General features: G+C 74.0%; 47 protein-coding genes and 1 riboswitch (1 of these 48 running past the window's edge). Of the genes, 28 read left to right on the forward strand and 19 right to left on the reverse strand.

Features of this window, described 5'->3' with window-relative positions; translation table 11 throughout:
- Positions 1-713: the 5' portion of a DeoR/GlpR family DNA-binding transcription regulator gene (locus ABD284_RS17780; RefSeq protein ID WP_344144833.1), read on the reverse strand. The gene continues 49 nt to the left of window position 1, outside the view; 713 of the gene's 762 nt are visible here — the first part of the coding sequence; its start codon is at positions 711-713; its stop codon lies off the left edge, out of view.
- Positions 714-1,559: 846 nt separating this feature from the next.
- On the opposite strand from ABD284_RS17780, the gene ABD284_RS17785 reads away from it, so the two are divergent.
- Genes ABD284_RS17785 through ABD284_RS17800 form a run of 4 tightly spaced genes read left to right on the forward strand, consistent with a single transcriptional unit; the run spans position 1,560 to position 3,463 of the window.
- On the forward strand, positions 1,560-2,081 hold the full coding sequence (locus ABD284_RS17785) for a hypothetical protein (protein ID WP_344144835.1): 522 nt from the start codon (positions 1,560-1,562) through the stop codon (positions 2,079-2,081).
- A gap of 25 nt (positions 2,082-2,106) precedes the next feature.
- A complete protein-coding gene (locus ABD284_RS17790; protein ID WP_344144837.1) occupies positions 2,107-2,592 on the forward strand; it encodes a hypothetical protein in 486 nt (161 codons plus the stop codon).
- Positions 2,593-2,613: 21 nt separating this feature from the next.
- Positions 2,614-3,033 (forward strand): hypothetical protein, encoded by a 420-nt coding sequence (locus ABD284_RS17795; RefSeq protein WP_344144839.1) that lies wholly within the window; start codon positions 2,614-2,616, stop codon positions 3,031-3,033.
- Positions 3,034-3,067: 34 nt separating this feature from the next.
- Positions 3,068-3,463 (forward strand): hypothetical protein, encoded by a 396-nt coding sequence (locus ABD284_RS17800; RefSeq protein ID WP_344144841.1) that lies wholly within the window; start codon positions 3,068-3,070, stop codon positions 3,461-3,463.
- Between the two features lie 150 nt (positions 3,464-3,613).
- Here ABD284_RS17800 and ABD284_RS17805 read toward each other — a convergent pair whose 3' ends face one another.
- Positions 3,614-4,291, reverse strand: coding sequence for a TetR/AcrR family transcriptional regulator (locus ABD284_RS17805; protein ID WP_344144843.1), 678 nt, complete (start codon positions 4,289-4,291; stop codon positions 3,614-3,616).
- Positions 4,292-4,487: 196 nt separating this feature from the next.
- Here ABD284_RS17805 and ABD284_RS17810 point away from each other — a divergent pair, with 196 nt between their 5' ends.
- Both ABD284_RS17810 and ABD284_RS17815 read left to right on the forward strand, forming a co-directional pair.
- A complete protein-coding gene (locus ABD284_RS17810) occupies positions 4,488-5,399 on the forward strand; it encodes an SMP-30/gluconolactonase/LRE family protein (RefSeq protein ID WP_344144845.1) in 912 nt (303 codons plus the stop codon).
- 43 nt (positions 5,400-5,442) lie between these two features.
- Positions 5,443-6,432: an LLM class flavin-dependent oxidoreductase gene (locus ABD284_RS17815; protein ID WP_344144849.1), complete on the forward strand. Its 990-nt coding sequence runs from the start codon at positions 5,443-5,445 to the stop codon at positions 6,430-6,432.
- 30 nt (positions 6,433-6,462) lie between these two features.
- Here ABD284_RS17815 and ABD284_RS17820 read toward each other — a convergent pair whose 3' ends face one another.
- Both ABD284_RS17820 and ABD284_RS17825 read right to left on the reverse strand, forming a co-directional pair.
- Positions 6,463-7,755, reverse strand: coding sequence for an SLC13 family permease (locus tag ABD284_RS17820; protein WP_344144851.1), 1,293 nt, complete (start codon positions 7,753-7,755; stop codon positions 6,463-6,465).
- A gap of 16 nt (positions 7,756-7,771) precedes the next feature.
- Positions 7,772-8,956 carry a CaiB/BaiF CoA transferase family protein gene (locus tag ABD284_RS17825; RefSeq protein WP_344144853.1) on the reverse strand — a complete coding sequence of 395 codons (1,185 nt, stop codon included), beginning with the start codon at positions 8,954-8,956 and terminating at the stop codon, positions 7,772-7,774.
- Between the two features lie 134 nt (positions 8,957-9,090).
- Here ABD284_RS17825 and ABD284_RS17830 point away from each other — a divergent pair, with 134 nt between their 5' ends.
- The 5 genes from ABD284_RS17830 to ABD284_RS17845 all read left to right on the forward strand — a co-directional run bounded on the left by ABD284_RS17830 (position 9,091) and on the right by ABD284_RS17845 (position 13,958).
- Positions 9,091-9,993, forward strand: a complete 903-nt coding sequence (locus tag ABD284_RS17830) for a LysR family transcriptional regulator (protein ID WP_344144855.1) — start codon at positions 9,091-9,093, stop codon at positions 9,991-9,993.
- 213 nt (positions 9,994-10,206) lie between these two features.
- Entirely contained in the window at positions 10,207-10,713 is a 507-nt protein-coding gene (locus tag ABD284_RS17835; protein WP_344144857.1) for a hypothetical protein, read from the forward strand.
- 90 nt (positions 10,714-10,803) lie between these two features.
- The gene (locus ABD284_RS25825) at positions 10,804-10,938 is read left to right on the forward strand and encodes an LPFR motif small protein (RefSeq protein ID WP_386699640.1); all 135 of its coding nucleotides are present in this window, start codon (positions 10,804-10,806) and stop codon (positions 10,936-10,938) included.
- An 848-nt stretch (positions 10,939-11,786) separates the two neighbouring features.
- Positions 11,787-13,097 carry a glucuronoarabinoxylan endo-1,4-beta-xylanase XynC gene (gene xynC / locus ABD284_RS17840; protein WP_344144859.1) on the forward strand — a complete coding sequence of 437 codons (1,311 nt, stop codon included), beginning with the start codon at positions 11,787-11,789 and terminating at the stop codon, positions 13,095-13,097.
- A gap of 318 nt (positions 13,098-13,415) precedes the next feature.
- Complete coding sequence (locus ABD284_RS17845) at positions 13,416-13,958, forward strand: MarR family winged helix-turn-helix transcriptional regulator (RefSeq protein WP_344144861.1); 543 nt, start codon at positions 13,416-13,418, stop codon at positions 13,956-13,958.
- A gap of 141 nt (positions 13,959-14,099) precedes the next feature.
- Here ABD284_RS17845 and ABD284_RS17850 read toward each other — a convergent pair whose 3' ends face one another.
- From ABD284_RS17850 to ABD284_RS17860, 3 genes are all read right to left on the reverse strand, one after another.
- Positions 14,100-14,606 (reverse strand): MarR family winged helix-turn-helix transcriptional regulator, encoded by a 507-nt coding sequence (locus tag ABD284_RS17850; protein WP_344144863.1) that lies wholly within the window; start codon positions 14,604-14,606, stop codon positions 14,100-14,102.
- A gap of 240 nt (positions 14,607-14,846) precedes the next feature.
- Entirely contained in the window at positions 14,847-15,575 is a 729-nt protein-coding gene (locus ABD284_RS17855) for a methyltransferase (RefSeq protein WP_344144865.1), read from the reverse strand.
- A 62-nt stretch (positions 15,576-15,637) separates the two neighbouring features.
- Positions 15,638-16,957 (reverse strand): cytochrome P450, encoded by a 1,320-nt coding sequence (locus ABD284_RS17860; RefSeq protein ID WP_344144866.1) that lies wholly within the window; start codon positions 16,955-16,957, stop codon positions 15,638-15,640.
- 1,020 nt (positions 16,958-17,977) lie between these two features.
- On the opposite strand from ABD284_RS17860, the gene ABD284_RS17865 reads away from it, so the two are divergent.
- The 8 genes from ABD284_RS17865 (at position 17,978) to ABD284_RS17900 (ending at position 29,093) form a co-directional block, all read left to right on the forward strand.
- Positions 17,978-18,175, forward strand: coding sequence for a thiomuracin/GE37468 family thiazolyl RiPP peptide (locus ABD284_RS17865; RefSeq protein ID WP_311547452.1), 198 nt, complete (start codon positions 17,978-17,980; stop codon positions 18,173-18,175).
- A 198-nt stretch (positions 18,176-18,373) separates the two neighbouring features.
- Positions 18,374-21,178: a lantibiotic dehydratase gene (locus ABD284_RS17870; protein WP_344144870.1), complete on the forward strand. Its 2,805-nt coding sequence runs from the start codon at positions 18,374-18,376 to the stop codon at positions 21,176-21,178.
- The gene (locus ABD284_RS17875; RefSeq protein ID WP_344144873.1) at positions 21,171-22,172 is read left to right on the forward strand and encodes a lantibiotic dehydratase C-terminal domain-containing protein; all 1,002 of its coding nucleotides are present in this window, start codon (positions 21,171-21,173) and stop codon (positions 22,170-22,172) included. Before ABD284_RS17870 ends, ABD284_RS17875 begins: the two co-directional genes overlap by 8 nt.
- Positions 22,132-23,241 carry a thiopeptide maturation pyridine synthase gene (locus tag ABD284_RS17880; protein ID WP_344144875.1) on the forward strand — a complete coding sequence of 370 codons (1,110 nt, stop codon included), beginning with the start codon at positions 22,132-22,134 and terminating at the stop codon, positions 23,239-23,241. Before ABD284_RS17875 ends, ABD284_RS17880 begins: the two co-directional genes overlap by 41 nt.
- The gene (locus ABD284_RS17885; RefSeq protein ID WP_344144877.1) at positions 23,238-24,650 is read left to right on the forward strand and encodes a SagB family peptide dehydrogenase; all 1,413 of its coding nucleotides are present in this window, start codon (positions 23,238-23,240) and stop codon (positions 24,648-24,650) included. The genes ABD284_RS17880 and ABD284_RS17885 overlap by 4 nt, the downstream gene beginning before the upstream one ends.
- A gap of 14 nt (positions 24,651-24,664) precedes the next feature.
- Positions 24,665-26,743, forward strand: coding sequence for a hypothetical protein (locus tag ABD284_RS17890; protein WP_344144879.1), 2,079 nt, complete (start codon positions 24,665-24,667; stop codon positions 26,741-26,743).
- Positions 26,733-28,748: a TOMM precursor leader peptide-binding protein gene (locus ABD284_RS17895; protein WP_344144881.1), complete on the forward strand. Its 2,016-nt coding sequence runs from the start codon at positions 26,733-26,735 to the stop codon at positions 28,746-28,748. The genes ABD284_RS17890 and ABD284_RS17895 overlap by 11 nt, the downstream gene beginning before the upstream one ends.
- A gap of 9 nt (positions 28,749-28,757) precedes the next feature.
- A complete protein-coding gene (locus ABD284_RS17900; protein ID WP_344144883.1) occupies positions 28,758-29,093 on the forward strand; it encodes a hypothetical protein in 336 nt (111 codons plus the stop codon).
- A gap of 32 nt (positions 29,094-29,125) precedes the next feature.
- On the opposite strand, the gene ABD284_RS17905 is transcribed toward ABD284_RS17900, so the two are convergent.
- Both ABD284_RS17905 and ABD284_RS17910 read right to left on the reverse strand, forming a co-directional pair.
- On the reverse strand, positions 29,126-30,187 hold the full coding sequence (locus ABD284_RS17905) for an acyl-CoA dehydrogenase family protein (protein ID WP_344144885.1): 1,062 nt from the start codon (positions 30,185-30,187) through the stop codon (positions 29,126-29,128).
- A 268-nt stretch (positions 30,188-30,455) separates the two neighbouring features.
- Positions 30,456-31,895 (reverse strand): MDR family MFS transporter, encoded by a 1,440-nt coding sequence (locus ABD284_RS17910; RefSeq protein WP_344144887.1) that lies wholly within the window; start codon positions 31,893-31,895, stop codon positions 30,456-30,458.
- Positions 31,896-32,395: 500 nt separating this feature from the next.
- Between ABD284_RS17910 and ABD284_RS17915 the strand changes: the two genes are divergently transcribed.
- On the forward strand, positions 32,396-32,752 hold the full coding sequence (locus ABD284_RS17915; protein ID WP_344144889.1) for a hypothetical protein: 357 nt from the start codon (positions 32,396-32,398) through the stop codon (positions 32,750-32,752).
- A gap of 146 nt (positions 32,753-32,898) precedes the next feature.
- Here the strand turns inward: ABD284_RS17915 and ABD284_RS17920 are convergent, their stop codons facing one another.
- Positions 32,899-33,576: a sigma-70 family RNA polymerase sigma factor gene (locus ABD284_RS17920; RefSeq protein WP_344144891.1), complete on the reverse strand. Its 678-nt coding sequence runs from the start codon at positions 33,574-33,576 to the stop codon at positions 32,899-32,901.
- A 208-nt stretch (positions 33,577-33,784) separates the two neighbouring features.
- A complete protein-coding gene (locus ABD284_RS17925) occupies positions 33,785-34,396 on the reverse strand; it encodes a hypothetical protein (RefSeq protein WP_344144892.1) in 612 nt (203 codons plus the stop codon).
- A 335-nt stretch (positions 34,397-34,731) separates the two neighbouring features.
- Here ABD284_RS17925 and ABD284_RS17930 point away from each other — a divergent pair, with 335 nt between their 5' ends.
- The gene (locus ABD284_RS17930) at positions 34,732-35,259 is read left to right on the forward strand and encodes a copper chaperone PCu(A)C (protein ID WP_344144893.1); all 528 of its coding nucleotides are present in this window, start codon (positions 34,732-34,734) and stop codon (positions 35,257-35,259) included.
- An 80-nt stretch (positions 35,260-35,339) separates the two neighbouring features.
- Here the strand turns inward: ABD284_RS17930 and ABD284_RS17935 are convergent, their stop codons facing one another.
- From ABD284_RS17935 to ABD284_RS17950, 4 genes are read right to left on the reverse strand one after another with little or no spacing between them, the layout of a single operon-like run.
- The gene (locus ABD284_RS17935) at positions 35,340-36,164 is read right to left on the reverse strand and encodes an ABC transporter ATP-binding protein (protein ID WP_344144895.1); all 825 of its coding nucleotides are present in this window, start codon (positions 36,162-36,164) and stop codon (positions 35,340-35,342) included.
- Positions 36,161-37,216: a FecCD family ABC transporter permease gene (locus tag ABD284_RS17940; RefSeq protein ID WP_344144897.1), complete on the reverse strand. Its 1,056-nt coding sequence runs from the start codon at positions 37,214-37,216 to the stop codon at positions 36,161-36,163. Before ABD284_RS17940 ends, ABD284_RS17935 begins: the two co-directional genes overlap by 4 nt.
- Entirely contained in the window at positions 37,213-38,292 is a 1,080-nt protein-coding gene (locus ABD284_RS17945) for a FecCD family ABC transporter permease (protein WP_344144899.1), read from the reverse strand. Before ABD284_RS17945 ends, ABD284_RS17940 begins: the two co-directional genes overlap by 4 nt.
- A gap of 3 nt (positions 38,293-38,295) precedes the next feature.
- Positions 38,296-39,294, reverse strand: a complete 999-nt coding sequence (locus ABD284_RS17950) for an ABC transporter substrate-binding protein (protein ID WP_344144900.1) — start codon at positions 39,292-39,294, stop codon at positions 38,296-38,298.
- Between the two features lie 73 nt (positions 39,295-39,367).
- Positions 39,368-39,549: riboswitch (cobalamin riboswitch) on the reverse strand.
- Positions 39,550-39,960: 411 nt separating this feature from the next.
- On the opposite strand from ABD284_RS17950, the gene ABD284_RS17955 reads away from it, so the two are divergent.
- The 5 genes from ABD284_RS17955 (at position 39,961) to ABD284_RS17975 (ending at position 44,990) form a co-directional block, all read left to right on the forward strand.
- A complete protein-coding gene (locus ABD284_RS17955) occupies positions 39,961-40,635 on the forward strand; it encodes a response regulator (RefSeq protein WP_344144902.1) in 675 nt (224 codons plus the stop codon).
- A 138-nt stretch (positions 40,636-40,773) separates the two neighbouring features.
- Positions 40,774-41,670 (forward strand): universal stress protein, encoded by an 897-nt coding sequence (locus tag ABD284_RS17960; protein ID WP_344144904.1) that lies wholly within the window; start codon positions 40,774-40,776, stop codon positions 41,668-41,670.
- 596 nt (positions 41,671-42,266) lie between these two features.
- Complete coding sequence (locus ABD284_RS17965) at positions 42,267-42,989, forward strand: CBS domain-containing protein (protein ID WP_344144906.1); 723 nt, start codon at positions 42,267-42,269, stop codon at positions 42,987-42,989.
- Positions 42,990-43,270: 281 nt separating this feature from the next.
- The gene (gene manD / locus ABD284_RS17970) at positions 43,271-44,509 is read left to right on the forward strand and encodes a D-mannonate dehydratase ManD (protein WP_344144908.1); all 1,239 of its coding nucleotides are present in this window, start codon (positions 43,271-43,273) and stop codon (positions 44,507-44,509) included.
- Between the two features lie 106 nt (positions 44,510-44,615).
- Complete coding sequence (locus ABD284_RS17975) at positions 44,616-44,990, forward strand: MmcQ/YjbR family DNA-binding protein (RefSeq protein WP_344144910.1); 375 nt, start codon at positions 44,616-44,618, stop codon at positions 44,988-44,990.
- A 29-nt stretch (positions 44,991-45,019) separates the two neighbouring features.
- Here ABD284_RS17975 and ABD284_RS17980 read toward each other — a convergent pair whose 3' ends face one another.
- The gene (locus ABD284_RS17980) at positions 45,020-45,568 is read right to left on the reverse strand and encodes a bifunctional 4-hydroxy-2-oxoglutarate aldolase/2-dehydro-3-deoxy-phosphogluconate aldolase (protein WP_386699654.1); all 549 of its coding nucleotides are present in this window, start codon (positions 45,566-45,568) and stop codon (positions 45,020-45,022) included.
- 429 nt (positions 45,569-45,997) lie between these two features.
- On the reverse strand, positions 45,998-47,029 hold the full coding sequence (locus tag ABD284_RS17985) for a DMT family transporter (protein ID WP_344144914.1): 1,032 nt from the start codon (positions 47,027-47,029) through the stop codon (positions 45,998-46,000).
- 81 nt (positions 47,030-47,110) lie between these two features.
- On the opposite strand from ABD284_RS17985, the gene ABD284_RS17990 reads away from it, so the two are divergent.
- On the forward strand, positions 47,111-48,130 hold the full coding sequence (locus tag ABD284_RS17990) for a LysR family transcriptional regulator (protein WP_344144916.1): 1,020 nt from the start codon (positions 47,111-47,113) through the stop codon (positions 48,128-48,130).
- Positions 48,131-48,464: 334 nt separating this feature from the next.
- Here ABD284_RS17990 and ABD284_RS17995 read toward each other — a convergent pair whose 3' ends face one another.
- Positions 48,465-48,839, reverse strand: coding sequence for a winged helix-turn-helix transcriptional regulator (locus ABD284_RS17995; protein ID WP_344144918.1), 375 nt, complete (start codon positions 48,837-48,839; stop codon positions 48,465-48,467).
- Positions 48,840-48,916: 77 nt separating this feature from the next.
- Here ABD284_RS17995 and ABD284_RS18000 point away from each other — a divergent pair, with 77 nt between their 5' ends.
- Positions 48,917-49,564 carry an NAD(P)-dependent oxidoreductase gene (locus tag ABD284_RS18000; protein ID WP_344144920.1) on the forward strand — a complete coding sequence of 216 codons (648 nt, stop codon included), beginning with the start codon at positions 48,917-48,919 and terminating at the stop codon, positions 49,562-49,564.
- A gap of 127 nt (positions 49,565-49,691) precedes the next feature.
- Here ABD284_RS18000 and ABD284_RS18005 read toward each other — a convergent pair.
- A partial coding sequence (locus ABD284_RS18005) for a GMC oxidoreductase (RefSeq protein ID WP_344144922.1) occupies positions 49,692-50,029 on the reverse strand: 338 nt, incomplete at its 5' end.

Genomic DNA, 50,029 nt, shown 5'->3' on the forward strand with positions numbered 1-50,029 from the left:
CGGTCGTCGATCCCGCCGTCGGTGACGACGACGTCCATCTCCTCCAAGTGGGCGAAGCGGCTGAAGTGGTCGTCGCCGTACTTGGTGTGGTCGGCGAGCAGCACCCGGCGCCGGCAGGCGCGCACCATGGCGGCTTTGACGGCGGCCTCAGCGGGGTCCGGGGTGGTGCAGCCGCGTGCGTCGGAGAACCCGTTGGTCCCGAAGAAGCCGACGTCGACGGTGAGGCCGCCGAGGACGTCCTGGCCCCACGTGCCGACCGAGGCCAGCGTCGTCGCGCGGACCCTGCCGCCGAGCAGGTGGAGTTCGCAGCCGGGCCGGGCCACGAGCCGGTTGGCGGCGGGCAGGGAGTTGGTGACGACGGTGAGCTCGACGCCGTCGGGGACGAGCCCGGCCAGGCGGGCGGTGGTGGTGCCGCCGTCGAGCAGGACGGTGCCGCGCTCGGGCAACCGGTCGACGGCGGCGCGGGCGATGCGCTCTTTCTCCGCCTCGCTGGTGCGGTCGCGCAGGGTGACGCTGGGTTCGAAGTCCACGCGTTCGACGGGGATGGCGCCGCCGTAGACCCGGCGCAGCGCGCCCTGGCGTTCGAGCACCCCGAGATCGCGCCGGATGGTCTCCGGTGTCACGGCCAGTTCCTCGGAGGCCGACGACACGTCGACGCGTCCGTCCCGGCGTGCCCTCCGCACCAGCGACTGCCGGCGCTCGGCCCCGTACATGCCCGATTCCCTTCGGTTTCATGTTGGTTGTTGTCTGATTGTGCCCGTTGTTGCCAGGTTGTCAAGGGTCGGTGAGCGCGCAGACCGCCCAAGCGCCGACCGCGTACCCCTACCGCCCCCGGTCCGCGCTCGCCGATTCCCGGCGACCGCGCACCGGAGCCGCCGGCCTTCTCCGCGGCGGCCAGAACCGCCCGTCAGCAGGCTCTGGAGAATGGCCCGATGCACAGCGGAGACGACCGCCGCAATGCAGGCGGAGGACTCGGAACCGCAGATATGAGCGTTACGGGAGTGACCGCGGACCGACAGTCGGAGTTTCCCGAAAATCCGTTTCCGACCTCGACCGCTCCCCGCATACGGCACGCTCCGCCTTCGCGTCGGCCGCGGATTTTGGCGTCCTCGAAATCCCACCGGCACGCGCGTTCCGGTTCCATCCGGATTCAAACGTATTTTCCTGAGGATTCACGGGCACGCCCGCCGGAGCGGGCGCAGACAGGGCGCTGACGACCACTGTGACCTGCACCGACACCGCCCTCTGCGCGTTCGGTGGCCACGCTGCGGATGGACGGTCGACCGGGGATCCGACACACGGGAAAGCGCTTTCGGTGACACGCCGCGGCTACCGAGGAGGATTCTAGAAACGGACGAATTTTGCAGGTCATCGGGCCGGCGAAGCACGAGCGACACACACCGGAGCGCACCGGTCTAGCTGATGAGCAGCATTAATATGCCATTGCCGGGATAACCGGAGTATTTGCGGATCATCGTCTGGACTTGACGGCTCTTAAATGCGTACGATCGGCCGCCACGGCCCAACCCGCAGGGCCGTGGAAATCCGAAAGGAGAACCATGCCCCCTGTTCTCAAGAGGATGAGCACAGCGGCCGTCGGTGCGGTCGCCGCCGCCGGTCTTCTGGTACCGGCCGGGACCGCGATGGCCGCGCCCGCCGCGCCGGAGGCACCCGCACCGGCATCGCAGACCGCCGCCACCCAGGCGAAGACCATGGGCGTCAAGATCGACCTGGGCAGCGCGGTCGTCAACATCTCCAGCCGGATCTTCGACATCGCCGTCACCGCGATCGAGCGGAACCAGAACCGCAGCGGCTACGTGAAGAGCCTGATGGAGGGCGCGTTCTACGACGCGGGCCAGAGCTACAACGTGATGGTCGTCAAGGCCGACCACCCCTACTCCTTCGACCTGGACAACATCGTCTACGACGGCACGGTCCACGCCTCGGGCTACCCGGCGTTCCGGGTGCTCGTCTTCGACTCCGGCCGGTTCACCAACGAGGGCGACGGCGGCTACATCAACTGGGCCTTCCGCGGCTGGTTCGACCGCAGCGGCATGACCGTCGACTTCCGCAAGCCCTGACCCCGCGGCCGAGAGGAGCGCACACGTGAGGTTCCGTACAGCACTCGCCGTCGCGCCGCTGGCCGCGGCGGCGCTACTGGGCACGGCGGTCGGCACGGCACAGGCCGAGACCGCGAGCCCGAACCAGACCCCGGCTACCGTCCAGGCCGCCGAGAGCCCGACCGTGACCGTGCACCTCGACGACGGTGCCAACGGCTTCGAGGTGGGCCGCGCCATCAGCGCCATCAACGAGGACAACCGCGGCGAGTTCGTCCGCCGCGCCGTCGACGAGGCCTTCGAGGCCAGCGGCGGCCGCTACAACGTGATCCTGATGAACCTCAGCCAGGGCTACGAGGAGCGGCTGGAGTCCAAGCGGCTCTACGCCAACGTCCGATGGGGCTCCATCAACTACGGACTCTGGATCGCCGAGGCGGGAGAGTTCACCAACACCGGCGACGGCGGCTACATCAACTGGGGCTTCCGCGGCTGGTTCGACCGCGAGGGCAACACCGTCCGGTTCCACCGCCCCTGATCCCGGAGAGGAGTCCAGTACATGAGGATCGCCAAGCTGATCGCCGCCTTCGCCGCGGCGGTGGTCGCCGTGACAGGCGCGGCGACGATCGCCGCTCCGCGGCCCGCCGTCGCGGAATCCGCCACCACCATGGCGTTCGACGCCTGCGACCTGCGGGTGAAACTGCGCGAACTGCGCGGCTGGGACGCCAACGACCAGTACAACATCATGGTGTGGAAGGAGTCGGCCCGCGCCTCCAGCCACTTCGACGGCATCGTCTCGCAGGGGCACACCACCGCACAGGAGTGCGACGCGGTCATCGGCAACGACATCAACTTCTTCTGGGTCGTGTTCAGCGGCGGTGGCGAGTTCGTCCGCAAGGGCGACGGCGGCTACCGCAACTGGGCGTTCTACGGCGTGTGGGAGCGCGACGACACCCACGTCCGGTTCCTGCCCCGGTGACGGCACCCCTCTGCGACGAAAGGACCGATGAGCAATGCGTGCGATGAAAAGGACGGCGGCGGTGCTGGCGGTGGCGGGCGTCGCGGCCGCGGGCGCACCGGCCGCCGCGCAGGCGTCGGACTACCTCGACCCCTGCGACCTGCGCACCAAGATCGACGAGCTGCAGGGCTGGGGCTCGGACACCTCGAAGAACATCATCGTCTACAAGGCCACCGCCCGGGAGTCCAGCCACTTCGAGGGCGTGGTGACCGAAGGCACCACCACCGCCAAGCCCTGCGAGAACTTCTGGCCGAGCGAGCACGACTACCACTGGGTCGTGTTCAGCGGCGAGGGCGAGTTCGTCCGCAAGGGCGACGGCGGCTACCGCAACTGGGCGTTCTTCGGCGTGTTCACCCGCGACGACAACGTCGTGGACTTCCACGCCAGATAGACGCCGTGCGACCGCTGCGGCGTGGGTCCCTCCTGCCGGTCCCACGCCGCGGCGGCATGCACGCCCCGACCGCCGGCGGCCGCCGGCGGTCGGGGCGCACCGCGCGCCGCCGGCCGCGCTGTCCGGGCGCAGGCATCGGCAGCCTCGCCCTCACCGTGCAGCGGCGTCCGTGCCGAGCATCCGCAGCGCGAGGTCGGCGTAATAGCCGGCGAGCACCTCGGGCGAATCCGCGCCTTCGATGCTGTACCAGCGCACCAGGTCGATGCCGAGCGACACGATGGCGCGCACGGACCGGTTGACGTCGGGAACGTCGAAGACGCCTTCCCGCGCCCCCCGCGTGACCGCCGAGCGCAATACGGCGGTGAAGCGCCGTCGCAGCTCCCGGACCGCGGCGCGGTGTTCGGGGCCGAGGCCGGCGAGCTCGTACTGGCACACCCGGGCCACCGTGTGGTGACGCGCGTGCCAGGCCACGAGGCCTGCGACGAGCCGTCCGACGTACGCCCTCGTGTCGCCGTCGTCGCGCTGCGCCCGGATCGCTTCGAGAGCGCGCTCGTGACCGGTCCGGACGATCTCGAACAGGACGCCCTCCTTCGAGGGGAAGTGCACGTACAGCGCGCCGGGGCTCAGGCCGATGGCCGCCGTGATGTCCCGCGTGGTGGTCGCGTGAAAGCCCTTCCGGCTGAAGCACAGCACGGCCGAGGTGAGCAGCGCGCGGGCCGCCTCCGGCAGGTCGTCGCTCCACAGCTCCCCCACCGCGCCCGCCGCGAGATCCGCCGGCGGGGCCACCGACTTGCTGGGGCCACCGCGCCGTTTCCGATTCGCGACCATGCCGATTCCGCTCCATGCCACGTTGCGGTGCCCGCCGCCGATGCGACCGGACGCCGGACCTCGACACGCTCCGGCGAACACCTCTTGACACCGGCCCAACTTAGGGTAACTATGCGCTTAGTTACAACTAGCCGCAGGCGGCGAACCGGCGCCGACGGCGGCCGCGCTGCACCGCCGCGGAACATCGAGGTGGGAAATGGCCATGGAACGTCAGCAGTCGAGCCGAGACATCACCGTGGTACTGGACGGCTTCTCCTATCTGGAGTGCCCGCGGTGGCGCGACGGCCGGCTGTGGGTCTCGGACTTCTACACCAACCAGGTCGTGGCGACCGACGGCCGCGGCGGCACCGACGTGGTGGCCGAGGTCCCGAACCAGCCGGCGGGACTGGGCTTCCTGCCCGACGGACGCGCGCTCATCGCCTCGATGCGCGACCACCGCATTCTGGTGCGCGACGGCTCGGGAGGGCTCAGCGTGCACGCGGACCTGTCCGACGCCGTGTCCGGCATGCTCAACGACATGGTCGTGGACCACCGGGGGCGCGCCTATGTGGGCAACTTCGGCTTCGACCTGATGGGCGGAGCCCCGCTGCGCTACACCACGCTCGCCCGGGTCGATCCCGACGGCACGGTCACCACGGTGGCCGAGGACCTGGGTTTTCCCAACGGCATGGTGATCCTGCCCGAAGGCGTTCTGGTCGTCGCCGAGACCTTCGCCGGACGGTTGACCGCCTTCGACATCGACGAGGAGGGCGGTCTGGGCAACCGGCGCGTCTGGGCGCAGTTCGGCCGGCCGCCGCAGACCGACGATGTCGCACAGGCCGTGGAAGAGCTCGACGTCGCTCCCGACGGCATCTGCGCGGACGCCGAGGGCGCCGTGTGGGTGGCCGACGCCCTGCATGCCCGCGTCCTGCGCGTGGGCGAGGGCGGCGCGGTCCTGGAGGAGGTCCCCACCGGAACCGGGGTCTTCGCCTGCATGCTCGGCGGCGACGACGGCCGCACCCTGTTCCTGTGCACGGCACCCTCCTTCGCCGAGCACGAGCGCCGCGCGGCCCGCGAGGCCGAGCTGCGGGCCGTCCGCGTCGAGGTTCCGCACGACGGCCTGCCCTGACGCCCGCACCGGCCCCGCCACCCGTCATCGCCGGAGGAACCCCATGGACATCGCCTGCGCCTTCCCGACGGCCCTGAGCTCGCCGGACGACATCGCCGTTGCCGAACGCCTGGGATACACCCGCGCGTGGGTCTACGACACCCCGCAGCAGAGCCCCGACGTGTGGATGACCCTCGCGCTGGCCGCCCGACGCACCGAGCGGATCGGCCTCGGGCCGGGGGTCCTGGTACCCAGCCTGCGCCACCCGATGGCCAACGCCGCCGCGACCGCCACCCTCACCGCACTGGCGCCCGGCCGGGTCGCGGTCGCCTTCGGCACCGGGTTCACCGGCCGGCGCGCCATGGGCTACCCGGCGATCAGCTGGTCCTACATGGACTCCTACATACGCGCCTACCGCGGCCTGCTTCGCGGCGAGACCGTCGAGTGGGAGGGCCGGCGGATGCGGATGCTCCACCCCGAGGGGCACGCCCCCGCCCGGCCCGTCGACGTTCCCGTCCTCATCGGGGCGCTCGGGCCCAAGGGCAACGCGGTGGCCCGGGAGCTCGCCGACGGTCTCTACGCCACCCTGCAGCTCCCCGAGTTCGCGAAGGACTACACGTGGGTCCCCTACCTCACCTGGGGCACCGTGCTCGACGAGGGGGAGCCCCCGGACTCCGAGCACGCCCGCACCGCCGGCGGGCCGGGGTGGGCGCTGGCCTACCACGGCGCCTACGAGTTCGGCGGGCCCGACGCGGTGCGGGAGCTGCCCGGCGGAGCGCAGTGGCTGGACGTCGTCGACGCGGAACCCGGTGAGGAGCGGCACCTCGCCGTGCACTCGGGGCACTGCGTCGAGTTGAACCGAGCCGACCTGGCGGCCTGGAACGCGGGCGGCCACTCGGTGCTCACGGACGTGACCGTCAGCGGCACCCGCGGCGAGGTCCGGCGCAAGCTGGACGACCTCGCCTCGCGGGGCGTGACCGAGATCGTGTTCCAGCCCTGCGGCCCCGATATCGAAGCCGAGCTCGAACGCTTCCTGGACGCGGCCCGCTCCTGAGCGGCCGGCCCGCGTTCGGGCGGGGCGGGATCACCACCAGCTGAAGGCCGCCCAGACGAGCAGCGGGGCGACCACGACGGACACCAGCCCGTAGGCCAGGAGCTGGCGGAACAGCGCCGGCCGGGTCTCCTCCGGAGCCGCACCGAGGATCAGGCCTCCGGTGATGCCGAGCGGGTTGATGTCGACCATGACCGAGGTCAGCGCCACGGCGATCACCGCGCCCACAGGCGAGACGCCCGCCTCCACGACGGCGGGCAGAAGCGGCATCGTGGTCACGAACACCGCGATCGAGCTGGCCGCGAACGAGGTGATGCCGGCGATGTAGCACAGGAGGAGCAGGGTGAGCATCGCCGAGCCCTCGATCGTCAGCAGTTCGCTGATGCGCTCGAACGCGCCGAGGTCCTGCATCACGCCGATGTAGGTGAGCAGGCCTCCGATGAGCAGGACGACGCCCCAGGGCATCCGCGCCACAGCGAGCCCCGGGTCGATGCGCAGGAGGAGGAGCTGCAGGCCTGCCGCGACGATGCCGAGATAGCCGATGTTCATGTCGAAGCCGACCGACAGGACGAGGACGACCGCCATACCGCCCAGGGTCACCAGCAGGACCAGCGGGGCGGGGGCCGCGGCCCGCTCCTCCGCCGGAGCGGCGCCGCCGGATCCGCCGGCCGCCGGACTCTCGTGGCCGTCGGCCGCCACGAGGCTTGGCCCCGTCGGCAGGATGCCGCGGACGCGGGCGACGACCAGTGCCCCGGCGCAGACCACGGCGCCGGCGAGCAGGGAGCTGAGCAGGAAGGTGACCGGCGCGTGCTCGGGAAGGCCGAGCTCGAACGAGGCGGCCTGCTGACGGGCCGTCGCGCCGTACACGGCCAGGGGCGAGAGCAGGCCGCTGACGATGCCCATGATGCCCAGGACCGCCATCATCAGCGCGGGCAGGCCGTACCGCGCCGACAGCCCCAGGGCGATGGGCGCGACGATCGCCGTGACCGCGGCGGGGAGCGTACCGAAGGCCGCCAGCAGCGCACCGGCGGTGAACGGGACCAGGGCGACGAGTACCACCCGTCCCCTGACCAGCCGCAGCAGTCCGTCCAGCAGCCAGTCGAGGGTGCCGTTGATCTTGGCGACGGCGAACAGCGCGGTCACGCCGACGATCAGGACGAAGAAGTCGCCGGGGAAGAAGGCCGTGACCTCCTCCGAGGGAATCCCCGCGGCCAGGCCGACGAGGAATGCGGCGGCGAAGGCTCCCAACCCGAGGTTGAAGCCGCGCAGCGCGGTGGCCGCGAAGAGGAGGAGGAGGACGACGATGGAGACGTCGGCGATGGTCATGGGGGGTCCTTTTCGCTCAGACGACGCCGCGGTCGCGCAGGTCGTCGATCTCGTCCCGGCTCAGGCCGAGGAGGTCGTGCAGGATCTCGGCGGTGTGCTCGCCCAGGGTCGGGGCCGGACGGCCGGGACTTCCGGTGAACCCGGAGAACCGCCCGGCCGGCGCCTGGACCAGCCTGCGGCGCCCGTCGGCGCCGGTGACCTCGACGATCGAGCCGCGGTCGCGGATGTGCGGATCGGCGCACACCTGGTCGGCCGAGTTCACGGGACCCGCGGCGATGCCGGCGGCGTGCAGCCGCGCCAGGAGCGGCTCGATGTCGTGTTCGGCGACGAACGCCGCGACGCGGGCCTCGACCTCGGCGCGGTGCTCGATCCGGGCGTCCATCGAGGAGTGGACCGCGAGGTCCGGGGCGTCCATCACCTCGACGAGCCGCTCCCACATGCGGTCCGTCGACGCCGGGACGGCGACCCAGCAGCCGTCGCGGGTGCGGTACAGGTCGTTGGGGCTGATGTGGGGGTTCCGGTTCCCTTGGCGCTGCACGCTCCGCCCGGTCGCGCTGTAGTCGACGATGAAGTCCTCCATCATCCGCAGCAGCGGCTCGTACAGCGGGATGTCGGCCAGCTGCGCCTCGCCCGTCAGGTCGCGTTGGCGCAGGGCCAGCAGCGCGGCGAACGCGGCGTAGATCCCGGTGACGCCGTCGGCGACCGGGTATCCGGCGAACGTCGGCGGGCCGTCGGGGGCGCCGGTCCGGTAGGTCAGGCCCGCGAACCCCTCGGCGACCCGGGCGAACCCGGGGCGGTCGGCGTAGGGTCCCGTCCGGCCGAAGGCGCTGACGTGCACCATGACGAGGTCGGGGCGGTAGGCGCGCAGGTCGTCGAAGTCGATGCCGAAGCGGCGCAGGGTGTCCGGGCGGAAGTTGGTGACGACGATGTCGACCTCGCGTGCCAGGCGCCCGACGATCTCGGCCGCGCCCGGGCGGTGCAGGTCGAGCGTCACGCTGCGCTTGGTACGCCCGAGCAGCGCCCAGCTCGCCGATGTGTCGCCGTCCAGCGGGGGGTATCGGCGGGCGGGGTCGCCTGTGCCCGGTTGCTCGACCTTGATGACGTCGGCCCCGAACTCCCCGAGGAGCGTCGCAGTCAGCGGACCGGCCAGGATGGTGGACAGGTCGAGGACGGTGACGCCTGCGAGCGGTTGGGACGGCATCAGGGTTTTCCTTCCACATTGCAGTGTGATCCAGGACACGCGGACCGCTGGATCGATCCTGACCCCTCGCACCACCTGCGAGGAAGACGGAAATGCTTTCATCAGGTGATAGGCGGAGGCTTTATGCTGGTGCGATGCGAGTCGAGCGAGCGCGGTACCTTCTGGCGGCCGTCGAGACCGGGTCCCTGCGGGCGGCGGCGGCGCGGTGCGGCGTCAGCCAGCCGACACTCGGCCAGCAGGTGTCCCTCCTCGAGGAGGAGCTCGACGTGAACCTGCTGATCCGCAGCCGGCACGGCGTGCGCCCCACCGCCGCCGGACAGGCCATGATCGGCCCCCTCTCGCGCCTGGTCGCCGCGGAGGACGCCGCCCTGGGAGCCGCGGCGGACTCCGGTGGCGCCTACCAGGGGCGGGTGGCGATCGGCGCCATCTCCGTCGTCGCCGAGACGCTCGTCGCCCCTGTGGTCGCCCGCTTGCGCAACGAGCACGCCGACCTGCGTTTCAGCGTTTCCGAGAGCTCCTCGGGGGACATCGAGGCACGCGTGCTCGACGGCGGCCTGGACTTCGGGGTGATATCCGCGCCGACCGCGGCCGCCGCCAGCGGGCTCCGCCGATCGCCGCTGCTCACCGCGCCCGTGGGGGCGGTGGTGCGGACGGACCACCTGCTCGCCCAGCGCGACGAACTCGCCTGGCAGGACCTCGCGACGTGGCCGATCGTCACCATGCGGTCCGGAACCGTGATGTGGGAGCGGCTGCACGAGAACGTCGCCGAGCCCGACGTCGTCGTACAGGCGATGTCGGCCCGGCTGGTCAAGGTGATGGTGGGCCATGGAGCGGGGATCGGCGTCCTCGCACCGTTCGAGACGTCCACCGACGTTCCGGGGCTGCGCTGGATCCCGCTGCGCAGCGCGGACCCGGTCGAGATCTGCCTCGTGCAGCGCAGCGGCAGCCAGCCCTCGCCGTCGGCTCTGACCGTGCGCCGCCTGGTGGAGGAGCGGGCCGCCGAACTCCTCGCCTCCGCCCGCGGCCACGTGGGATAGGCCGGTTGCGCCGGCCCGGGCCGGCGCCCGCACGGTCGGTGCGGCCCTTGGCGGTGGCGCCTTTCCGGACGGATCTCCGAGTGGACGAATGCCAGGTCACGGCATTTCCCGCAGTTCGGCGGCACGCATTCACGGGTCTCGTGATCCGCATCCCCGCGATATCCGATCCGGTGGTTCGGCCGAGCCGCCGGTCCGGTCTGCCATGATTGGCCCGTGCGTTGGCTGGGTGGACTACTCGTGGCCGCCGTCGTCGCGGCCGTCGGCGTGCATTTCCTCGGGGACGCCTTCCACACCCCGCCCGCGTTCTGCCCCGACGACGTCGGCGACGACGAGCCGCACAGCAGCTCGGAACTGGACTCCCGCCCGCCCGAGGGCCCGGTGCTGTACGCGGTGGGCGAGGACGGCATGCACGACATGACGAGCAACTTCGACTCCCACCTGCCCCCCGACTTCCCGTACCGGCCGGCGCTGATATGCGAGTACCGCACGATGTCCGACGAGCAGATCTACGTCTGCTTCACATCCGGCGGCGGAGAGATTCCGATGGTCAGGACCCGGTACGACTACAAGGTCTACGGAATCCCCGGCAAGAATCCTCTCGGCACGTTCCACTCGCCCGGAATCTCGTTGTGCGACGGCGGCATCACGACCGGTTCGGAAATACCCACCGAGCCGGACTACGCCACCGTCGCCGAACGCACTGCCCCGCTGCTCCGCTAAGCACCGCCTCGGGGTGCGGTGAACGGTGCCGCGGTTCCGACGGCCCCTGCGGCGGCGATAGAGAAACCGCGCTGTGGGTAGCCGACGGACATGTCGCGAATCGCAGATGTACTACGCACAATCGCGGGCGCCGTCGCGTCCGTCATACGAGCCATAGCCCACGCCGTCATCACCGTGGTCACGCTGCCGTTCCGAGCGCTGGCCAAACTCTTTCGCAAGCGCTGACCTGGGGACTCCACCCAGCGCACGACCGCGGGTTCCACCGCGCAGGGAAAAAGGGCTTCCGCGGGAGGAGGACCGGCCTCGCCGGAGCACTTCTCCCCCGCGAAGAACCGCGGAAGGCGGACGCCGCCGCGGGAGACAGCCGGCAGGACGCCTCCCCCGCCGGGCTCTTCGGCCCCCGCGATCGGCGCGCAGCCGCTTCGGCAGGCGCGGGCGGCCGGCGCCGCCCGCCCTGCCCGGAAGGCTGGAACACCAGGGTGCGGAGACCATGTCCATCCGGGACGTGTGCGAGGAGGCCGGGTCACCACGCCGAGCGTCTACCACCATTTCGGAACCAGGGCCTGCTGGAGTCCGTCGCCGCGGAGGGTTTCGCGCGCCACCTCAGCGCCAAGCGCGCCCAGGCGCCCGCCGCATCGATCCCAGCGCGCCGGATGCACGCGCCAACGCCCGGGGAGCACGGCCTTCTACCGGAACTGCTGAGGAAACGCCCCCGCTGACCCGGCGCCGCTTTACCGGATTTCGCCGGCACTCCTAGGCAAAGGCGGGTGCCGGTTCGTATCCTTGCCCGATCGAGGTGCGGTCGTGCGGACGGCGAGTTATTCGAAACGCCGGGCCGGGCGTTCGATCGTTCGACTGGGAGCGCTCCCAAGACCCGGCATTTCCACCGGCAGGAACCACCCCGATGACACAGCCCGCCGAAGACTTTCGAATTAGCGCCGTTTCGAAAAGCGGGAGTGGGCGGCCCCGGCAGCCCCGGAGAGCCGGGCGGCCACACGCAGAAGCCACTGCAGGCAACAAACGATCAGCCGCACCCGGCCCCTCCCGGGCCACCCCCAACCTACGGAGGAACGATGACGCCACGCGGCGATGAATCCGCGGCCACCAGGCCCGGACACACGAGTCGGAGAAGCGTTCTGGCGGCGATGGGCACCTTACCGGTGCTGGTCGCCGCGCCGTCGGCCGCCCGGGCGGCCGGAACACCGTCCGCGGCGGCCGCCGAGGTGGTCGTCGACCCCTTCGCGGAGCGGCAGACGATTCGCGGCTTCGGCGGCATGAACCACACGGCCTGGATCGACGACCTGACACCTGCGCAGCGGGACACGGCGTTCGGCGACGGCGAGGGGCAGATGGGCTTCTCCGTGCTGCGGATCCCCGTTCACGAGAACCGGGCCGACTGGAGCGGCGAGGTGGCCACGGCCCGGCGCGCGGTCGAGCACGGCGCGACCGTCATCGCGTCGCCGTGGAATCCGCCCTCCCATATGGTGGAGACCTTCGTCCGCGGCGATCAGACCGACGCGCGACGCCTTCGGCACGACATGTACGGCGCCTATGCGCAGCACCTGAACGAATTCCACGCGTTCATGCGGGACAACGGGGTCGACCTGCATGCCGTCTCGGTGCAGAACGAGCCCGATTACGCGCACGACTGGACGTGGTGGACGCCGCAGGAGATGATCCGTTTCCTGCGGGAGAACGCCGGCTCCATCGGCACCCGGATCATCGCGCCGGAGTCGTTCCAGTACGTGAAGAGCTTCTCCGACCCGATTCTCAACGACCCTCAAGCGCTCGCCAATCTGGACATTCTCGGCGCCCACCTCTACGGCACGCGGTACGAGGACTTCCCCTATCCCCTGTTCGAGGAGAAGGGCCGGGGAAAGGAGCTCTGGATGACCGAGGTCTACCATCCCAACAGCAGCGACTCGGCGGACCTCTGGCCCCAGGCGCTCGAGGTGGGCGAACACATACACCATGCCCTGGTGGACGCCGAGTTCCAGGCCTATGTGTGGTGGTACATCCGGCGCAGCTACGGCCCGATGCGGGAGGACGGCCGAATCAGCAAGCGCGGCGCCAACATGGTGCACTTCTCGCGATTCGTCCGCCCGGGATACGTGCGCGTCGACGCCACGCCGAGGCCCCGGTCCGGCGTCTACGTCTCGGCCTACAAGGGCGGCGGCTCCGAGATCGTGATCGTCGCCGTCAACAAGGGCTCCTCGCCGGTGAGCCAGCCGTTCACCCTGGGAGACGGCGCTGCTTCCCGCGTGTGGTCCTGGGTGACGGACGCGGACAGGAACCTCGCACCCCACGGCGCGGCCGGCGTGTCGAACGGCTCCTTCACGGGCGCACTTCCCGCCCGGAGCGTGACGACCTTCGTGACCGGCTGAGGCCGGCCGCCGTCGTCCCCGGCCCGGCTTTCGCCGCCGGCCGCGCGTGGCACCGTCGGGCGGCGAGCGGCCGGGGGCACCGGGCCGCTAGCCCCGGTGTACGGACGACCGCTGCGCCGCCGCGAGCGTCCCAACGCGGCGCGGAGCCGCGGGGCTGCGGCCCGCCGGCGACCCGCGGCCGGTCCCCGCTCGAAGCGGACCACCGTCGTCCGCGTGCGGCCTCGGTCACCCGCCGATGAGCCGCCGGCGGCCGCCGGACTGCGCGGCCTTCGGCAAATCCGAGGTTTCCCAGCAGGCCGACCATGGTATGCATGAGTCATGCATGATGAAGCTCGTACAGCGAACCTGTTGGGTGCGACGGCCCTGGCACTGAGCGACCTGTTCCTGTCCTCGGTCACCGCCGCGGCGCCGACCAGCCCGAGCGCCGCGGCCGCACTGGTGGTCCTGGACCGCACCCCGGGGCTCAGCGTCACCGAGCTCGGGCGCCGCGTCGGCCTCAGCCAGCCCGCGGCGGCCCGCATGGTCGAAGGACTCGAACGCCAGGGGATGGTGCGGCGCGAACGCACCTGGGGGCGCTGGGTCGCGGTCCGGCCCACTGAGACCGGGACTCAGGCCGCCCGCGGGCTGCTCACCGCCCGCACCGAGTCCCTCAAGGAGGTGGTGGACCACCTGGAGGAGTCCGAACGCGCCGACCTGGACCGGCTGCTGGCCAAGCTCCTGGACGGCCTGCACCGCGCGCCGGGCGACGCCGATCGGCTGTGCCGCCTGTGCGACCGGAGCGCCTGCGTGAACCGGGGGCAGATCTGCCCCGTGGGCCAGGCCGAACGCGACTCCGCGTCGTCCAAGTGCAACGACCGATGAGCTCCCGGTCCTTTCCGCGGCCGTGTGCCGCGGACTCGCCTCCTTCGTCAGCGGGCTCCGGGCCGGGCGCCTCGACGACTGCGGCGGCGCGCCCGGCCCGGCAGGACACGGGTGTCCGTACAACCGAGGGGGCGGCAGCCCTCAGCGACCGCCTGCGCGAGCCTCCTCTGCGGCGGAGAGGTTGCGCTCAAGGCCACCGAGGGCGCGGAGCACGTCCTGGCGGTCGCCTTCGCCCAGGTCGGCGGCCGTCATCTGCTCCAGCTCCGCCCAGATGCGCACTACGGCCCCCCGCAGCCCCATGCTCGCGGGGGTCGCCTCGACGATCGTCACGCGCCCGTCCTGCGGACTGGGTGAGCGGCGCACGAACCCGGCGCGCTCCAGCCGGCGCACGGAGCGGGTGACGGTCGGGGCGTCCGCGTCGATCACCGCCGCCAGGTCGGTCTGCCGCTGCGGCCCCTCGTCCCACAGGCGCATCATCAGCAGCTCCTGCCCCGGATGCAGGCCCACCTCGCGCAGGAGCTGTCCGGCGAGCAGCTTGTGAATGCGCGCCACCCGGAAGATCGCGTGGCTCAGGGGCCCCACGTCGGAGACGCGCGCCCGGGGCGGCTCCTCACCGGCGGCCGTGTCGGCGTCGTTCGGCATGCTCATCCGTTCAGTCTAAGACAGACTGCACACTTGTCTGAGCAACTTTCCAGTGCAGAGAGATTGCAAACTGTTCAGAATACCAAGCATCGTGCGCATTAATTGCTCGAACAATTAAAGGACGGGGCGACGACCGCGGCTACATCGACTACCCCCGCGCTGAGCCGCCGGCCGGTCAGCGTCGGAACGCGAGCGCCCGGGCCGCGGTGACCCGACCCGGCGGCGCGGCGGTGCGGGGCCGCCCGCTCACTCGGACCGCTTCGTACCGGCGATCACGGTGGCGTCGAGGGACGGGGAGGTGCTGACACGAGGGGTCAGGCCCGCGGCGGAGAGCAGGCGCGCGGCCTGGGAGGTCTGAGCGGGGTGGAGCTCGGCGAGCAGGCTGCCTCCGGGGGCCAGCCAGGCGGCGGCTTCGGGGATGAGCCTGCGGTGCAGCTCCAGGCCGTCCGCTCCGCCGTCGAAGGCGGCACGGGGTTCGTACAGGCGCACGTCCAGGGGGAGCCGGACGCTCTCGTCGCTGGTGACGTAGGGCGCGTTGGTCACGATGAGGTCGACCCGCCCCCGCAGGGCGGGCGGCAGCGGGGTGAACAGGTCGCCCGTGTAGGCCCGCCCGCCGAGGGGGGCGATGTTTCTGCGCGCGCAGGCCACCGCGGCCGCGTCGATGTCCGCAGCGTGCAGCTCGACGGGGCCGGCGGCGGCCACGGCGGCGCCGACCGCACCCGCACCGCAGCAAAGGTCGAGGACGACGGCTTCCGCCCCGGAACCAGCCTCGCGCCCCTCCTCCGGATCCGCTTCGCCGCCCGCCCCCGCGCTAGGACGGCCGCCGTCTCGGACCAGGGCGGCCGCCTGCTGCACGAGGAACTCCGTGCGGCGCCGGGGCACGAAGACGCCGGGATCGACCTCGATATGCACGCCGCAGAAGTCCGTCCAGCCGTTGACGTGCTGCACCCAGCCGATGCGTTGCGCCGGTCGCATGCTCACTCCCTCTCCGCGCCCGCCCCCGCGGGCCGCTGCGCGCCGGCGGCGGTCGCGCCGCCCTAGGTGACGATGACCTCGGCCTCATGCGGAGGCACGGCGGCGCTTCGGCGCCGCGACGACCGCGCGGTCTTGGGCGGGACAGGGCGGATCGCGGCGCCGAGGACCAGCTCGCGCAGCACCGTCTCCATTTCGAGCTGGGCGAACGCCCGACCCAGACAGCGGCGCGCTCCGCCGCCGAAGGGGATCCAGGTGTAGGTGCCGGGCGGGTGCTCCAGGAAGCGCTCCGGAAGGAACCGCTCGGGCTCGGGGTAGACGTCGGGGCGCCGGTGCAGCAGGTAGATGGCGGGGACTACGCGAACTCCGGCGGGTACGTCGTAGCCGGCGAAGCGCATCGGCCGCACGAGGGTCCGGGGAATGACCGAGATGACCGGCCGCAACCGCAGCGTCTCGTACACGACCGCCTTGAGGTAGGCGTCGGAGCCGGCGCGCAGCTCCTCGGTGAGCCGGTCCAGCTTGTCCGGGTGCCGCACGAGCTCCCGCACCGCCGAGACCAGCGCCGAGGCGGTGGTCTCGTGGCCCGCGACCAGCAGGGTCACCAGCTCGTCGCGCAGCTCCGCGTCGGTCATCGGCGAGCCGTCCTCGTGCCGGGCGTGCAGCAGCAGCGACAGCACGTCGGAGCGTTCCGCGAGGTCGTGCCGCGCTCTGCGCCGGCGGATCTCGGCGTAGAGCAGCCGGTCGATCGCGTCCATCTCGCGGCGGAACGGCGGGAAGCGGCGGAGGCGGTCGGGCCCCAGCACGAGCAGGAACAGGGCGTGGCGCGGGTCGGCGCCGATGGTGAGCAGGCGCTGCAGGTTCGCGCGCAGCGGGCTGAGGCGTTCGGCGTCGGCGACGCCGAAGACCGCGTGCAGGATGTACTCCATCGTCATCGCCTGCATGCCCGCGCGGACGCGGTGCGGGCGGCCGCGCGGCCAACCGCCGATCTCGGCGGCGGCGATTTCGCGCATGAGTCCGGTGTATCCCCGGGCGCGCTCGCCGTGGAAGGACGGGAGCAGCAGCCTGCGCTGCTCCCGGTGCTCGGCCTCGTCGAGCAGCAGCACGGAGTTCTCGCCGAGGACCGGTTTCATCGAGCGGTTGCCGTCACCGGCGTGCAGTTGTTCGGGCGCCGCGGTGAAAACGCGTTTCACGTCTTCCGGTGCGCTGATGAAAACGCAGGTGCCCTGATGGGCGATCTGGATGCGGAATATGTCGCCGAAGCGTTCATGGCACTGCGCGAGCATGCGCCGCGCGTTGCTGAACCAAAGCGCGGTCTGCGCCACACGCGGCAATTGGGGGCCGGGAGGAATCCGTTTCTCGGAGACTGGCGTTTGCACGGTTCCCATGCGCCAAGTTACGCACTCGGCGCCACCCCGTGTCAATCCCTCGCCGAAGGGGCCGCTGTCGGTGACCGGGGCCGGGGCGGCGGTCTCCCGCTACCGAATGTCACGGCTCCCCGATGGACCGGCGCGGTGGGGAGCCCGGGCCCCGGATAGCCGCTATTTCCGTCCCAATAAGGCGCGTACGCAGCCTGGAGCGAAATCCATCGGAAAAGCGCAGCGGCGGCCGTGGAGAGGCCCGGTTCGCCGAAGCGGGAGCGGGCCGGAACGCGGTGTGTGACCGGAACCGCCTCCGTCCCGTCCGCCCGGACCGCGCGCCGGTGCGGCCCGACCCGGCGGCACGCGTGCCCGGATCGGCGGACCTCCTGACCGCCGGCACGCCCGCCGGTGTACCGGCGCCGTCCGCAACGCCGCCCGAAGGCCGGCTCCGCCCACCGCGGGCGGGCGGACCTCCCGTCGGTTGGAGTGCGCTACGCAGGGGGCGGAGGGCCGGGTTCAGCGCGTCGACCGCCGGTGCGCAGATGTGCGCGCACAAGAACCGTCCCAGGGTCGTCCGAAATTTGCGGCCGGTGCCCTTGGACCGCTACCGCGGCCCGCTCCCCCTTCGGCCGTGTCCCCTCTCCTCCCCCGCACTCCGCCCCTGCCCGGCGGGGACGACGGCTCCGGCGCCAGCGCGGGCGCCGGTCGTCGTGAGCGCGGGCGGCGCAACGGAGCCGGCCCCGCTGCGGCGCCTGTAGGCGGCTGCCCCGCCGCCGCAGAAGCCACAGCCGGACCGCGCTCCCCCGAAACCACAATTGCGGTCCGCTTGCCGACCGCACGCCGACGCGATATCAATCGCCCTACTTGACCGCCATCAAGGGCCGACCTAATCTGTGCGAAGCGCATTTCGATTCCGCCCTCCGCCATCCGAAAAAGCTCGAAACAGACCTGCGACAACCTCCTTCGATACGTTTTCAGATCGAAGGTGGAATTACCCTGGAGCGGCGTTCTTGCCGTTCCGGGAAGGAAGAACGAGAGGAGCTGGGAGTGGCAGACCCGAAGCGGAAGGGCAAGGTTTCCGAGCAGCTGGACTTCGACCTGAGCTCGGTCCCGGTCGACGTATTCGACCTCGCGGACCAGGGCCTCACCCTGGAGACGCTGACCGAGGGGCACGGGCTTCCCGAGAATGGCGCGTCCTCGATCTGCAACGAGCTGATGTGCGCCTGCAGCAGCCCCGCCTGCTGACCGGCCGGGGCCGGTCTGCGCCGCGGTTGATATCCGCGCTCTGATGTTTCCACTGTTCCCGGGTTCGCGGAGCCCGGTGGTCGTGAGGGCTCTCACCTCGGGATCACCGGTTCCTGCGGCCAGAGGGCGGCCGGTCGTCCGGCCGCCGGCGCCCTCCGGCGGCGCCGACCCGAGTACCCGCCTGCGAGGGGACGCTGAATGAGTCGGGACACGGTCGACCGGGAGCTCCCGGTGGCGCTGGAACAGGCCCCGGTCCTGCCGAACGGGGCCCGCGTGGCGACGCCGCCGGTGGTCCGGACAGCCGGCCTGCCCGTCCGGGTCCTCGACACGCTCCGGTTCACCCGGTCCTTCGCGGCCGTCGACGAAGCCGCCCGCCGCGGTGAGCGGGTGGAGGACGAGGGGCGGCGGCTGGCCGACTCCCTGTACGACGTCATCGGCACGCTGGGCGGCGGCCCGCCCAAGCCCGGAGTCGTCGGCCTGCGCCGGGCGCTGCACCGGTCGCGGCCGCCGCGGCCGGCCGAGTGGAACGAGCAGGTGGCGGGCGTACTCCCCCGGCCCCTCGCGGACCGGATCCGCCGCTGGACCGCCGACCTCGGCGCACTCAAGCGCGCCGTCGGGGAACTGCCCGCCGTCCTCGCCGAGGAGGAGGCGGCCAAGCGCGGCGAACTGCGCGCGGTGGCGGAGGACACCGGACTACGCCGGGCCCTGTCCCAGTCCAGCCCGACACTCTACGCCGAGGTCCGCAAGTGGCTCGGCGACGACGCGCACCCGCCGCGCCGCCAGTCGCTGGTCGCGCTGGCGAAGTACGTGGCCCGGGCCTCGGCCAAGACGAGCCCGTACAGCACGTTCATGGTCACCGGCGTGGGGGTGTGGACCCCCGACGGTCCCGCCGTCCGCGACATCGGGACGCGGCGCGTGCGCAGCGTGGTGGAACTGGACGGCCTGCTGGTGCAGACGCTCGTGGCGGCGCTGTGCACCGATCCCCGGCTGGCACCCGCGCTGCGGCTGCGGCTCAACCCGAGCGCGACCGTGCGCGACGGCCACGTCAGCTTCGCGGGCCGCCGGCCGGCCGAGCCCGTCCTGACGATGCCCGCCACACCGGCCGTGCGCGCGTGCATGGACCTCCTCGACACCCGCCCCGCGCCCACCTGGGCCGGTCTGCGCGACGCGCTCGTCGCCGCGGACGGCGGTGCCCGCGCCTCCTCCGACAGCGTGGACTCGTTCGTCGCCGGGCTGGTCGACCTGGGCCTGGTGGAACGCCTGTCGCCGGTCTCCGACCTGGCCGGCGACCCCTTGGGGGAACTGGCCGACTGGCTCTCGTCCTGCGGCGGCGAGCGCCCCGCCGGAGTCCTTGCGCTGGTGCAGCGGGTGCGCGCCGAGGCGCGCCGCGACGTCCCCGTCGCCGACCTCACCGGGCACCACGAGCGGCAGCGCCGCCTGATGGGCGCGATAGGCGACCTCGCGGCGCGCGTCGAAGGCCTGTCGGAAGGGGACGCCGACAGCGGGGAGCAGTCGGAGACGGAGGCGGGAGCGGCGCAGGCAACGGAGGCGGACTCCGCCGCGTCCAAGTGGACCTTCTACGAGAACGCCGTCTACACCGACCCGGCGGCGGCGTGCTCCTTCGCGCGCTGGGAACCCGCCCTGCACGACCTGGACGTGCTCCGCCGCTGGCTGGCCCCCTTCGACCCGTCCCTGCCGCTCCGCCTGGCACTGGCGGCCTACTTCCGCGAGCGCTTCGGCACCGCGGCGCGGGTGCCGGTCCTCACGCTGCACCGGGCCCTGCAGGACGAGCTGCGGCGGGACGGCGCGCCCGAGCAGACACCGGCGGCACGCGAGGTCGTGCGGCTGCTGCACGCCAAGGCCCACCTCGTCCGCCCCGTGGCCGGAAGCCTCCTCCCCCGACTCCGCGAGCTCTCGCGCATCCAGGCCGAGGCCCGCGACGCGGTCCTCGGCGGCCGCGGCACCGGCGCAGCCGCGCAGTGCGGCACCGTGCTCGCGGACCCGGCGCGCCTGGCCGCCCTGTCGGCCCGATGGCCGCCCTGGGTCGCCGCGGCGGAGTCGCTGGCCTGCTACGTCCAACCCACCGGCGCCCACGATGCGCCGTCGCTGGTGCTCAACGCTGTGCAGAACGGCCACGGGCGCGGCAGGAGCCGTGTCCTGCACCTGCTGGACCAGGCGGGCTGCGCGGCGGACGACCTCGTGGCGGAATCCCCGGAGCCGGGCGGCCGGGCGATGGCCGAACTGGGCGGGCGGTTCGCGTCCTCGGTCAACGTGCGCAGCGCCGCCGCGCCCTACGAACTGGACTACCCGTTCACGACGAGCCGCCGCCCCGCCCGCCGGCGCATCCGCCCCGGCGACTGCGTGGCGGTCCACGACTCGCTGACCGGCCTCGTCCGCCTCCGCTGCGACGCGCTCGGCACCGAGGTCGTGCCGCTGCACCTGGGGATGCTCGGCGACCTCTTCCTGCCCGCCGCCGCGCAGTTCTTGACCCAGTGCTTCGGCCACAGCTTCTACTCCTACCCCAGTGCCTCGCTCGCCGCCGACGCGCCGCCGCGGACGCCCGCCTCGGTCACCGCCTACCCCCGCGTCGCGGTCGGCTCCGCCATACTGCGCCGCGCCGCGTGGGCGGCCCCGATGCAGCACGTGCCGCGCCGCCAGGGCGGCGAGACCGAGACCGACTACTGGCTGCGCCTGCTCCGCTGGCTGCGCGAGCACGGCGTCCCGACACGGTGCTTCGTGCGGGTGTGGGCCGACCCCGCGCAGCCGGGCGGCGGCGCGGGCACCGGCCGGACCTGGATGGTCGACAAGGCGCACAAGCCGGTCTACGTGGACTTCGCCAACTGGTACCTGGTGCTGGCCTTCCAGCGGATGCTGGACGGTTCGGCGGCGATGGCCGTGTTCGAGGAGGCGCTCCCGGACCCCGGCGAAGCGCGCACCACGGGCGGCGGCGCCGTGACCGAGTTCCTCGTGGAGATCTCCGAACCGGGGAGGCGCAATGGATGAATCCGACTGGGTGAGCGCGCACGCGTTCTACCACGGCGACCTGGACCTCCTCGTCACCGAGGGGATCGCGCCCCTGGCCGCCGAACTCGCCTCCGCGGGCGCGCTGCGGCGCTGGTTCTTCCTGCGGTACTGGGAGGGCGGCCCGCACGCCCGTCTGCGGCTGCTGCCCGAGCGCGGCCACCGGGCGCGCGTGGAGCGGGCCGTGCTGGAGGGACTCGCCGGGTACTTCCGCGCGCGTCCCAGCCGCGAGCCGATGCGCCGGGACCGGTACCTGCACTTGGCCTCCTACTACGCCCGGCGGGAGCGCGCAGAGGCCTTCGAGACGGATCTGCGCCCCGACAACTCGGTGGCGCTGCTGCCCTACCGGCGCGAGTACGACCGCTACGGCGGCGCGTGCGAGGCGGTGGAGCACCACTTCGCCGAGTCCAGCCGGATCGCCCTCCGCCTCCTGGCCGGCGGGGCCGCCGCCGAGCAGCGGACGACCGCCGCCTTCGCGGCCGTGCTGCTCGCCTGGTTGGTCGCCGAGCCCGACCTGGGGCGCCTGGCCGCACGGGTCGGCACGGCCGAGTCCGCGGCGCCCCGGTCGGTCGACCTTCTCGGACTCGGCGGCACGCCGCCGTCCGCCCGCCGGCAGCAGCGGCGCGACCAGGCCGTCGGCGTCGCGCGCGGCCTCCTCCCGCTGGCGGCGCACGCCGGCGACGTGCCGCGCTCGGGGACGTTCGTCGACTGGACCCGGTCGGCGATCGCCCTGCGCGCCGACGTGGAGCGCGCGCGGACCGGCACATCCGGTCCGGACCCCTTCCAGGTCCTGAACACCGGCGCGCACCTGTTCTGCAACCGCATCGGCGTGCTGCTGGACAGCGAGGACGAGATCCGGGGCGCGGCCGCCGAAGCCGTCGGCGCGCTCGCCGCCGAGCAGGCGGCCGACGGCGAGGACGACAGGGAGGACCGGGGTGGAGTGGCACAGCCTGCACGTCGTGTACTACGCGAGTGACAAGGACCGCCTGGTACTCGACGGCGTCCGGCCGCTCTTCCGCCGGCTGGCGCCCGAGGTCGCCGCGACGTCGTTCACCCGGCACTGGCGGCTCGGTCCGCACGTGCGGATGCACGTCCGGTGCGCTCCCGCGGCGGTGCCGGCACTGGTGCGTCCGGCAGCGGAGGAGATCGTCGGCGGCTTTCTGGCGCGGTGCCCCTCGCGCGCACCCTTGGTGCCCGAGGACCACCTGGAGGAGCACCGGAGGTTGGCGGAGCTGGAGGAGGACCACCGGCCGCTGCTGCCGTGGCGGCCGGACAACACGATCCACGAGGCCCCGTTCGAACGGCGCGCGCACGTGCTCGGCAGCGAGGAGGCGGCGGACCTGCTGGCCGACTTCCACGCGGAGACCGCCGACCCGGCCTTCCGGATGACCGAGGCGGTCGCCGCGGGCACGCCGCGGCTCGGGCTGGCCTTCGACCTGATGGTGGCCACCGCGCATGCGCTGTCGGGAGTCGGCATCACCACGGGCTTCATGTCCTTCCGGTCCCACGCCGAGGCGTTCCTCACCACCCACCCCGGAGCGCACCGCCTGCGGCCGTCCTGGGACGCGCACTACCGCGGTCACGCCGCCTCCCTGCGCGACCGCGTCGCGCGGGTCACCGGGGCGCTGGACGGCCGGTCCGGCGGAGCCGGCTTCGCCGGTGAGTGGACGGCGCTGATGCGCTCGTTCCGCCGCCGGGGGCGCGCACTCCTCGCCGCCGGGCGGCTGCCCTCCGGCACGGCGTTCGCGCCCGGCGCCGACGGCCGTCCTCCGCCGCTGGTCGGCGCCAGCCCCTACCACCGCGCCGCCTACCGCAACCCGGCGGTGATGGCGTCGATGTCGGCCGAGTGGTTCGTCCTGTACCGGCTGATGCTGAACTACACCTACCTGTTCATGACCCAGCTCGGCGTCACCCCCGTGGAGCGCTACCTGCTGTGCCACCTCGCCGCCGACGCCGTCGAGGACCTGTACGGCGTCTCCGCGATGGAGCGGATCACGCAGGCTCCGCCGGAGCCGGTGCTGGACGCGGGGGGTGAGCCCCGATGAGCCGGGCACCGGATGCCAGCGGCCTCGACCGCGAACTGCGCCTGGTGGCCGGGGTCTCCTGCGCCCGCGGCGACGGGGAGATCCGGGTCGCCACCCGGCGGCGCAACGCGTCGCTGGGCGCCGACACGCCGTGGAAGGGCAAGGTGCTGGCCCGCCTCGCCCAAGGGGCGTTTCGGCCGGCGGACCTGGTCGCCGATGCCGCCCAGGACGCCGGGCCGGGCGAGGTCGAGGCGCTCCTCGCCAAGCTGGAGGTCGGCGGGTGGCTGGCCGCCGCCGTCCACTACGCCGGCCGGCCGCTCTATGTCCTGCTGCCCGAGAGCCCGCTGGGGGCCGGCCCCGGCAGCAGCGGCGACGGGGCGGTGCTCTCGCGGTTCACCGTGGTGCGCCGCGAGAGCGACCGGCTCGTGGCCGAGTCGCCGCTGGCGAGCGCCCGCCTGGAGACGGGCGACCCGGCGGTCCAGGCGGCGGTCGGGGTCCTCGCCGGTGCGGGCGGCGCTGCGGAGCTCTCCGCCGTGGAGCCGGCGGCCGCCGTTCGGAAGCGCCTGGTGGCGGACCTGCTGCGGAGCGGCCTGGCGGTGCCGAGCGCGGACGAGGAGGAGACCGCGCTGCGGCTGCGCCAGTGGCAGCCGCACGAGCTGTGGTTCCACCGCCGCTCGCGGATGGGCGACCGCTCGGACGCGGCGGAGGGCTACGGCCGCACGATGTGGGCCCGCGGGAGCCTCGATCCCCTGCCCGCGCGCCCGGAGCCCTACCCCGGACCGGAAATCCCGCTGCACCGGCCGAGCCTGGAGGCGCTGAGGCGCGATGACCCGACGCTGACCTCCGTCGTCGAGGGCCGGCGGTCGCGGCGGGTCCACGACGACGACAACCCGATCACCGTCGACCAGCTCGGTGAGCTGCTGTACAGGTGCGCCCGCGTGCGCTCGGTGCGCGCCGGCGGGGGCGTCGAGTACCCGAGCCGCCCTCATCCCTCGGGCGGCTCGGTCTACGAGCTGGAGCTGTACCCCGTCGTCCGCCTCGCCTCCGGGCTCGACGCCGGGATGTACCACTACGACGCGCACGCGCACCGGCTGCGGCTGGTGCAGGAGGCCGGGCCCGACGTCCGGCGGCTGCTGCGCACGGCGCTGCGCGCAGCGCCGACGCCGGGCACGCCGCAGGTGCTGATCGTGGTGGCCGCCCGGTTCGGGCGCCTGATGTGGATCTACGAGCAGATGCCGTACTCGCTGATCCTCAAGCACGTGGGAGTTCTGTATCAGACGATGTACCTGGTCGCGACGGCCATGGGGCTGGCGGCGTGCGGCCTGGGAGGCGGCGACGCGACGGACTTCAACGCGGCGACCGGGAGGGACTACGCGACCGAGAGCGCTGTCGGCGAGTTCTCACTGGGCAGCCGCTCGCCGCAGGAGTGACAGGAAGGACCCGCATGGGACTGCTGCTGCGTCCGGACGTCTACTACGCGAAGTCGCCCCAGGGCGCCTATGTGCTGACCCACGAGGGGGAGGTCGGGTTCACGGGAGCGTCGGTCTACCTGCTGATCGACCGGCTGGCCCCCTACCTCGACGGCCGCCACGGGCTCGACGGGCTCACGGCGGACCTGGCGCCGGAGCGGCGCCGGCTCGTCGAGCGCATGGTCGCCGCGCTGCGTGAGCGCGGCGCGGTACGCGAGGTCCGCGGGCGCGGTCCGGCGGCGTCCGCTCCGGCCTCCCCCGAGGCCGCCTTCCTCGACTACTTCCGCGAGGACGGCGCCGACGCGTTCGCCGCCTACACCGCGAAACGGGCGCTGGTGGTCGGCTCGGGGCGGCTTCTGGCGGAGACCGCGGCCGCGGCGGCCCGCAGCGGCCTCGGCCGGGTGGAGGCCGTGATCGCCGGCGGGCACCGCGCGGACGCCGACGAGCTGTCGGCGCGCCTGGCGGGCGCCGGAGCCGCGGCGGGAGCGGCCCGGACCGCCGCCGCGTTCGCTGAGGCGGCGGAGGAGCCTGGCCCCTCCTTCCGCCTGGACGGCGCCGACCTGGTCGTGCACGCCGCGGAGGACGGGGCGGCGGCCGACCGCCGCGCCCGGCTGCTGGAGCACCTGTGCGCCGCCGCCGGGGTCCCGCTCGCTCAGGCCCTCCTGCGGGACGGCGCCGTGTGGCTCGCACCGATCGGGGCGAGCTGGACGTCGGCGCGGCTCAGGCGCGCGGCCCGGGCCTTCGGGCGCGAGCGGCCCGCTCCAGTGCCGGAGAGTGCGGCCGACCCACTGGCGGCCAAGGCTGCGGCCGCGCAGCTCGTCCACGGCGCGTTCCGGGCGGTCACGGGCGCGGGCGCGGGGGCACCCGACACGCTGACACGGGTCGGGCCGTCGGGGCTGGAGAGCACGGCGCACCGGTTCCGCCCGCATCCGTTCGCGGCGCCCGCAGGGCCGGCCGGCACCGGGCACGACCTCCTCGACCGGGTCGCCGCGCTGGCTGAGCGACCGCGGTTGGCACCTGAGGACTTCTCGCGCGAGGCGAGGTCGTGCACAGGTGAGGTGCTGGGCGTCCTCGGCGAACCCGATGAGGGCGACCGCGTCCAGTTCCCGCTGCACGTGTGCGGGATCGAGGTCTCCGACCCGGTCGGGCTGCTCGACGACCGCGACCGGGGGCCGACCGTCGTGGGCGCGGGGACGGGGTTCGAAGCGGCGCGGCTGCGCGCGGCGCTGCGGGCGTTCGCGCTCTACGGCACCCTGATGGCCGACCCCCGGCGGCTGCTGTCACCCGGGGGCTCGCCCGTGTGCGCCGAAGACGACGACCCCTGGGCGGCGGTGGCGGCGCTGCGCACGCACCGAGGCACGGGCCGGGTGTGGGCGTACGGGCTGGTCGATGGGGATGCCCTCCTCGTGGACGCCGCGCGGGTCTTCCCCGCGCTGGGCCCCGGAGCGTCACCGCCCCGGGCCGGCGATGCGGCCTCCCGGCTGCCCGCGGGAGCCGCCGCGGCCTACAGCTGGAGCGAGTCGGTCCAAGCCGGGCTGCTCGCGCAGTGCCATCGCCGCACGCTGGCCGCCATCGGCGCGTCCGCGGCGCCCTTCCCCCGGCTCGACTTCGCCGCCGCGGACCTGGACGAGCGGGGCGACCACTGCCGCGCCCTGCTCGGTGCCGTCGACCACGAGGTGGCCTGCCACGACGTCACCGGCCCGCTGGGTGTGCCGACTGTCGTGTGCCTGCTGGGAGGCGCACCCGCGGCCTCCTCCTCGGGGCTCACGGTCGCCGACGCGCTGGCGGCGGCCCTGGAGAAGGCGCTGCTGGCCTACCAGGCCCGGACCAGCGGCCGGGGTGAATACGCGCCCGCTGTCCCGCCCCTGCCGGCGCGGCTGCGGGGCGAATCGACGCGCACCGCCGAGGCCGGTCCGCGCCTGACCGGCGCGGACCTCGCGGCGGCGCTGGCGGCGCAGGGCCACCGGCCCGCCGCCGTCCCCCTGGATCACGACACGGAGGTCAGCAGGGTGATGCCGTTCACCGTGAGGGTGGTGCTCGCCGATGACCGGTGAAACGACCGCCGCGCCCGCCGGGGCCGTTGCCGGCGGAGGCGGCGCAGCGCTGCACGTCGTCGGGTCGGGACTGCTCGCCGACGCGATCGCCGACGCGGCCGCCGCGCACGGCGGCGTCGCGGGTTCCGCGGCGCCTGAACCGGAGGCGGCCGGTGTGGACACCGGGGCGCTGGTCGTCGCCGCCGCCGACGGCTGGGACACGCGCCCGTACCCGCGCGTGCGCGCCGCCTGCGACGCCGCGCCGGCGCCGTGGCTCCCGGTGCGCACCGAGCTCGGCCGCCTCGTGCTGGGACCCGTCGAGCTCCCGGGCCGGCCGGGCTGCGGCGACTGCGCAGACCTGCGCAGGCGCGTCGCCCGCCGGGACCCCCGGGGCCGCGAGGAGGTCCTGCGGGTGCACGGCGACGCGCTGGCGGAGCGGCCGTCGTCGTGGCTCACGACGCTCGCCGCCGACCTGGCGGCGGCCCTGGTGCTCGACGAGGCGCAGCGGGTGGCGCAAGACCCCGAATCCGCCCGCACGCGCAACGCGATGATCTTTGTGGAGCTGGACAGCCTGCGGACGTCGCGGCACCGCTTCCTGCCCAACCCCCTGTGCGAACGGTGCGGCTCCCGGCCCGACGACGCGGCGGCGCTGGCCGAGCTCTCGCTCGCCTCCCGCCCCAAGCCGACGCCCGACACCTACCGCGCTCAGGACGTCGCCGACCGCTGGGAGTCGCTGGAGCAGACCTATTTCGACCCGGAGTGCGGGCTCGTGCACACGCTCACGAAGGGCAGCGGCGGCGGGGTCGTCACCGCCTCGGCGGAGCTGGGCGCGCACGGCGACTCGGTCGAGTACGGGTTCGGCTGGACCCGCAGCTACCGCACCAGCCGCGTCGTCGCGCTGCTGGAGGCCCTCGAACGCTACGGCGCGACCCACCCCGGCGGCAGGCGCACCGCCGTGCACGCGCCCTACGCCGATGTGCGCGACGAGGCGCTCGACCCGCGCGAGCTGGGCCTCTATCCGCCGGAGCGCCACGTTGCCGGCTTCTCCTTCCGGCCGTTCTCCGAGTCCGTGGCCTGCTCCTGGGTGTGGGGCTACTCCTTCGCCCGGTCGGCGCCGATCCTCGTGCCGGAGAACTACGTGTACTACCGGCTGATGCGGCGCGCCGGCCCGGAGAACCCGCCGTTCGTCTACGAGTGCTCCAACGGCTGCGCACTGGGCGGCAGCGTGGAGGAGGCCGCCTTCTACGGCGCGCTGGAGGTCGCCGAACGGGACGCCTTCCTGATGACGTGGTACGCGCGAATGCCCGTGCCCCGCATCGACATCGGCTCGGCCCGCGACGACTCCCTGCCGCTGCTCGCGACGGCGATTGAGCGGGAGACCGGCTACGAGGTGCGCGCGTTCGACACGACGCTGGAGTACGGCGTCCCGAGCGTGTGGACCATGGCGGTCAGGCCGGGCGACGACGACGCGGCGCCCAAGGCCGCGTGCTCGGGCGGCGCCCACCTCGACCCCGAGCGCGCCCTCCAGCGCGCCCTGAGCGAGCTGGGCCCGATGACGGCCGGCCTCCTCGGGCAGGACCCCGCCCGCCAGGCGCGGGCGCGGGAGATGGTGCGCGACCCGTCGCTGGTCACGCTGATGGCCCACCACACGCAGCTCTACGGCCACCCGGAGGCGTTCGACCGCTTCGACTTCCTCGACCGCTGCCCCGGCCTCCGCCGCGTCGCCGACATGGCGCGCGTACCCCCGGCGGCCGACCTGCGCGACGACCTCGCGGAGCTGGTGCGCCGCTACCTCGACTGCGGCCTCGACGTCATCGTCGTCGACCAGACGACCCCCGAGCACCGGGCGGGCGGCCTGGCCTGCGTCAAGGTCATCGTCCCCGGCACCCTGCCGATGACCTTCGGCCACGCATACCGCCGGGTGCACGGGCTGCCGCGGCTGTACACGGTGCCGCACCGCCTCGGCTACGCCGACCGGCCGCTGGGCCCCGAGGACATCAGCCACCACCCGCACCCCTTCCCCTAAGGAGTCCTTATGCAGTTGATGCTCGTCGCGTGGGACCTCAGCGACTCCGACGCGACCCCGGAGAGCCTGCGGCCGTACCTGCGCGACTACGCCGCCGACGCCTTCTCCACGCTGGACGGCATGCGGCTGAAGGCGTGGTTCTCCGACGCCGAGCGGCAGATGTGGGGCGCGGTGTACCTGTGGGACGGCCCCGAGTACGTCGACGGGTGCTTCCGGGTGAGCCGGTCGATCGAGCTGATCGGCTACCCGCCGACCTCGGTCTACATGTTCGACCTGGAGGCGGCGACCGAGGGCAGGAGCGTCCACGAGGCGCTGTCCGGTCTGGGGCTGGCCCTGGAGACGTGACGCTGGGGCCTCTGCCGGCGCCCCTGCGCGGGCTACGCGGTCTCCGCTCCGCCCGCGGAGCGCTCCTGGGCGCCCAGGCCCCGCAGCAGGGCGGCGCGCACGGCGGGGCGGCTGCCGAAGGCGAGCAGGAACGTCGCCTCCCGCGTGAGGCGCTGGGCGTGCGCGTCCGCGAGCAGGGACCGCCCGCCGACGTGCACGGCCAGTGCGGCCGCGGCGCTCACCGCGAACTGCGAGACGGCGGCGCGGGCGGCGGGCACGTCCTCGGGCGCCGCGTGCAGCAGGGTCCTCCGCGCCGCGCCGAGCCGGGCGGAGAGCGCGCCGCCGTCGTCACCCATCAGCGCGATCGCCCGGCCGGCCACGCCCAGCGCGAGGTTGCCGTTGAACCGCACGGACTCCGGGTCGTTCTTGCGGTAGGCCTCCAGCGGAACCGTCTGCGCGACCCGCTCGCGAGGCACGAAGTGCCGGGAGAAGCGTACGGTCACAGTGCGGCTGGCCTGGGCGGCGACCAGCCGCGCCGGCGGACCGGCGCTCACCGACTCCCCCTCCTCGGCGTCGAGCAGCGCCATCACCAGGAGGTCGTCGGCGTCGCGCGCCGCGGTGTAGAGGGTGTCGACCATGCCCCACCCGCTCACCCAGGGCGCGGAGCCGTCGAAGACCCACCCGCCGTCCACGGGCTCCGCGCGCAGCATGGGGGTTCCGGGGCGCACCGCCGCGGTGACCGCCACCCCCGACCGCAGCCGGCCCTCGGCCAGGGGCTTGAGGCGGGTCTCGCGCAACTCGTCGTTGCCGGTCTTGGCGAGGGCCGATACGGCGCCGTGGTGCTGCATCCACACCAGCGTCGTCGCCAGGCACCCGCCGGCCAGCGACTCCACCGCCCGGCAGGCCGCCGCGTAGCTCGGGAAGTCCAGTGCCGTCAGGTCCCCGGGCGCCGCGAAGCCGTAGAAGCCCTTCTCGGCCAGCAGGTCGAAGTGGCTGCCCGGCACGCGGTCGGCACCGTCGACCTCCGGCGCCGCGGGAAAAAGGGCCTCGTCGGCGATGCGTACCGCCTCGTCGAGGGACCGGCAACCCGCCGGGGTTGCGCCGGTATCGGTCACGTCGCGCCTCCTTGGTCCGGCTGGGCGGGCTGCACGGCACAGGGCGCTGCGACGTGGGCGGAGCACCGGGCGCGGGGCAGGGTGCCCGTACCGGTGTCTTCCCACAAGCGGGGGCGGTCATTCCCCCCGATACCGGGCCATCCGGCGCGAACGAGGTGGGCGCAGCCGGCCGCGGCCGGTACGCGCGGGGGCGCGTCCACCGCTTCCCGACTGCCGGGGAGAGTGCGGCCGTCCCGGACCGGGCGGCTCCGGCGCGGCTCTTTGCGGCCTAGCGCGAGGCCGCGGCGCCTCGGCGCATGCTGGGAGCCGCGTCGGAGTCGCGGATCAGCGACACCACGAACAGCCCGAGGACCGCGAAGACCACCGCCGCGAGGAAGGCGCCGTGGTAGGCGTCCATCTGGGCCTGGGCCCGGGCCGCTTCCGACGCCGACGGGCCCAGCGCCGCGGTCTCGGCCTGGCCGCGGATCACCAGCACGGTCGACAGCACCGCCACACCGGTGGCGGTGGCGACCTGGCGGCTGACGTTGAACAGCGAGGTGGCCCGGCCCATGGAGGCGGCAGCGGTCTGCGCGAAGGTCGCGGCCTGCAGCGGCACCATGGAGGTCCCCATGCCGATCCCCTGCACGAACATCATCCCGCCCAGCACCCAGTACGGCGTGGACAGCCCGACCAGCTGGAACGACAGGGTCAGGCAGCCGATCAGCGCCAGCCCCGCCAGGAGCAGCCGGCGCGGGCCGACCCGCGGGTAGAGGCGGCTGATGAACTGCGTGGTGACGACCATGCCCAGCGCCTGCGGCATCAGGACCAGACCCGCGTCCAGGGCGGATGCCCCGCGCAGGTTCTGCATGTACAGCGGCGTCAGGAACAGCACCCCGAACATGGCGGCGGTGATGCACAGCAGCGCCGCGTTGCCGGCTCCGAACAGCCGCTCCCGCAGCAGGCGCAGGTCCAGCATCGGCTCCGCGGCCTTCAGCTCCCGCCAGACGAGCAGGCAGATGAGCACGGCGGCGGCGACCAGGCCGCCCCACACCGACGGCCGGCCCCAGCCCGCCTGGGCCGCGCGGTCCAGGGTGACCAGCAGACTCGCCAGCCCCGCACCGGCGAGGACGAACCCGGCGAGATCGAAGCCGCCGGCGCGCTCCTGCACCTCCTCGCGCAGGAACACCACGGTGAACAGCAGGGCCAGCGCCCCGATGGGCACGTTGATGAAGAAGATCCAGCGCCAGCTCGCGTACTCCACCAGGAACCCGCCCAGCACCGGGCCGAGGGCCGGAGCGATGCTCGTGGGGATCATCAGCACCGCCGAGGCCTTCGCCCGCTCCTCGGCGGGGAAGGCGCGAAAGAGCATCGCCTGGCCGACGGGCACGAGCATGCCGCCGCCCACGCCCTGCAGGACGCGGGCCGCGATCAGCCACCCGATCCCGCCGGCGAACCCGCACAGCACCGATGCCGCGGTGAACACGAGCACAGCCAGCTGGAAGGTGCGCTTGCTGCCGAAACGGTCGCTGATCCAGCCGGAGGCGGGGATGAACACCGCGAGGCTGGTCATGTACCCGGTCAGCACCCACTGCAGGGTGCCCTCGTCGACGCGGAACTCACGGCCCAGCGTCGCCAGCGCCACGTTCAGGATGGTCACGTCCAGGATCTGCATGATCAGCCCGAACACGAACGTGATCGCGACCAGCCACTTGTACTCCAGTCGGCGCAAGGGACGGCTCCGTCTTCCGTGAGGCGGTGTAGGGCGCGGTCAGGGCCGAGGACCGCGGCGGTGCGGCCCCACCCGCCCGGGCGGGGCTCCTGCGGCCCGTGCGGGCAGCAGGCGACCGCACCTACCTGCTGACCCGGAACCCGTCCGACGATCCCCCCGATTCCGCGTCCTCCACCACCGTAGGGACAAACCGCGAAGACCTGCAGGATGAGCCCGCCGTCGGCCGGTCGGCCGCGACGAGCGCACCCGCGGAGTCGAGCGGTGCGGGACCGCGCCGCACCACCGTCCGGGCGCGGGGCGGGAAGAACCGGGTCGGCCGTCGCTCATTGTCCCGGCGGTGTGCCGTCGCTACACTTCCCCCGGGCGTCCGCCGCCGCTGAGATGCCTCCACCCGTTCGCCTCCGGGCGAGCCCACGCAGCGGCTTCCCGCGGAACGCGTCGGCGACCCGCCGAGGGAACAGCGCGCGCTCCGTCGGCCGTCGATCGAACCTGGAGCCCCGATGCAGCACACAGGACAAGCACCGGCCGATGCCGACCTGCACGCCCGGGTGACCGCCGCGTTGGCCGCCGGCCGCGAGCTCGGGCCCGAGTACGACGAGCAGATCGCCGGCGGCCTCGTCGACCGCGCCAGGGCCCAGCGGCCCCGCGACTGGCCGCGCTCCATCGCCGCCGTTCGCGACAACAGGTACGTACGCCTGGGCATCGTCTCCGGACTGGCGATCGCCGGGCTCGCGTGGGGCTACGCGGGCGACGACGGAGCCGCCTTCCCCGGCCACGACCCATGGGCCGTCGTGGCGATCGCAGCGCTCGCCGCCCACGTCCTCCGGTCGCTGTGGACCCGGCGCGGGAAGCCCTGAGACGAACGGCCGCAGGGGCCGGGGCCGGTCTGACGTGGAAGGGGCCGGGACGCGACGACGGCCTCCCGGCCGGCCCGCGGCGGCCGGCCGCCGCGGGCCAGCCGCCGGGCGGGCCGCCGACCCGGGTCAGCGCGGCGCCCCGCGCCTCAGCCGGCGTCCGTCTCGGACCTGCGGAGGACGGCGACGAGATCGCCGCGCGCCCGAGCGACGCGGGAGCGCACCGTCCCGATCGGCACCCCGGTCGCCGCCGCGGCCGCCTCGTAGGTGAACCCCTGGAGCTGCGTCAGCACGAAGGCGGTGCGGCGCGGTTCGGGCAGGCCGTTCACCAGGTCGTCCAGCGCCAACTCCTCCTCGAAGGACGGCCGGTGCGGCAGTGCGGCGTCGGCGGCCTGCTCGCTGCCGTCGGAGCGGGCGGCCCGGGGCCGTACCGCGGCGGCGCGGTAGTGGTCGGCGACGGTCCGCCGGGCGATCGACATGAGCCAGATCCGCGCCGACGAGCGCCCCGCGTAGCCGGCGATGCTGCGCAGCGCACGCACGAAGGTCTCCTGCGTGAGGTCGTCGGCGGTCTGCGGGTCGCTGAGGTAGGCGACGAGGCGCCACACGTCGCCTCGGGTGGCGCGTACGAACGTCTCGACGGCGTCGGGCGTGTGGTTCTGGGCGGCGAGCGCGAGATCGGTGATGCGCTGCTCGGTCAGGGGCTCCCTACCGCGCAGGCGGCGTCCGGGAGGGCGCGCCCCCTGCTGGCGGGCGGGCGTCCGCTCGGCAGCGGATGCCGTCCGCTGCGGCCGGCCCTCGGCCGGGTGGGCATGGGTGGTCGTCGACATGGCGTGGTGTCTTCCTCGCTTCGGCCGTGCCCCGCCGGGACTGCCGTGCGGGCCGGGCACGGGGGTTGCCACGCGCGGCGGTGGTCGGCGCGGACCTGCGGCCAGGACCCCGTCCGGGCGCGTGTGATGGGGAGGCGGCCGGCGCTCGGGCGCGGCGGCGCCGTCCGCGGGCCTCTCCGGCGGGCGGCCGGAGGGGCGCACGGGTGTATCAGGGCGTGACGAGCGAGGGCGGCGGTCCGCGCACGACGAGCGCGTACCGCAGGACCGGCGTGGGCACCCGGATGCTCCGCGGCACGCAGACGCACAGGGACGGGCGCCGCGTGGGGCGCCACCGGGGTGCGGCCGGCAGCAGGGGAAACAGGAGTGCGCGCACATGGCGGGCCAGGGCGGTCGCGGCCGCCTCGCCGCGGCGCAGCCACCACGAGGACAGCAGCCCTGCGACCGTGTGCCACAGCAGCATGCCCCAGTCCGAGCCGCCGCCGGAGCCGTGGCCGCCATGCCCGGTCTGCGGGACGGCGGCGGCCGGGGCGCCCGGGTGGGCGGAGGCGATCACGGCGGGGTCGGCCGACCCCTGGGCCAGCGCGAAGACCAGGTGCAGCACGAGCTGGCTCCAGGCCATCCACCCCAGGATGACCCAGTAGCCGCGCTCCTTGCCCGCGGCGACCGCGGCCGCGGCGAAGACGCCCGCGAACCCGGCGGCGAAGCCGGTGAAGGGGACGTGGTGCGCCGACATCACCGCGTGTCCCGTTCCGGACACGCCGACGGCGACCGCGGCGAACACCGCGGCCCGGCACGTGCGCGAAAGCGGCGACCTCAGCACAGTGATGTCATCCTCGCACCGGTTCGCGGGCGCCCTCCGCGGGGGTGGTCCGGCACCGGCGGGTGCGCATTCCCGCCTGGTCCGCGATCCGGCCGACCGCCGAGGCGCCGGCCCGGCGGTGCCGGATCCGGTTCGAATCCGGGGCGCGTGGAACCGTTCCGCGCACCCGTCCGACTTGTGGGAGACCCGCGGTCCGGGCCGGGCATCGGAGCCCTGTGCATCCGGTCCGCACGCCGGAGGGGATGCACACAGACACGCGCCGGCGACAGGCCGGGGCGGCCGGCGGCGGGTCCCGCCTTCACCCGCCCACCACAGCACGAACGGACGCATGCGAGATGACCCGTTTCACACGCCGAACAACCGCATTCGCGGCGGCCGGAATCGCCGCCTTCACCCTCACCGGGTGCGGCGCAGGAGCCGGCCCGGGTGCGCCGGACTCCGGAACCGGCGCCCCGAGCGGCTCCGCGACCGAGGACGCGCGGAAGGGCTCCGCCGCCGAGGGCGGCCTGGAGGTCGGCGGGGCGTGGATACCCGAACCCGCGAACCCGGCTACGGCCGCCGGCTACCTGACCGTGCGCAACGTCGGGGACCGGGACGACGCCCTGGTGGGCGCGGAGACCCCGGCGGCCGGAACGACCGAGGTCCACACCACCGTGACCGCCGACAGCGGAGCCAAGACGATGGAGGCGGTCGAGCGGGCCCCGGTGCCGGCCGGCGGCGAGCTGGTGCTGGAGTCCGGGAGCTACCACCTGATGCTGATGGAGCTGCCCGAGGACCTCTCCGCCGGCGACACCGTGGCTCTGACCCTGCACTTCGAGAGCGGGACCGACATCGACGTCGACACCCCCGTCCTGGAGCGCTGAGGCGTCGTCCCGCCGGGATGAGCGGGGGACGGCTTCGCTGAGGGGGCCTGACCCTGGCGGCGGCCGCCGCGCGCGCCGCGCTACCGGCGGGGCCGGGGAAGCACGATCGGCGTCGAGGTGAGCGGATCGCTGATCACCATGCACGGCAGCGAGAACACCGCCTCCACGGTCTCGGCGGTGACGACCTCCCGCGGCGGTCCCTGCGCGACGACGCCGCCGTCCTTCATGACGACGAGATGGTCGGCGTAGCGGCCGGCGAGGTCGAGGTCGTGCAGCACGAGCACGATCGTGCGGCCGTCCCGCCGGTTCACGTCGGTGAGCAGCTCCAGCACGTCGACCTGGTGCGCGAGGTCCAGGTAGGTCGTCGGTTCGTCGAGGAGCATCACGTCGGGGTCCTGCGCGAGCGCCAGCGCGATCCACACCCGCTGCCGCTGGCCTCCGGAGAGCTCGTCGAGCGGGCGCTCGGCGAGCTCGGTCACGCCGGTCACGGCCATCGCCGCGGAGACCGCCTCGGCGTCGGCGTCGCTGAACTGGCGGAACCACCGCTGGTGCGGGTGGCGCCCCCGCGCGACGAGGTCGGCGGCCGTGATGCCGTCGGGAGCGACCGGCTGCTGCGGGAGCAGGCCCAGCCGCCTGGCCAGGCTCCTGGCGGGGAGCCGGGAGACGTCGGCGCCGTCCAGCAGCACGGTGCCGCTCTGCGGTGCGAGCAGGCGGGCGAGTCCGCGCAGCAGGGTCGACTTTCCGCAGCCGTTCGGGCCGACGACCGCCGTGACCTTTCCCGGCGGCAGGGTTACCGAGACCCGGTCGACGACGGTCCCCGCCGACCGGTAGCCGAGGCAGAGGTCGGCGGCGGCCAGCGTGGTCGGAGAGGGCGAAGAGGCCGGCGGGGTGGGCGAACGCGTCATCCTGTGTGTCCGATCCGGTTGGCGCGGGCGAGGAGGTACAGCAGCACCGGTGCTCCCAGAACGCCCGTCATCACGCCGACGGGCAGCTCCACCGGGGTGAACGGCAGCCGGGCGGCGAGGTCGGCGGCGACGACGAGCAGGGCGCCGACCGCCGCTGCGGGCGCGAGGAGGGCCCCGCGGCCGGGGAGCAGCCTGCGGACGATCTGGGGCGCCACCAGGGCGACGAAGCCGATGGGGCCGGCCGCCGCCGTCGCCATCGCGGCGAGCGCCACGGCCACGGCCGCCGGGGCGAGCCTGGGGCTCGCGGTGCGCCCGGACAGCATCCCGGCCAGATCGTCCCCCAGCTCCAGCAGCCGGATCCGGCGCGCCAGCACGACCAGGACCGGGGCGGCGACCGCGAGGGTCGCGGCGACGATCGCGACGTGCAGGCCGCTGCGGTTCGCGAGGCTTCCGGTCAGCCAGGCGGAGGCGGCCAGCACGCGGTGGTAGTCCGCCCGGGTGAGCAGGAAGGAGACGGCCGAGGTCAGCATGGCCGCGACACCGATGCCGACCAGCACGAGCCGGTAGCCGCTCAGACCGCGCCCGGCCGACAGCGCGAAGATCGCCCCGGCGGTGGCCGCCGCCCCCGCGAGCGCGCCGGCGGCGGTGTGCAGCCCCGTGCCGCCGTACACGGTCAGTACCGTCAGGGCGCCGAAGGCGGCGCCGGAGTTCACGCCGATCACGTCCGGACTGACCAGGGGATTGGCTGAGATCCGCTGCAGAACCGCCCCCGACAGGGCGAAGGCGGCCCCCGCCCCCAGGCCGGTGAGGGCGCGCGGCAGCCGGTTGCGCACGACGACGTCGTACTCGATGAGCGAGCCGCCCCCGGCCAGTACCCGCAGGACCCCGCCGACCCCGATGTCGTACTGGCCCAGGGTCAGGGACAGCACGGCGGCGACGCCGGCCAGCAGCCAGACGGCCGCCGCCAGGACGGTGGACCGGCGCCCGAGCACGAACACGACGCGGGCGCGCGGGCTGCGCAGCACCAGTGCCTCGCGGTCTTGGGGGGTCACAACTGCGCCACCTTCCGCCTGCGGACCAGGTGGATGAAGAAGGGCGCGCCGATCAGCCCCGTGACGATGCCCACCTGGAGCTGCTCCGGGCGGATCAGCACCCGGCCGAGTACGTCGGCGAGCACCAGCACGGCCGGCGCCAGCAGCAGGCACCAGGGCATGATCCACCGGTAGTCCGGTCCGGTCAGCGCCCGCGCGATATGGGGCACGACGAGGCCGACGAACGTGATCGGCCCGGCGATCGCCGTGGCGGCTCCGGCCAGGAGCACGACCGCGACGGCCCCGAGCGCACGGGTCGACGCGAGCCGCGTGCCGAGGCCGCGGGCCATGTCCTCACCGAGGGCGACCGTGTTGAGCTCGCGGCGAACCGCCGCCGCCAGGCAGAGGCCCACCAGGACGGCCGGGGCGGCCACGAGCAGCTGCCCGGTGTCGGCGCGCGTGAGCGAACCCACGGTCCAGAACCGGAAGCCGTCGAGTGCGGAGGGGTCGAGAAGGGTGATGGCCGTGGTCGCGGATCCCACCATGGCGCTGAGCGCCGCACCGGCCAGCGCGAGCTTCACCGGCGCCGCGCCGCCGGCGCCGAGCGAACCGAGTGCGTAGACGAAGACCGCGGCCAGCGCGGCCCCGGCGAAGGAGAACCACAGGTAGCCGGTGAGGGCGCCCACCTGGAAAACGGACATGGCGACCACGACGGCGAACGCCGCACCGGCGTTGACGCCGAGGATGCCCGGCCCCGCCAGCGGGTTGCGGGTCAGCCCCTGCATCACGGCACCCGCGATGCCCAGGCCGACCCCGGCGAGCACCCCGGTCGCGGTGCGGGGCACGCGCACCTGCCACACGATCCGGTCGGCCTCGCTGCCGGCGGGCGCGACCAGGGCCGAGACCGCGTCGGTGAAGGAGAGGGCGTAGTTGCCCGTGACCAGCGACAGAGCACACGCGGCCGCCAGCACCAGACCGGCCGACGCCAGGCCCGCCGCCCGGCCGGCGCGGCCGGACAGCAGGCCCCGGCGCGGCTCGCCCGGCGCCCGGGGCGCTGTGGCGCATCCGGTCCCGGGCGGCGCGGTCGCACCGGTCACGGGTTACTGCTCGACCAGGTCCGGATGGATGCGGGAGGCCACCAGCTCGATGCTGTGCGCCGCCCGTACCCCGGCCGCCCGGTCGGCGAACAGGAACGGGTGGACCTCGCCCTCGGCGACGGCCGCCACCCCTTCCAGCGCCGGGTCCGACATGATCGCCCGGACCTCGTCCCGGGCATCCTGCGTAGTCATCCCGGCGTCGCAGCAGGCGTCGGTGAGGATGACGTCGGGATCGCGTTCGACGAGCTCCTCCACACCGACGTCGACGTTGCGCTTCCCGGTCAGGTCGGCGAAGGCGTTGACGCCGCCCGCGTGCTCGATGATCCGGGTACCGAAGTCCACTCCGCTCGCCACCCGGTAGCCGCCGTCCTCGCCGGGGGAGACGATCGCCACGGACGGGCGCTCGGCCCCCTCCACCTTCGCCTCCACGGCGGCGATCCGCTCCTGCATGTCGGCGATCACCCGTTCGGCCTCGTCCTCGGCGCCGAACAGCGCGCCGAGGTCGCGCAGGTCCCGGTAGACGCTGTCCACCCGGACCGACTCCGGGTCGATCGCCCGGTCGGTCAACCCGTCCTCGCTGGGGCACAGCGGGCTGAGGATCCAGCTCTGCACCCCGAGCTCGCGCAGGCTCGCGCGGGTGCCGACCGAGCGGTCCGGGCTGTTCTCGGCGAAGAACCCGTTGAATCCGGAGATGACGAAGTCGGGCTCGGTCTCCAGCAGTCCCTCCCTGCTCGGGAGCGTCGGCACGTAGTCGGCCGCGGCCTGCTCGTCGGCGTACTCGGGCAGCACCTCGGCGTCCAGGAACGCGGTGCCCACCAGCCGGTCGCTGAGCCCGAGGGCGTGGGCGACCTCGATGCCGGGCTGGTATGCGGCGTAGACACGCTCGGGCGGCGCCTCCACGGCGACGTCGATGCCGCAGTTGGTACGGGTGACGGCGTCCTCGCCGACCGACTGCTCGGGGGCGGGGGCGCCGCAGCCGGCGAGCAGGACGACGCAGGCCATCGCGCACGCGGCACGGGGTGAACATGAAGATACGGGGGCCATGAGACCGCCTTTTCCAGGTCCTCGTGGAATCGGGTCGTGCGGTGCCGTGGCCGGTCTCCTGGCTGACGGGTGAACGCGCGCTGTGTCCGGCCTTCCCAGGGATCGCGCCCCAGTGGCCCGTTCGGACGAACGACACAGCACTCCCGATCACAGTGGCGAGGGCCGCACCGGTTTCACACCGGATTCCCGTTCACCACGGCGCCGCCGACGCTAGCACGCCGCGCTCTCGGCCCTCGGGCCCGGGGAGCGGTCGGCCGCCCGGGTGCCGGACGGTTCGCGGAGCCGCGGGCGCGGCCACGTCCCCCAAGGGGGCGGCCGCGGTTCCTGCACCGGCGCGGTCGGCGGTCGCGCTTTCTTGCCGGAGGGGCGGGGCGGACGCCGTGCGTTCGGGCGCAGGTCCCGGTCGGGCCGGGACCTCCGTCCCCTCTTCTGCGACCGCCGTCGTCCGCGCATGCGCACGCACCTGCGGTTTCGCTGTTCGCGGGCGTGCGGCGGCGCGTCCCGCCCCTCGCAGGCGCGCCCGGCGGGTGGGAGCGGCGTCGCGAGCGGGTACGCCAGTCCGGGAGACGGCGGAGGTGCGCGGTCGAAGCGCAGCGCCGCCGCAGCAGAGTGAGGTGACCTGCCATGGCCGAGGCCCACGCCCCCATCCGCGTGTTCCTCGTCGACGACCACGACGTGGTGCGCCGCGGAGTCGGCGCCCTGCTCGGCGACGAGCCCGACATCGAGGTGGTGGGCGAGGCCGCCGGCGCCGCCGAAGCGACCGCGCGCATTCCCGCGGTCCGGCCCGACGTGGCCCTGCTCGACGTCCGCCTGCCCGACGGCAGCGGTGTCGAGGTCTGCCGCCAGGTGCGCTCGGACCTGCCCGACCTGGCCTGCCTCATGCTCACCTCCTACGCCGACGACGACGCGCTCTACGACGCCGTCATGGCCGGAGCCTCCGGCTACGTGCTCAAGCAGATCCACGGCTCCGACCTGGTGGGCGCCATCCGCACGGTCGCCGCGGGCGAGTCCCTGCTCGACCCGCGCAGCACGGCCCGCATGATGCGCCGCATCCGCGAGGACGCCCAGCGCACCGACCCCCTGGCCGAGCTGTCCGACCAGGAGCGGCGGATCTTCGAGCTGATCGGCGAAGGGCTGACCAACCGCCAGATCGGCGAGCGCATCTTCCTGGCCGAGAAGACCGTCAAGAACTACGTCTCCAGCGTGCTGGCGAAGCTGGAGATGCAGCGCCGCACCCAGGCCGCCGCCTACGCCGCCCAGCTCAAGTCGCAGAAGCCCCACCGCCGCGACGCCGACTGAGCCCCGCCTCCGCCGGGCCGAAGGTCCCCTCCTCCGCGGGCGCAGGGCCCGCGCGCCACCGCCCTTCGCCGCTGCCCGCGGCCGCGCCGCCTGCCTACCGTCGGTCATGAAAGCCCCGGGCGACGGCGGGAGACAGTGATGGAGAACAGATCAGGCGCGCCGGTTCTGGCAGCGGTCGACGAGACGGAGGGCAGCCTGCGCGCCCTGGACTGGGCCGCGGACGAGGCGCTTCGGCGCGACCGGCGGCTGCGCATCGTCTACGCCTTCGACTGGCCGCTCTACCACACGGTGCCCGCGGGTATACCGGACTACTCGATCGAGGAGTTCGCCCGCCGCCTCGTCGATCACGCCCGCGACCGGGCCGTCGAACGCGTGCCGGGCCTGCGGGTGGAGGCGGAGTTCGACGTCGGCGACGCCGCACCGATCCTGCTGCTGGAGGCGGCCGAGGCCGAGCTCGCCGTCATCGGGTCCCGCGGGCGGAGCCGGCTGGGTGCGGCGCTGCTGGGCTCGACCGGGATGGAGATGGCGGCCACGGCCCGCTGCCCCGTCGTCGTGGTGCCCGACCGCGAGCCCAAACCGGCCGCGGGGCGCATCGTCGTGGGCCTGGACGGTTCGCCCGCAGCGCACTCGGCGGCGGCGTGGGCCTTCGCCACCGCCGCCGGGCGCGGCGCCGCGCTGCGCGCCGTGACCGCCCACGCGCGGTTCTCCAGTGGACGCCTCGGTTCGCTGGAGGTCCCGGCTCGCTACGCCTTCGACTCCGCCGAGGAGGCGGCGGCCAGGGAGGAGGCCCGCCGCCTGCAGTCGGAGTCCCTGGCGGGCCGGCGCGAGCACTATCCGCAGGTCGCGGTGGAAGAACTGGTCGAGGCCGGCCACCCCGCCCGTGTGCTGGTGGACGCGTCCGAGAACGCCGACCTCCTGGTGGTGGGCAGCCGAGGGCGCGGAGGCTTCACGGGGATGCTCCTGGGATCGGTGAGCCAGTCGGTGCTCTCCCACAGCGCCGTACCGGTGGCCGTCCTGCGCGCCGAGAAGCACTGAGACCGCGTCGCCGCCGCTGGAGCGAGGGGCGCCTCCGCCTCGAAACGGGCCCGACGGGGCCCCGGGCGGACGGCGGAGGTCGCCGCCGTCCGGGCCGAAGGTCCGCCCCCACAGGCCCGCGGGCACGGTCGGCTCAGCGGCGCGCGGCGGAGGCTGGAAGCAGAAGAACGCGCCGGGAACACGACCGTACGCACGCGGCCGACCGGCGCGCCGCCACCTCCGCCCCACGCTCCCACCCGGCGCGCCCCGCGCCCCCACCGTCCGCCCGCGGATGCACGGCCCGATACGCGCAGGCTTGTGGCCGCCCTTCCGCACCGTCCAGGTCGTCGACACCGACCGCCGCGGGCGGACCCACCGTCCGCCCGCGGCGCGGCCGCCGGACCGCGCCGCCTTCCGGCGAAGGCAGACGCCGCACGACTGCACGTCGGCCGCGCCCGCCGGCAGGACCGAGGTCCCGTATACGCGGGAACGAAGGCCGCGCGAGGCCGGGCAGGCCGGCTCTGTCGGCGGGGCGGGTGCCGGAGGAACGTGGACGGCGGAGAGCGAGATGTCCCGGAGGCCCGAGCGGCGTCCGGGACCGGCACGGGGGGAACCGGATGGACAGCACAGTCGGCGACGTCATGACCACTGGTGTCGCCACGGTCGACGAGCGGACCGGCTATCGGGACATCGTGCGCACGCTGGTGGAGAGGCGCGTCAGCGCCCTGCCGGTGCTCGGCGCCGACGGGCGCGTCGTGGGCGTCGTCAGCGAGGAGGACCTCCTGCACAAGGAGGAGTTCACGACCGCGGGCGACCGCCGCCCGTACCGGACGCCGGCACGTGCACGGCTGCGTGCCCGGCTCAGCCCGGGCGGCCTGCTGACCGAATCCGCCGAGGACAAGGCGGCGGGCAGTACCGCCGCCGACGTGATGACCCGCCCGGCGGTCACGATCGCGCCGACCGCGTCGGTCGTCGCGGCCGCCCGCCTCATGGAGAGGCACGGTGTCAAGCGGCTGCCCGTCGTCGACGACGGCGGCCTGCTCCTGGGCATCGCCTCCCGCCGCGACCTGCTGCGGGTGTTCCAGCGCGCGGACGGCGACATCGCCGCGGCGGTCGAGCGGGAGATCGGCGCGGCCACGAGTGCGGTCCACGGCACGGTGGCGGCCGCATCGGTCGAGGACGGCGTGGTCACGCTGACGGGTTCGGCGCTGCACCGCAGCACCGCCGCGTGCCTGACGCGGATGGCCGCCGGGCTGGAGGGCGTGGTTTCGGTCGACAACCGGATCAGCTGGGACGTCGACGACGTCCTCCCGCCCTACATCACGTGGCGCACCCTCTGAGCGGACCGGCCGACCGGCGCCGCCGGTGCCGGTCCTCGCCGACCGGCCGGGCCGCCCGATCCCGCCGTCGCAGACTCCCGACGAGGCCGCCGCCGCAGGGACACGTACCCGAAGCCGGGTGCGGGCCCTCGCCCGAACCGGCGGAGCCGCGGCCTCGTCGGCGCGCAGTGAGTCGGACCGCCGGTGGCCGTGCTCCCGGACGCCGATGAGAGTATGGCCGTCCATCCGGCCGCCGGCCCGGACGCCGCGTCCGGCTCACCCCCCAATGCGACGAGGAAGACATGGCCATCACACGCGCCGAAGTGATCGTCACGAGCCCCGACCGGAACTTCGTGACCCTGAAGCTGACCACGGCGGACGGGGTGACCGGCCTCGGCGACGCGACCCTCAACGGGCGCGAGTCCGCGGTGGTGGCCTACCTCCGCGACCACGTCGTGCCGCTGCTGATCGACCGCGACGAGAGCCGCATCGAGGACACCTGGCAGTTCCTCTACCGCGGCGCGTACTGGCGCAGGGGCCCGGTCACGATGGCGGCGATCGCCGCGGTCGACACCGCCCTGTGGGACATCAAGGGCAAGGTCGCCGGGCTGCCCGTGTACCAGCTGCTCGGCGGCGCCTCGCGGGAGGGCCTGCTCGCCTACGGCCACGCGTCGGGCCGGAGCCTGGAGGAGCTGTTCGACAGCATCCGCGACCACCAGGAGCAGGGGTACCGCGCCATCCGCGTCCAGACGGGCGTCCCGGGCCTGAAGTCGATCTACGGCATCGCCTCCAACGAGACGCGCCACGCCGACAAGAGCGTGCGCTACGACCACGAGCCGGCCCAGCCGGGCTCCCTCCCCGCGGAGGAGGACTGGGACACGCGCAGCTACCTGCGGCACGTGCCCGCCGTCTTCGAGGCCGTGCGCAACGAGTTCGGCCCGGAGCCGCCCCTGCTGCACGACGCGCACCACCGGCTCACCCCGATCGAGGCGGCGCGGCTCGGCAGGTCGCTGGAGCCCTACGACCTGTTCTGGCTGGAGGACGTCACCCCCGCCGAGAACCAGGAGGCCCTGCGGCTCGTGCGCCGGCACACCACCACGCCGCTCGCCATCGGCGAGGTCTTCAACTCGGTGTGGGACTACCAGCACATCATCCGCGAGCAGCTGATCGACTACGTGCGCTCCGCCGTGACCCACACCGGCGGCATCAGCCACCTGAAGAAGGTGCTCGAGTACGCGGCGCAGTACCAGATCAAGTCGGGCATGCACGGCCCCACCGACGTCTCGCCGGTCGGAATGGCGGCGGCGATGCACCTCGGCCTGTCGGTCCACAACTTCGGCATCCAGGAGTACATGAAGCACGGCGCCCGGACCGACCAGGTGTTCCGGCAGTCGTTCAGCTGGCGCGGCGGGTACCTGCACCCGGGCGACGAGCCGGGCCTGGGCGTCGACCTCGACACCGACGAGGCGGGCAGGTACCCCTACGTTCAGGCGTACCTGCCCTACAACCGGCTCGCCGACGGCACGCTCCACGACTGGTGAGGCACGGCGGTGGCGGCCGCCGGCGGCTCCCCCTCCGCGGGCGGTCGCGTCCCCGGGGCGCGGCGGGGCATCCGCTTCCGTCCCCCGGGCATGGTTTTATAGGGGTATGGCCGCCGATGTGGACGACTTCCTGCGCCTGGTCGGCGCCCTGCCCTCGGTCCAGCAGGGCGAGGCGCGCGACTGGACCTCGTTCAAGGTGCGCGGCAGGGGGTTCGGCTTCCTCTGGGAACGCACGCGCACGGTCGGTCTGAAGCAGACCATCACCGAGCAGCAGGCGCTGGTGGCCGAGCGCCCCGCGGTCTTCGAGGAGCAGTTCACCGCCGGCGGCTACGGCTGGGTCGTCGTCAAGCTGGACGCGGTCGCACTCGACGAGCTGGCCGAGCTGGTCACCGAGGCCTGGCTGCTGTCCGCCCCGCAGGACCTGCTGGACGAGTACGAGGCCGCGCTCACCGTTCCCGGGGGTCTGCTGAACCGAAGCTGAGCCCGGCGCCCGCGGCGCCGGGAACCGGTTCACAGCGCGGTCAGGAGCGGGATCTGCTCGGGGTCGCCGAGCGCCGATCCCACCGCGACCATGGCGGCGCCGGCGTCCAGGAAGGTCCGCGCGTTGCGGCCGTCGACGCCTCCGGTGGCCACCACGCGCAGGTCCGGGAAGGGACCGTGCAGCGCCCTGATCCAGTCCGGACCCAGCACCGACGCCGGGAACGCCTTGACCCAGCGGCCTCCGGCCCGCAGGACGCCCTGCACGTCGGTCGGCGATGCCACCCCCGGCAGGTGCGGCATGGCGGCCTCCCGCGAGGCGGCCATGACCTCCGGGTCGAACCCGGGCGCCACCGTGAAGGCGGCCCCGCAGGCCGCGACCTCGCGGACCTGGCCGAGGTCGACGACCGTACCGGCACCCACTCGGACTCCGCGCTCCGCACCCGCCCGCACGGTCGCGCGCAGCGCCTCCATCCCCTGCGCATCGCGAGCGGGCACCTCCACGACGCCGATGCCCAGGTCCCACGCGCGGGTGGCCAGCGCGACCGTGTCCGCCGGGGGCAGCCCCCGCAGGATGGCCATCACCCGTCCACCGCCGAAGATCCCGGCGATCCCGTCGCCGCTCACGCCTTCCCTCGCACCGTCCGCCACGGCCGCTCCTCTCCTTCACCCCTCGGCGCCGGGCAGCCCGGCGCCTGTCCGGCCGAGCGCTCGTGCGGCTCCTCCAGCACGGCGTCCCACTCCCCTTCCCGCGGATTCCCGCGGAGGGGCGGCCGGGTCGCGCCCACCGCCCGCAGGACGCGCCCGGCGCACACGTGCCCCGGGCGCAGGCGGCCCGCCGCGTACAGACGCGCAGTCCGACCGCAAAATACCCGGCGGCGAAGGCGTCCCCCGCACCGACCGGCGCGACCACCTCCACCGCAGGTGAGCGTACGCGAAGCGCCCGGCCCCCCACGAACCCGGTCGCCCCGTACCCGGCGACAGCACCGGGGCGCGCCGGGGGTGGGGTGGTCAGCGGCGGGTGGCCAGGACCACGCCGGCCAGGCAGAGGGCCCCGCCGAGCAGGGCGAGAGCGGCCGGAACCTCGCCCAGGAGCGTCCACGAGAGCGCCACGGTGACCGGCGGCACCAGGTAGGTCGCGGCGATCGTGCGGCCCGCGGTCCAGTGAGATAGGACGTAACCCCAGGTCAGAAATCCGATCGCGGTCGGGAAGACACCCAGGTAGAGCACGGCTGCCAGGGACCCCGCCGGTGCCGCGGCCAGTTCGCCGATGAGCGCGGGCAGGAACGGCAGCAGGGCCGCGGTACCGGCCAGGGTGCCGAGCCACGTCATCGTCACCGCCTCCACGCGCGCGAGGAGGCGCTTCTGCAGCAGCACGGCGGACGCGTACAGCACCGCGGACAGCACCGCCAGCGCAACACCGACGGCGTCGACCTGGCCGGTGAAGCCGGTGACGGCGATCAGCGCGACGCCGGCGAAGGCGATGGCGACCCCGATGCCGAGCCGGCGCGTGAGCCGCTCACCCAGAACGGCGACGGCGGTCACCGCGACCAGGATGGGCGCGGTCGCCACCAGCAGCGCCGCGGTCCCGGCGTCCACCAGCCGCTCGGCGGCGTTCAGCGCCACGTTGTACCCGCCGAACCAGACCACGCCCCAGAGCCCGATGAGCCCCAGCAGGCGGCCCCGGGGCAGGGCGCGCAAGGACGCGGGCTGCGCGGCCGGCGCCGCGCCCGCTCGCCCCGCGGCCCTGCGCCGGGCCGACGCGGCCGCGACCGCCGCGAACACGCTCAGCGTGAGGGCCGCGGCCACCATGCGGCCGAGCGCCATGGCGCCGGGCGAGAAGTCGTGTCCGGCGGAGCGGATGCCGACGAACGCCGAGGCCCACAGCAGAACGGTGATCCCCGCGGCGCAGACGATCGTCCAGGACGGAGGGCGCCCGGCGCGCCGGGAGGGCTCCTGCGCGGAGGAGGGGGCGGCGGGCGGCGCGGTGCCGCTCTCCACCGGCGGGTGGGCGGGGATCTCAGGGCTGTGCTGACGTGTCATGCAGCGATTCTCACGCGCGGCACGATTCAGTACCAGCGATTATTTCTTCATGACGATTCAGTGCTGCTGTATATTCGGGGCATGCTCGACGTCCACCGGCTCCAGGTCTTCCGCTCCGTCGTGGCCTCCGGATCGGTCCAGACGGCCGCCGCCAACCTGGGCTACACGCCCTCCGCCGTCAGCCAGCACGTCACCGCGCTGCAGCGGGAGACGGGCCTCACCCTCTTCACCCGGGCCGGTCGCGGACTGCGGCCGACGGCCGCCGGGCACGCCCTGGCCGCCGAGGCTGATCGGGTGCTCGCCCGGCTCGGCGAGGCCGAGTCGCTGGTGGCGGCCCTGCGCTCGGGCCGCACGGGCTCGCTGTCCATCGCCTACTTCGCGTCGGTGGGCGCGGCGTGGATGCCGCACGTGGTCCGGCGGCTGAACACCGACCTCCCGGGCGTACGGCTCGCCCTCGAACTGCGCGAGCACATCCCGGTCCCCACCGAGGAGCGCGCCGACGTGCAGGTGGTCGTCGCGCAGTCCGACTTCGACCCCGGGGCGGGGTTCACCGCCCACCACCTGCTCGACGACCCCTATGTCGCGGTGCTGCCCGGCGGCCACCCGTTCGAGGGCAGAAACGAGGTGGACCTGGCCGAACTGGCCGACGACCGCTGGATCGACAACGACTTCGCCCGCGGCTGGTGCCGCGCCAACCTCGTCGAGGCCTGCACGGCCGCGGGCTTCACCCCGGCCTTCCACGTCGAGGCGCACGACTACCCGACCGCGCTCGCCTTCGTCGAGGCCGGAATCGGCATCACCGTTCTCCCCTCCCTCGGCGCGGCGCACCCGCCCGATGGCACCGCGTGCGTCCGCGTCGTCCGGCCGACCCCCGTCCGGTCCATCTACGTGGTGGTACACGAGGCGGTCGAGCACACCCCGGCGGCGCGAACGGCGGTCGCGGTGCTTCGCGAGGCCGCGGAACCGGCGCCGCGGGACGGCTCCCCCGCCGGCCCGGGCCCCGGCCGGCGGCCCGCGGCGGGCTCGCATTCCGCTCCCGCTCCGCCCACCCGGCAGGGCCTTCCGCGGGTCCCCGAAGCGGCGCGGAGCATGTCGGACTGAATGCGGGCGCCGGCCGCCCGCTTCAGGGGACGCGCGTAGAACCCGCGGCGCGCCGCGGGCGGCGCCGTGGTGCCGAACGGAACGGGATCGACGGTGCCCTGCAGCTCACCCCGGGTACGCCCGGTCGAGGCCGCGGCAAGTCCCCGAGCCGGGTACCGGCCGGACCCGACCGCTCGGGCCGCCTGAAGCGTGTTCGCCGGGTCCGTCCGTAGCGGGCGGCGCACTCGGGCGCGGAGCGCCGCGACGGGGACCCGGTGCCGCTCGCGCACGGCGGAGGAAGGAGCCGGGGCGGGTCCCCTGCCGACTGACGAGAGCGCAGCGGGCTCCCCTGATATCAGCCGTCCCGCGCGGAGTCGTACGCCGCCCGCGCGTGGACGACCTCCTCCACATGCTGCTCGGCCCAGTCGGTGATGGCCTGGATGGGCGCGCGCAGCGACTGCCCCAGCCGGGTCAGCTCGTAGTCGACCCGCGGCGGCACCTCGGCGTGCACGGTGCGGCTGAGCAGTCCGTCGCGCTCCATCGTGCGCAGCGTCTGGGTGAGCACCTTCGGCGCGATCCCGCCGATCGCGGCCCGCAGCCGGGTGAAGCGCATCGGCCCCTCCGCCAGGTGCAGGACCACCAGGCTCGTCCAGCGGTCGCCGATGCGGTCGAGCACCAGCCGGGTGGGGCAGTCGGGGTTGCGCACGTCGGGGACCAGGTTGGTAACCATGAGGTACTTATAGCACTTTGAAGTCACTGGTTACCAATCGCTACCGTTCGGCGCACCACATGAAACAGGAGGTAGCGATGCGACTGGTGCTGTTCGGCGCGACGGGGTTCGCGGGGAGCCGGATCGCGAAGGAGGCCCTCTCGCGGGGGCACGAGGTCGTCGGCGTCGCCCGCGACGTGTCACCGCTGACCGAAGGGGAGGGGCTGAGCGCCCGCGCGGGCACCATCCACGACGAGGCCTTCGTGCTGGAGGTGACCCGCGGCGCCGACGCGCTGCTGATCGCCACGCCCGGACGCCCCCAGGAGGACGGGCGGAAGCTGCTCGACGCGGTGCCCGCACTGGCCGCCGCAGCGCGCGCGAACGGCGTGCGGATCGGGATCGTCGGCGGAGCGGCCAGCCTGAAAGTCTCCGCGGACGGTCCGCGGCTGCTCGACACGCCCGAGTTCCCCGAGGCCTACAAGGTCGAAGCCGGCTCCCACGCCGAGGTGCTGGACGCGCTGCGCGAGGTCCCCGAGGACGTGGACTGGTTCTACGTCAGCCCCGCCGCGGTGTTCGGCGCGCACGCACCGGGCGAGCGCACCGGCAAGTACAGGACGACCGACGAGGTCCTGCTCACCGACACCATGGGCGACTCGGCGATCGGCGGCGAGGACTACGCGATCGCCTTCGTCGACGAGATCGAGGCGCCGGCCCACCGCCGCGCCCGCTTCGGCGTCGCCTACTGACCCGCGCGGGCGAGGGGACTCGGGCCCGCGCCGGCGCCGCACCGGTCGCCGCGCCGCTGCGGCGGGGCCGCGGGCATCGGGCGGGTCGCCCCCTCAGGGGCGGCCCGCCGTCCGCGCGGCGCGAGCCTCAGTGATCGGCCCTGATCATGTCGGCGGCGCGTTCGCCCACGGTCAACACCGTGACCATCGGGTTGGGCGAGGGCATCGTCGGAAACACCGACGCGTCGGCCACACGCAGGCCCGACAACCCCCGCACACGCAACTCCGGATCCACCACCGCCGCGGCGTCCTCGGCGGCCCCCATCCGGCAGGTGCCGGCGGGATGATAGACGGTGTGGGCGGCCCTGCGGCCGTACTCGGAGAGCTCCTCATCGGTGGTCAGCGCCGGCCCGGGGGCCACCTCGCGCGTGATCCAGGACTTGAAGGGCTCGGTCGCGGCGATGTCGCGGGCGATGCGCAGCCCGT

Origin of the sequence: Streptomonospora arabica (assembly GCF_039531585.1) — a bacterium.
GTDB lineage: Bacteria > Actinomycetota > Actinomycetes > Streptosporangiales > Streptosporangiaceae > Streptomonospora > Streptomonospora halophila.

Excerpts from the sequence above, each read along its gene's own strand:
- ABD284_RS17955 (WP_344144902.1), top strand. The coding sequence starts at position 39,961 with ATGGCCGAGGCCCACGCCCCCATCCGCGTGTTCCTCGTCGACGACCAC.
- ABD284_RS17980 (WP_386699654.1), bottom strand. The coding sequence starts at position 45,568 with ATGGCCATCCTGCGGGGGCTGCCCCCGGCGGACACGGTCGCGCTGGCC.
- ABD284_RS17850 (WP_344144863.1), bottom strand. The coding sequence starts at position 14,606 with ATGAGCATGCCGAACGACGCCGACACGGCCGCCGGTGAGGAGCCGCCC.
- ABD284_RS17860 (WP_344144866.1), bottom strand. The coding sequence starts at position 16,957 with ATGGGAACCGTGCAAACGCCAGTCTCCGAGAAACGGATTCCTCCCGGC.
- ABD284_RS17825 (WP_344144853.1), bottom strand. The coding sequence starts at position 8,956 with ATGCCGTCCCAACCGCTCGCAGGCGTCACCGTCCTCGACCTGTCCACC.
- ABD284_RS17805 (WP_344144843.1), bottom strand. The coding sequence starts at position 4,291 with ATGGTCGCGAATCGGAAACGGCGCGGTGGCCCCAGCAAGTCGGTGGCC.
- ABD284_RS17870 (WP_344144870.1), top strand. The coding sequence starts at position 18,374 with ATGAGTCGGGACACGGTCGACCGGGAGCTCCCGGTGGCGCTGGAACAG.
- ABD284_RS17855 (WP_344144865.1), bottom strand. The coding sequence starts at position 15,575 with ATGCGACCGGCGCAACGCATCGGCTGGGTGCAGCACGTCAACGGCTGG.
- ABD284_RS17795 (WP_344144839.1), top strand. The coding sequence starts at position 2,614 with ATGAGGATCGCCAAGCTGATCGCCGCCTTCGCCGCGGCGGTGGTCGCC.
- ABD284_RS17785 (WP_344144835.1), top strand. The coding sequence starts at position 1,560 with ATGCCCCCTGTTCTCAAGAGGATGAGCACAGCGGCCGTCGGTGCGGTC.
- ABD284_RS17915 (WP_344144889.1), top strand. The coding sequence starts at position 32,396 with ATGCAGCACACAGGACAAGCACCGGCCGATGCCGACCTGCACGCCCGG.
- ABD284_RS17895 (WP_344144881.1), top strand. The coding sequence starts at position 26,733 with ATGACCGGTGAAACGACCGCCGCGCCCGCCGGGGCCGTTGCCGGCGGA.
- ABD284_RS17890 (WP_344144879.1), top strand. The coding sequence starts at position 24,665 with ATGGGACTGCTGCTGCGTCCGGACGTCTACTACGCGAAGTCGCCCCAG.
- ABD284_RS17930 (WP_344144893.1), top strand. The coding sequence starts at position 34,732 with ATGACCCGTTTCACACGCCGAACAACCGCATTCGCGGCGGCCGGAATC.
- ABD284_RS18000 (WP_344144920.1), top strand. The coding sequence starts at position 48,917 with ATGCGACTGGTGCTGTTCGGCGCGACGGGGTTCGCGGGGAGCCGGATC.
- ABD284_RS17845 (WP_344144861.1), top strand. The coding sequence starts at position 13,416 with ATGCATGATGAAGCTCGTACAGCGAACCTGTTGGGTGCGACGGCCCTG.
- manD (WP_344144908.1), top strand. The coding sequence starts at position 43,271 with ATGGCCATCACACGCGCCGAAGTGATCGTCACGAGCCCCGACCGGAAC.
- ABD284_RS17990 (WP_344144916.1), top strand. The coding sequence starts at position 47,111 with ATGCTCGACGTCCACCGGCTCCAGGTCTTCCGCTCCGTCGTGGCCTCC.
- ABD284_RS17875 (WP_344144873.1), top strand. The coding sequence starts at position 21,171 with ATGGATGAATCCGACTGGGTGAGCGCGCACGCGTTCTACCACGGCGAC.
- ABD284_RS25825 (WP_386699640.1), top strand. The coding sequence starts at position 10,804 with ATGTCGCGAATCGCAGATGTACTACGCACAATCGCGGGCGCCGTCGCG.
- ABD284_RS17920 (WP_344144891.1), bottom strand. The coding sequence starts at position 33,576 with ATGTCGACGACCACCCATGCCCACCCGGCCGAGGGCCGGCCGCAGCGG.
- ABD284_RS17950 (WP_344144900.1), bottom strand. The coding sequence starts at position 39,294 with ATGGCCTGCGTCGTCCTGCTCGCCGGCTGCGGCGCCCCCGCCCCCGAG.
- ABD284_RS17885 (WP_344144877.1), top strand. The coding sequence starts at position 23,238 with ATGAGCCGGGCACCGGATGCCAGCGGCCTCGACCGCGAACTGCGCCTG.
- ABD284_RS17995 (WP_344144918.1), bottom strand. The coding sequence starts at position 48,839 with ATGGTTACCAACCTGGTCCCCGACGTGCGCAACCCCGACTGCCCCACC.
- ABD284_RS17900 (WP_344144883.1), top strand. The coding sequence starts at position 28,758 with ATGCAGTTGATGCTCGTCGCGTGGGACCTCAGCGACTCCGACGCGACC.
- ABD284_RS17820 (WP_344144851.1), bottom strand. The coding sequence starts at position 7,755 with ATGACCATCGCCGACGTCTCCATCGTCGTCCTCCTCCTCCTCTTCGCG.
- ABD284_RS17830 (WP_344144855.1), top strand. The coding sequence starts at position 9,091 with ATGCGAGTCGAGCGAGCGCGGTACCTTCTGGCGGCCGTCGAGACCGGG.
- ABD284_RS17800 (WP_344144841.1), top strand. The coding sequence starts at position 3,068 with ATGCGTGCGATGAAAAGGACGGCGGCGGTGCTGGCGGTGGCGGGCGTC.
- ABD284_RS17935 (WP_344144895.1), bottom strand. The coding sequence starts at position 36,164 with ATGACGCGTTCGCCCACCCCGCCGGCCTCTTCGCCCTCTCCGACCACG.
- ABD284_RS17965 (WP_344144906.1), top strand. The coding sequence starts at position 42,267 with ATGGACAGCACAGTCGGCGACGTCATGACCACTGGTGTCGCCACGGTC.
- ABD284_RS17810 (WP_344144845.1), top strand. The coding sequence starts at position 4,488 with ATGGCCATGGAACGTCAGCAGTCGAGCCGAGACATCACCGTGGTACTG.
- ABD284_RS17985 (WP_344144914.1), bottom strand. The coding sequence starts at position 47,029 with ATGACACGTCAGCACAGCCCTGAGATCCCCGCCCACCCGCCGGTGGAG.
- ABD284_RS17960 (WP_344144904.1), top strand. The coding sequence starts at position 40,774 with ATGGAGAACAGATCAGGCGCGCCGGTTCTGGCAGCGGTCGACGAGACG.
- xynC (WP_344144859.1), top strand. The coding sequence starts at position 11,787 with ATGACGCCACGCGGCGATGAATCCGCGGCCACCAGGCCCGGACACACG.
- ABD284_RS17815 (WP_344144849.1), top strand. The coding sequence starts at position 5,443 with ATGGACATCGCCTGCGCCTTCCCGACGGCCCTGAGCTCGCCGGACGAC.
- ABD284_RS17975 (WP_344144910.1), top strand. The coding sequence starts at position 44,616 with ATGGCCGCCGATGTGGACGACTTCCTGCGCCTGGTCGGCGCCCTGCCC.